We start from the raw sequence: 56,796 nt of genomic DNA, 5'->3' as shown, positions 1-56,796 counted from the left end.
CAAATGCGTTTGCTGAAAACTGTCAAATCGATGTATCTGTAATGGATGCAATGACTTATGATAAAGCGAGCATGGAAATTTCGTTAGCAAAGTGCGACAAAGTTACCGTGAACTTAAAGCACACAGGGAAGATGCCTAAAACAGCAATGGGTCATAACTGGGTGTTAACAAGCACTGCAGATCAAGTTGCTACGGCTGCTGATGGTGTTCAAGCTGGTGCTGCAAATAACTATCTTAAAACTGGCGATAGCCGTGTTTTAGCTTTTACAAAGCTTATCGGTGGTGGTGAATCTGTAAGTGTAACTTTTGACACTAAAGCACTTAAAGCTGGTGGTGATTATACATATTTCTGTTCTTTCCCTGGACATTCTTTCTTGATGAAAGGCAAGTTTGTTGTAAAAGCATAATCTGTTTTAATTGGCAGCGCACAAGTGCTGCCAATGTTCAAAACCACAGTTGCTAAAGCATTTTTCGACTAAAAAAATCTTCTTTTTCGACTTCATGAATATTCATTGAGATATGTAAAGTGTCAGGTAACATTTCTGACAGTTTACCCACGACTAATTTTGACAAATGTTCTTTTTGACTTTCTGAACGACCTTTCAGAATAAAAGAAAATACATGAATAAACGGCTTTGCTTCATTGCCGATTGAATATTCATCATAACTTCTTAACCTAATTTTTATATCACTTTCATTAAATAACTTAGAATCTATCGCTGATGAGTGAACTTTTGCCATCATCACTTTTTCAGATTGTTGCATTAAAACGTCTTCAGAGCATTCGACAATAAACTGTGGCATGAGTACTTCCTTTAACTCATTTTTAGGCTGGATACTAACTACTGACTTTTGACCAAATCAGAGTCACGTGTTCCTTTAAACCTAGACCAGTAATCTGTAATCGTCCATCTTCTAGAAGCTTTAGCTCTCTTTGCATTCTTTGACCTATTACACCGTGAACGCTCGACTGTAACCCTGTGTGAAATACACGGCTATTGTCTAAATCAAGCTCGTAAGTTCCGGTATAAAAATTCGAAAAACGGGCTTTATCTTCCACGGTAGGGTTCGGAATTGGCTCTCTATTTTGGGCTACACTGACATAACCACTGTCGGTATAGATTAACGTGCCATTTTGTTTTCCCGGCCAGTTGAATATTTCACCATTTTCACGGTGAACCATAAATGCCTCTAATGACCATACGCCTGTTATTAAAGCTTTTGTAATCTGCAATTTTGCCTCCTTTCAACAATTTTATCAGTGATCGAGGTTGAATAAGTTTTTGAGTTTACTTTTAAATCTGTTAATAAGTGAATAAAATAGAGTGCTGAGTCTAGAGCTGGCTGTACTTTCTTTTGGTTCAATTGTCATTACAATCGCCTTGCTAAATAGAATGGACGATATTTTACTCATGAGTAAGTACTCTAAAAAAGAAAAATGAAAATGAAGCATAAAGGTTTTACTTTAATCGAGATGGTCGTAGTAATCGTTATTCTTGCTGTTTTGGCCGTGATTGCGCTACCGAAATTTTTGTCATTATCTGACGATGCAGATAAAGCTGCAGTGGAAGGCTATGCAGGAGCATTTGAAAGTGCAGTTTCAATTGCACATAAAGCTTGGTTACTTGAAACAAAAGGCTCAGGCGCAATGAACGATCTTTCTGCTTATGGAGACCTAGATACTAATGATTCTGGTTATCCAATAGGTGTTGATAAGGCTGAAAATAGAACTGAAGTCAACTCTATTGGACCTGGAAATCAAGCATGCGTAGATATCTGGGATCGAATTATGTCTCAACAGAATATGACTTTTGACAAAGATATTACAGATTTACCTAGTACTGCAGTCTTTGTTGCTGAGAGGTTAGGAGCTACTAAACCTCATACAGAATGCCAATACGATTACATTAAGTCGAACTTCAACGAAGATACCAATACAAGTGCTTTAGGTTTTATTTACAATTCACGTAACGGCCAAGTTAGAGTTTTTGATAATCGATAGCTTTTTTATGATGATGAACTAAAGCTAAATAAAATGGACTAAATAAGGCTTACTTTAGGAAGATTAACGAATAAAAGGATGTTTAGTGTGCTGATAAAACGTTGTAGCGTAATTTTACTTACACTTGGGATGCTAGGTTGCACAAGTTCACAAACACAACGTGCTGTTGAAGGTTTTGGTGAAGGAATGCATGACAGTGTTGAAAACCGAAATAAAGACAAAAGCCGTGATCGTGAAGATAGAAGTGTACAAAATGAAGACGTCACAAACGGTGTATTAAACATGTTGCTTCAAGGTGTTTTCAGTTTATTCAACTCAGAAAAAAACTAATCTCATAAAGGATTAAATTTTCAAAATAGTTTAGAAGGTGAAACATACAGTAAGGATACGTATGACATCGATTAAAATTATCATCGGCTCAATATCGCTGCTTTTTGGCATTATTGATTTAAACACCCTATACCCTAACTTAATGTTATCTTGGATTGCCATTGCATTTGGTGCCATTCTCATTCTCTCGTGTTTAAGCACCTCTTCTAATCAACAGCATAAAAGTAGCAAGTCGTCGGGCTGGCTTGGAGGAGATAATGGCTCTGGTTGTGGCGACGGTGGCGATTGTGGTGGTGGAGACTGAGTAAATTGACAGTCAACTTGCAAAAAGTGAATGACACATTAACGGATGAAGAACTCATGACTTTTGAAAGCTTATAAACCAGCTCAGCCATCATTTGATTGATTAAAAAACTTGCTGCTATTAAGTAAAAGTGTCATAACGAAACGCTATTCTGAACGCTTAAATGTATTTTAAGTGGAAGTATTTGAGCTTCTACTTCAAAAGCCATTTTCAAATGGAAAGGTAGTGAGCAAAATGATAACAAGAAGAAAATTTTTAGTAGGCAGCAGTGCATTAGCATTTTCAGGTTTAGCATCGAGTGTTTTAGGGAAAACAAATTACCTCCCAATATTAAATACGTCTAAGGGTTATGGACAATTGATTCCAGATCCTAATGGGCTTCTAGATTTACCTGAAGGATTCAGCTATCGAGTTCTATCAGAATTTGGTCAATTAATGTCAGATGGTTTTCATGTGGCTGATAAAGCCGACGGCATGGGTTGTATACCACTTAACGAAAATAAAGTGGCTTTAGTTCGGAATCACGAGTTAAAACCTAAAGACTTGAAGCACCAACCAACTTCACTTCAAAAAATAAAGACGTCTCTTAGCTATGACACTTACACGAATGGTGTTGCTTTGCCAGGGGGAACTTCGACACTTATCTACGATCTCAATACCAAACAAGTTGATAAAGAGTTCATCAGTTTACTCGGAACGATTCGTAACTGCTCTGGCGGGGTTACGCCTTGGGGCAGTTGGTTGACCTGTGAGGAAACTGTAGATTTACCAGATGGAGAGCTAAGTAAAGATCACGGGTATATTTTTGAAGTTCCTGCCAATGCAACAAGCCTTGTTGAAGCAAAGCCACTTAAGGCTATGGGGCGATTTAACCATGAAGCAGCTTGCGTGGACCCGAACACAGGCATTGTTTATTTGACTGAAGATACGGGTGACAGTTTGTTTTATCGCTTCGTCCCCAAAGTATATGGTCAGCTTGAGAAAGGTGGTCAATTACAGGCCATGGTCATTAAAGGAATACCAAAGTTTGATACTCGTAATTGGTCAGAAATGACAATGAAACTAGGCAAGTGGTTAGAGGTTGACTGGATAGATTTAGATGACCCAGAAAGCCCTAATGATGACTTGAGGATACGAGGTTACAAAGCTGGGGCAACACTATTCGCTCGAGGAGAAGGAATCCACTGGGCTGATAATGAATTGTATTTTTGTTGTACTAATGGTGGTAAAAAGCAATTAGGACAAGTCATGCGATATCAGCCAAAGAAAGCGAGTAAAGCGGCACAAATTCAATTATTTTTAGAAAGCGATGATAAAAGTTTATACAACTTTGGTGACAACTTGACCGTTACGCCTCAAGGGCACTTAATTGTCTGCGAAGATCAATATGTCGATCCTGTCGATAATCACTTAAGAGGTGTTACTCCAGAAGGCGAGGTTTATAGCTTTGCTCGATTACGTACTCAAACAGAAATGGCTGGCGCTTGCTTCTCTCCCGACGGAACAGTGATGTTTGTAAATGTGTACTCTCCGACTAAAACGCTTGCGATTGAAGGACCTTGGAATAAGGTTTTAGTATGATAATTCGTATTTGATATGTTCAGTTCTCTTTCAAGCACTGAATTCAAGCTGAGCATCAGGAGTTTATGTTTATGCGTAGAGTTAACTACGCATAAACTGAAGCGCTATTGTTGTGGCGTTGGCTGTAGAGTACCCACTTCAAGAATGGGCGCCGCATCTAAATCTTGCGCATCCATCATACTCGCTAGGCGTTGTATTGATGATAGTAACTGAGATTGTTCCCATTCGGCCAATGCTGAAAACTGCTCAATAAAGTGATCTTGTAGCGGTTGTGGCGCTTTGATCAGCAAGTTTTCACCTGTTTCAGTCAGAAATAATCCAACACGGCGTTTATCTTCACTGCTTCGAATTCGATGAACTAAATCTCTCGCTTCAAGGCGATCTAAAATACTGGTAACAGTTGCAGGGCTTAGGTTTACGTTTTGAGCAACCTGACGAGCAAGAATGCCTTTTTGTCTGCCAATTTGTTGCATAATGACCAGTTGCGGGCCTGTTAAACCAACGGTTTTTGATAAGTGCTTTGAATGCAAATCAATGGCTCTGATCACCTTTCTCAATGAAGTGAAGAGCTCTTCGTATTTTTCCATCAATAGAATCCGAGTGGGGAAGTACTGCTAACGATATTGTCGATTTATATCGTTAAATTAATGTGTCGTAAAGCAAAATGTTTTAGAAATAGTATTGTGATTAAAACTGAATCAAAAGGGCTCTCAATTTATATTAAGAGCCAGGTTTTATTTCTATATGGTTTAGAAACTAAATGTACGAGAAACAGTAAAGATTACACGCGCCTTCGTTTCGTCTTGATGATTAATCGATGTATCTTCAGCCGAAATATCAAAGTCAAAACCTTTGTAATTAGTTAGGTATGATACTTTGAATTGATCGTATGATTTGTTGTTGTTACCCCAAGGCCACTTTGCTTCATCAAATGAATAAGAGTAGTTATAAGTTAGCTTTAAGTTATGGCCTTCAGTAATTTCAAAAGTATGAGCAAATGTCGTAACAATATGCTCTACATCATAACCAAAATAATCCCATGCGTAGGCAGCACGAATATTAGATACCCCCATGCCTGAAGTAATGTCTAACTGTGAGTAAACTTCGTTATAGTTTAAGTCAGAAGCTGCACTTTCACCGTAGTAAGTATATACAGAGACACCAGCGTCAAGGCCAAATGTATCATTCAGTTGAGTGTACTTGCCAACATAAGCATCCCACTCTACATCCGTACCGAAGCCATTAAAGCTAACGTTAGAAGCAAAAGTACCAATATAGATACCATTATCAAAACCGTAATCTAAGCTGCCTTGCAGAGCTGGTTTATTTTCAGTTTGGCTATAACCGTTATAGCTGTAGTTTGAAGTAGCAGTAATGGTAGAGCTCGCACCAGCAAGTACAGAGGTTGATAGACCCAAAGCGAAAAGGGTACCTAGTGCGATAACTGTGTTTTTCATTTTAATATTCCATTTTATTATTTATGTACTGTCGCACCAGCCAAGGCTGGTGCTCAGTGACTTATCTTTATTGAACTAAGGTTAATTCGAGTGAGTTAGCTTTGAGTAATCAAGCGTGTTTTCCGCAGGGGAACTCTTAATCTCTTTAACTGTTTTAAAATGCTTAAGTAAGATGAAGCAGAAACAGCCAAATAAAATGCCAATCGCTAGTGCACCTACCCACTGAATTTGTAGGAAATCCAGCTTGAATAGTGCAGTCAATGCAGCCAGTAACACGAAGTTACCGATAAAGTATTTAAGCTTACCGAAACGCTTAACCGTTAGGTTCAAGTTGTCGGTATAAAGACGAATGAGTGAATCCAGCGAGTTGATCACAAATGTGATTCCCACAACGACCATCGCAAGGTTAACGATGCCAGTAGTATCGATGCTATTAGCACTGAAGTAGTAAAGAATGGTGAACCAAATCGCAATTGGAATTGATGGGTAAATCATCATCGCAATGAATACTTGGTAAGCTTTCATACCGCCAACAAAACGAGAGGTAAATTGACCAATCATGATGCTCCAAGCAAACCACCAGAATAGATAGAACTCGTGGTAATCATTCATTGGTAAAACGAATTCATGAATGTTTCCAAAGTAACCACCAAGCTGACCGAAAGTATTAGCGAATTCAGACAGGCTGTTTTCAGCAGGTAGGAAAGCCGTAATCCACATAAATACGATAAGACCTAAGAACAACCAAGTACTGCCTAAACTCAAGTAACGAACGTATTGAATGCTGGTGCTTGAATAGACCGCAACCCCGATAACAGCAAGTACAATTAAGTAGAAGCTACCAATAACAGTCTCGCCATCACCCATTTCAGGTAAATACCAAGGTAAATTGATAAGAAGTAAGTAAGCGGTAAATGCACAGGTACCAATAATAACTAAGTTATTAATAAACTTTACGACACTGATTTCAAAAAACTTAACTCTTGGCTCAATGACACAAAAGTAGAAGCAAGTTAAAAAGTAAAAGCCCCAGATTAAGAATGCCCAAAAACCAAACTCAATAGCGAGTGGGTTGGTAAAAGAGTATTCAGGACTCGTAGCATGATCAGCGTATCCAGCAAACTCAGTCAGTGGGAACATGATCAAGCCTACATCGAGGCCAGAAGTAAATAGAATTGCAATAAAGGTGTAAGTGCGAGCAGGAGTGACACCGATACAGCGCACATTACCCCAACGGAATAAAATGATTGCGATACAAGCGAAAGTGAAAATAATCCCCATTGAAAGCCAAGTCGTCATTATTGACCCCCAAATGTAGCTAAATTGATATTCATGTTAGACCTATTTTTTTATTAATATTCATAAGCAGTTGAATTGCTTGCTTAACAATCGAATATACTTTTAAAGCCATAAAAAAGACCTACAACAACAGGACTTTAGTAAATATTATGCATGACAAAGTCATTACCTAATGCTTAGTAAAATCAGGTAAGTAAATTCAGATTGTTTCAACGATTTATATAAAGAGTGGAGTACTGCTTGTACCAGACTAAATAAAGGTCAGTTGTGACCTGATTGACATGCTTTCTGTTGTTCCCAATTTGTAGGAACAACAGAAAAGGCAATTAAAAATTAATTTACGATACGCTTAGGCATTTGCTCACGCTGCTTGATTTGCCAATCGGTTCCTAATCGAACGTCAACATTGGCAGCTGCCAAAGGCGCTTTATTTAAAATGAAATCAGCGGCTTTTTCAGCAACCATAATGGTCGGCGCATTTAAGTTACCGTTTGGAATCGTCGGGAAGATGGATGAATCCACCACACGTAATCCTTCGATGCCGATTACTTTGGTTTCAGGATTAACCACAGCCATATCATCTGTGCCCATTTTGCATGAACATGATGGGTGATAAGCTGACTCAACAAATTCACGCACGAATGTATCGATTTCTTCATCAGTCTGAACGGCTAAGCCCGGCTGAATTTCTTCACCACGATATTCATCCATTGCAGGTTGATTAATGATTTCGCGAGTCAAACGCACACAAGCTCTGAAACCTTCAATGTCTTCTTGTTCAGTCAGGTAGTTAAACTGAATTTTGGGTGCCACTTTTGGATCAGCAGATACTAAAGTAACAGCACCCCGGCTTTTCGGTTTGTTATGACCTATGTGGACTTGGAAACCATGACCTGCAAACGCTTCTTTACCGTCATAACGCATTGCTGCAGGTAAAAAATGATACTGAAGATCTGGGAATGCTAAATTCGCTTTCGAGCGAATGAAGCCACAAGATTCAAAGTGGTTAGTCGCACCTAAACCAGATTTATTTAAAATCCAGCGAGTACCAATGCCTAACTTGCTTAAAGGATCTAGCTTGCCATTTAATGAAATAGGTTGCTTACATTTAAACTGGAAGTAGAACTCTAAATGGTCTTGCAGGTTTTGTCCTACACCCGGTAAGTGATGCTTCACTTCAACACCAGCATTTTCAAGCACGTCTTTATCGCCAATGCCTGAAAGTTGCAAAATGTGTGGAGAACCTACTGAACCCGCAGACAATATCACTTCTTTGCTTGCTAAAACTGATACCGTTTTGCCTTTGCGTTGATACTCAACGCCTTTGGCTTGCTTGTCTTCAACCAACACTTTATTCACTAAAGCATGAGTGATGACAGTCAGGTTTGTGCGCTTCATCGCAGGGCGTAAATAGGCATTAGAGGTTGACCAACGTACACCATTTTTAATGGTCATGTGCATTGGGCCAAAGCCTTCTTGTTGAGCGCCGTTATAGTCTTGAGTTTCGAGGTAACCCGCATCTTTACCTGCATCAATAAATGCTTTGTAAAGTGGGTTTTTCATCTCGTTACCGTTATTTACGGCAAGTTCACCTTGCTTACCACGGTAGTCATCACCATCAAATGCCCAAGTTTCGGCTTTTTTGAAATAAGGTAAACAGTGCTGATAATCCCAGCCTGTTGCACCATGGTCGGCCCATTCATCAAAATCCATTGCATGACCACGAACGTAAACCATGCCGTTAATGGATGAAGAACCACCTAAAACCTTACCGCGAGGGCAGTGCATTTTACGGTTATCAAGGCCTGTTTCTGCTTCAGTTTCAAACTGCCAAGCGTATTTCTTGGTGTTCATTGGAATAGAAAGCGCGGTTGGCATTTGGATAAAAATGCTCTTATCGCTGCCGCCAGTTTCCAATAGCAACACGGAATTATTTGGATCTTCAGATAAACGGTTTGCTAGTACGCAACCCGCTGAGCCTGCACCAACAATGATGTAATCATACTGCTGTTGTTGAGTCATCTTGGTATCCTTAAAATGGGCTTTCAAGCTTTTCCATACCCACATAAACCGACTTGATTTGGGTATAGGCTTTTAGCGTTTCGGTTCCGTTTTCACGGCCGATACCTGACATTTTGTAACCGCCAACTGGCATTTCGGCAGGAGATGCGCCGAAAGCATTGATCCAACAAATACCCGCATCAATTTGGTGAATAATGCGGTGAGCACGAGTGATGTCTTGAGTGAACACGCCTGCCGCTAAGCCGAGCTTGGTGTCATTGGCTCTTGCGATAACCTCAGCTTCGTCGCTGAATTTAAGTAGAGACATCACAGGGCCAAAGATCTCTTCTTTAACTATGGTCATTTCATCTTGGCAATTACCAAAGATGGTTGGCGCAACAAAGGCACCGTTTGGCGCATTGTCTGGAGACAAAGCTTTGCCACCGCAAAGGAGTTCAGCACCTTCTTCAACGCCAATACGAATGTAATCAAGCACTTTTTGCTGGTGGGCTTTTGAAATAAGCGCACCAAAGTTCGTGTCTTCATTCAGCGGATCGCCACACACGATGTTGTCGTTAGTTCTTTGTAGTAGGCGCTCAACAAAGGTTGAGTAAATTGATTCGTGAACAAATACACGAGTACCGTTGGTACAAATTTCACCTTGGGTATAGAAGTTACCTAACATCGCAGCAGAAACCGCATTATCAATGTCAGCGTCATCAAATACGATAAGCGGAGACTTGCCGCCCAGCTCCATCGTAACCTCTTTTAATGTGCTAGCCGCAGCCGCCATGACTTTTTGGCCTGTGCCCACTTCACCAGTAAAAGAGACTTTAGCGATATCAGGATTAGTAGTTAACCAAGCCCCTACTTTGCCATCGCCATGTACTACATTGAATACACCATCTGGTACGCCTGCTTGAGTGAATATTTCAGCAAGCTTAACCGCACCCAGTGGTGTTTCTTCTGATGGTTTGAAAATCATTGCGTTACCTGCTGCTAATGCGGGTGCTGATTTCCAACACGCAATTTGTAATGGGTAGTTCCATGCGCCGATACCTGCGCAAATGCCTAATGGCTCACGGCGAGTGTAATAAAAATCGCCGCCTACGGTTTGTTGTGAGCCTTCAATCGCTGAGGCTAAACCTGCAAAAAATTCAATAGAGTCGGCACCCGTTACTACATCAACAACTGATGCTTCTTGCCAAGGTTTGCCCGTATCAATGACTTCGATGCGAGCAAGCTCATCATTGTGTTGGCGAAGCAACTCAACGGCTTTTAATAAAATACGGCTACGCTCCATGCCTGTCATTGCAGACCACTCAGCAAAGCCTTCCTTGGCACTTTCAATCGCGGCTTGCTGAACTTTCTCGTCAGCGACTTCAACTTGGTAACTTACTTCACCCGTGGCTGGGTTGATAACATCAAAAACTTCACCTGTTTCATTTGAAACAGCTTTACCATGGACATAGTTACGATAAACGGTGGACATTACTTCTCTCCGGGAATCTAACGAAGGCGCTCGGAAATATAGCGCTTACATAATTGCTCAGCTTCTTTAAAGGCTTCTTCCGGCTTGGCTTGAAGGGCACTTCTAAGCCAAAAGCCATCAATCATCGCTGCGGTTTGTTTGGCAGCATCAATGGCATCATTTTTTTCTAAAGCCTGAGCGAAGGAATATTGTAGGTTAGTGACTAACCTTTGATTGTTAACTTTTTGTAGGCGAGCCAGTTGAGGCTCATGCATGGCTTGCGCCCAAAAGCTTAACCATGTCTTTGTAGCTGGGTTTGAACATTGCAAATCGGTGAAATTAGCTTCAACAATGGCAAACAAACGTTGCTGTGGTTCAAGCTTTTTATTTTGAACCCTAATCAATAATGCGTGTTTTAGATTATCTAGTAGGTATCTTTGCGTGGCTTCAATCAAGCCTTGCTTGCCATCAAAGTAATGGCTGATCAGTCCTGACGAAATACCCGCAATCGAGCTGATAGTCTTGATGGTTGTGTGATGAAGGCCATGTTGATCAACTGAGATGAGTGTTGCGTCAATGAGATCTTGTGTTCTTTTTGTTTTTATTTCACATCGCTGCATAACTGAAATTTTGTTTTCTCAAAGATTGATTGAACGTTCAATTAATATGTATGGTAATGATTCGTACACGAACTATCAAGCTAAATGTGATCTTTGTATTATTTCTGACATGTTCATTAATGAAAAAATATTGCTCATTGGTATTGTTCACATCCACAGCAAAAACGATTAGAATGCCCGTCCCTGATTTATTGAGAACTTTATGCGTATTACATTTTTTGCATTAATGGTTATCACATTAATATTTGCTGTGTACTTAAACAAAAGTACGGTAAATGCGACTGATGTGACGAACGTTGATAGTGCAAAAACGTTTTCGATTAAAGCCAATGATCAGACGCATTCAAAAGAAGGCGGTCAAACAGCCAAGCGACATACGGTTGAAAACGAAGACGATTGCTGTGACGTTGATTGCTGTGATTCAAACTGTATTTGTATCGCAAATGCCTGCTCACCGTTTGCCTCAGTCACTGCGAATGTTAGTTCAGTTCAAGTGGTTTTCTTCATTGAATCTGTCTATGATCAGCATTCGGAAAGCCCGACGTTTATTTCCAATTCTTACTATCGCCCTCCAAGAGTTATTTCATAAATATTCATGCGCTAGGAGCGCAATCAGTTTTCTTTTTTTAACGCTCTTAGATATAGAGTGTAAATAAGTTGTGAGATAAAAATGCTTTTAAAATCAAAAAATAAAGCAATAGCGTTGTTATTGCTTCCATCATTCTCATACGCCAGTGATGACCATGAGCATCATCATGAGCATGAAGAATCGGCTGTTGAAACTATTCAAGTTAGAGCTTCGCGTTTAGGGCGAGTGGTCACTGAGTCAGCAACGCGTACTGAAATCATCAATGGTGAAGAAATCCAAGAAAAAGCGCTAATGCGTCCTGGAAATATTTCTATGCTGGTTGCCGAAACGGGTGGTGTTCGAGTACAAACTACCTCGCCAGCTTTAGGCAGTGCCAATATCAGGCTGCAAGGCTTGTATGGTCGATATACACAACTTCTGAGTGATGGTTTACCTTTGTTTGGTGGTCAAACAGCATCGATAGGGTTGTTGCAAATACCACCAACCGATTTAGCTAATGTTGAAATCATCAAAGGTTCGGCATCTTCGCTTTATGGTGGCTCCGCATTAGGCGGTGTCATAAATTTGATATCAAGAACACCTTCTGATGAGTTCGAGGGTGAGGTGCTCGTTAATCTGACGTCTAAAGATGGTCAAGATGTGACGTCTTATTTTGCTACGCCGTTAACGGAAGAATTAAGTGGTTCAGTTACGGCAGGTATTCACCATCAGAGTACAGAAGACTTAGATAATGATGGTTGGATTGACTTAGCTGGATACGAAAGAAGCAGCATAAGACCTCGTTTATATTGGCAAGGTGAAGATGGTGACAACCTTTACGTTACGCTGGGAGTGATGAAAGAACAGCGCCGTGGTGGAACGTTAGATAATGCTACTCTGAGCAATGGTCGTTCATTTCAGCAAAACCAAGACACGCTAAGAAGCGATTTGGGTTTTGTTTATGACCGTTCACTTACTGAATCAGCGAGTTTGAACGTTCGTGGTTCTTCTATGGTGCAAAACCATGATCACCAGTACGGTGATGTGTTTGAAGATGATAGCCACAAGAGTTATTTAATTGAGTCGAGCTACTCGGATTACTCTGATGAAGTGTCTTGGCTGATTGGAGCTGCATTCCAGCAAGAACAGTTTGACTCTGATACATTTTCTGAGTTCGATTATTCTTACAAAACACCGGGCTTATTTTCTCAGTTAGATTATGAGGCAATGGATGATGTCTCTATCTCTTTGAGTGCACGCAGCGACTGGCATAGTGAATACGGTACACAATTTAGTCCTCGTATTTCGGTGTTGTATAGTCCAAATGATTTCACTATTAGAGGTGCTTACGGAAAAGGGTACTATGCACCAACACCGTTTATTGAAGACATTGATGAAACAGGATTGTCACGTTTATTGCCTCTTGAAGATTTAGAAGCAGAGCAAGCGACAACCGCATCGGTTGATGTTACCTATGTAATGGATGATTTAGAAACCAGCGTGACATTTTTTGCATCGGACGTTGAAAACGTAACTGAACTTGAGCAGGTGTCGAATACTCTATCCAACAAGACGGGGCGCCTTGTAAATACAGACGGTGATAGTGAGATACGTGGAGCAGAACTGCTACTTCGCTATCGCTGGAATGACATTAAGTTTACAGGCAGTTATTTGTATACCGATGCAACAAAACTAGGCAGTAACAATAGCAACCGAGTTCCTTTAACACTTACACCAGAGCACTCTGCTGGCCTTGTGGTGATGTGGGAAGAACACGGCAGTCATCTAGTAGGATTTGAAGCTTATTACACGGGTACACAGCATTTAGAAAATAATCCATATAGAGAAAAAAGCGACGCATACTGGCACTTAGGACTGTTAGGCCAAATTACCGTTGGTCGAATTAGCCTATTCTTGAACGCAGAAAACCTGTTGAATGTTCGTCAAACGAAAGAAGATTCACTACTGCTGCCAACTCAAGCTCCAAGCGGTCGTTGGACGACGGATATTTGGTCTCGAAACGACGGGTTTACGGTTAACGGAGGCATTCGTTTTAAGTTTTAATGATTAATTTTTTGCGAAAAAGCTATTGAAACTTACTTGGTCTGTTGAGCAACTCATTTTGTTAATTTAGTGCAGTTGCTCATATTTTTGGGTTATTACTAAAGTTCTGCTCTTAAGTCTTAGACTCTATAGCAAAACGTTTTCTAAATTCAGTTGGGGTTAAGCCGTATTCTCTAAGGAATACTTTTCTAAACGCACTGACGTCTGAATAACCGACTAGATAAGAAATCTCAGATATGCCCTTTTGAGTTAATTCAATTAAATGACAAGCATTGTGAAGCCGCAGCTTCTGTAGATATTGAATAATCGTTAATCCAGTGGCACTTAAAAATCGCCTTTGTAGGGTACGAGTACTCACAAAATAAGTCGCTGCTATAGCTTCAACACTTATTGATTGAGCGTAATGCTCATCAAAATAATGCTGAACTTGCAAAACCAGCTCATTACCGTGATTCAATTTTGGGGTAAATTGTTGATAAAACCTCTGCTCACGAAAACCATTATCGATAACCATTTCTTTTGATAGACGCTGCGCAATAACAGGCGATGAAAATAGCGAAATGATTTCGAAGGTTAAATCAAGCCAAGCCATACGCCCACCAGCCGTAATAATACTGCCTTCATTGATGAGCATTTCATTGGTATCGAGTTTCACTTTTGGAAACTCGCTTTTAAACGATTCTGTAAGTCGCCAGTGCGTGGTACAAAATTTGTTATCAAGGAAGCCACCACGAGCCAAAATAAATGCTCCAACACAGGCGGAGGCGAGAATTGCCCCTTGTTTGTGCATCGCAGAAAGATATTGATTTAAGTTGATATTCTGGGAGGTGTAGAAGTCATCACTGATGCAAGGCGGTAATACAACCACTTGATTATCCCTATTGAAGTTAAGGGTATCTAATGCTTCTATTGCAACGTCAAATGTAATCTGAAGATTGGACTGCTGACAAATCTCATTAGCAACTGACATCGCTTCAAACAGTCCATGAACAGCAGATTGGCTGGCGGTTGGATAATTAATAACGGTAACAGAGACGTTTTTCACTTTGATGATTTTGTCGTATTTGGCCTGCAAGGTGTCATTTTAGACTCTCGTTGAATCAATTGAAAGCGCACATAATAACGTCATCAAATGAAACATCAGAGAACTCCATAATGACGAAACAAGCACTTATAGTAATCGACATTCAAAATGATTATTTTAATGAAGGAAAATACCCACTTTTTCAGCCTGAAGTCACGCTAGAAAAGACGCTTAAAGCGATGTTTATCGCGAATGAAAAAGATATCCCGATTATTCATATTCAGCATCTTGTATCACCAGAGCTGGGCGAAGGTCTATTTTTCTACGAAGGTTCAGAGGGGGCAAAAATACATTCTGATATTTTAAAAATGGCACCCAATGTACCGGTTATCACCAAACGTCATGCAGACTGTTTTGAGAAAACAAACCTTGAAGCATTACTACAAAATATGGGTGTTGAAGAAATTATTTTGACAGGGATGATGACGCATAACTGTGTCACACATACAGCGTTATCACCAGCTGCTACAAAGTATAATCCAAAAGTAATAGCAGAATGTTGTTGTACTGTTGACCCAATTGCACACGTGTTGGCATTAGATTCAATGCAAGTGCGTGGTATAGAGATATTAAACACTGAAGAGACATTTCAATAATTATTTTGATATGAGTTGGGCTTAAACCTAACAATAAAAGGAGAGGTATTATTGCCTCTCCTTTTTTATCATTTAAGGCATGTTCTTTATTCAACACCTATACTAATGCTCATTACAGCAGCTAAAGCCGATTCGGAATAAAATATTTTTTCTAGCTGTACAGATGTCATGGAAGTACTGATATGGATATTAGAAGTAATATTAGCCACAAAAATAGACAAGTCGTGATCACAGGAATGGGAGCGATTACTCCTCTGGGCTTCAAAATAAACAACATACACGCTCGTATGTGCTTCGGCGAAACGGGAATATCAAGCATCAGTAAATTTTCCACAGACGGCTTTAAAATAAAATGTGCTGGTGAAGTAAGAGGGTTTGATGCACATCATTACGGTGTAGAGCCAGATCATATTCATCGACTCAGTGATACTAATTTATGGGGTTGTGCAGCCGCAGATATTGCAATAAAAGATGCGGGACTCACTCTACAAACCAATCCGATAAAAGATGCTTCTCATGAAGCAAAACATCGACACTTACGCTTTGGTGTATCAGTGGGCACGGGGCACACTGATTTTTCGGCGGTTTTGGATGCATTGAATCAGTCAAATAATCGTGTAAGTGGCATTCACTTGGACCCTCAACAAATACCAGCCAATTTATTTAGCCGAAGTCGTCCTGCATCAACCGCATCATTAATCTCAATACGATATGGTTTAGCTGGCCCGATGTTATGTGCGAATGCAGCTTCAGCGACTGGCGCTGTTAGTATTATGAATGCTGCTGATGCAATTCGTTTCAATCGAGCTGATGTTATGTTAGCGGGGGGAGCTGATTCCGGAGTCAACCCACTAACAGCCGCCGTATTTCAAATGAACAAAAGTGGGTCCAGCGCCAACCAATGTTTACCTTTTGATGAGAATAGGGACGGAGTTGTTTTAGGTGAGGGAGCGTGCATATTAGTGCTGGAAGAATTAGAGCATGCACTACAGCGTGGCGCTGATATTTATGGCGTTATTAATGGCTACGGAACTTCAAACGATTGCTTTGATATGACACGAATTCCGACATCGGCCCCGGGTTTGTCAGATGCAATTAGCCTGTGCTTAAAAGATGCAAATATGAGCCAAGAGCGAATCGAATACATTAACGTTCACGGAACAGCCACCAAGCTCAATGATATAGCTGAGACAAATGCAATAAGCAGTGCCTTTACGCTACCACCTAAAGTAAGTGGTTTGAAAGGCTATACAGGCCACATGCTGGGAGCCTGTGGGGCATTTGAAGTTGCAATGACGCTATATTCAATGGTTAAAAATGAAATACCACATACCTTAGGGTTGAAAAATGTCGCTCACAACTGTCAACTTAGCCATATTATGCATTCACCTTTAAAGTCGAATATCACACACGCAATGTCAGTGAATTGCGGAATGGGTGGCGTTAACACCGCAATACAAATATCGAAAGTAGACCATTGATATTTATCACTGAACCCTAGAGGCCGTTCCCAATTAACGATTTCGATTTGCTGTTGTAGATTTTTCGTTTATGCAAGTCGACGAATGTGAGGTGTAGTTACTCTACATAAGTATTCGGCAACACAGAAGAAACGAAAAATATACACAGCCCTTCGGGTTACGCCTAAAATCGAAATGACTAATTGGGAACGCCTCTAATCACGATTTTAATAATATTCAAAAAGTTTTTAGGGTATAAATAATTGCTTACGTTTAGTTTTTGATAAGTAAAGATAAAGGTTGTAACGTGTTTACAATGCAACCCCTTCCATATGAGAAATCATTTGAACTTAATCCTCTATAATTAGCACCAAGTGATTCAAATAAAGAAGCTCTAAGCAAACAATAAAACAATACTGGGTTCAGCATTCGTTATTCTGGTATTTCAGATATGAAGCATCGGTGAAGCATCGGGTTTAAACTGAAATAGTTTGAGCAGCTTTACGGCGATGATTGCAATGATAGTCACAAAAAATTGAAAGGAAGTTAATGATGATAATTACAACAATAGAAAGCATACCGAACAAAGAAGTATCAGAAGTGTTGGGTGTTGTAACTGGGAATATCGTGCAGTCAAAACATATTGGCCGTGATGTGATGGCAGGATTAAAGACCATAGTGGGTGGTGAGATCCGTGGTTATACTGAAATGCTCAATGAGTCGAGAAATATTGCTATTGAGCGCATAACTGCAGCTGCACAAGAGAAAGGTGCGGATGCGATTATCGGTATGAGATTTACTACAAGTTCGGTGATGGAACGTTCAGCTGAAATAATGGTGTTTGGAACCGCAGTGAACTTGAAAGATAAAGCATAAATTGTTTAATGAAATAGCCAGAATACTAAATAGACTTATTCATAAATTGATTTAGTGGCTCTTAAAGTCCTACTTGTAAGTACTCATTCAAGGTTATTGATTGATTCCACTCTCATTTGCATGAGTACTTACTTCAATACTCTTCAATACTCTTCAATACTCTTCAATACTCTTCAATAGCTTTTCACCCTAAATAATAAGAAATATTTCTATGATTTCGATAAATAACGCACCTCATTATAAGTGGGGAAATAACTGCGATGGCTGGCATTTAGTACAAACTAAAGCACTGAGTGTCATTCAAGAGCGAGTTCCTCCAGGTTGCAGTGAAGTCCGTCATTACCATAAGCATTCTGAGCAATTTTTTTATGTGTTGGCAGGCATTGCAACAATCGAAGTTAATGGTGTAACGCATGAGCTGACTGAACAACAAGGTGTTCATGTTCCAGCAGGTGTAGCGCATCAACTCAGTAATCATCATCAAGATGATTTAGTGTTTACCGTTACCTCAACGCCACCAAGCCATGGCGATAAACTACAAGCATCAATAGAAAGTACTTAAATACTATGACAGGAAACATCATTACTGAGACTCAGCGAACCTTGATCATTCTACCAGCGGTAAGAGATGCAAGACTGATTCGAGACTACTATTTGGGTAACAAATCTCATTTGTCGAGTTGGGAGCCAATACGTGAATCGTCATTTTATGATTTGAAAACATGGGAGGAGCAACTCAGAGAGAACGAAAAAGCATTTGAAGCGGGTAGCTCATTAAAGTTGGTCGCTATGAATAAAGAGCGTACTGAAATTATCGGTGTCTGTAATTTCACCAATATCATCAGAGGCGTTTTTCAAGCCTGTAATCTTGGCTATTCGATTGGTCAATACTACCAAGGCCAAGGTCTGATGTTCGAGATTTTAGATGCAACTATCAAATACATGTTTAATGATATCGGTCTTCATAGAGTTATGGCGAACTACGTGCTTGAAAATAAAAGAAGTGAAGCGTTGCTTGAACGTTTGGGGTTTGAAAGAGAGGGCGTTGCTAAGTCTTATCTGAAAATCAACGGTGAATGGAGAGATCACATTTTGACTTCGAAAATAAACTTAAGCGGGAAATCAAATGCGAGAAGTAATTCAAACTATCATTCGACTTGAAAAATCTTTATTCACTGACGAAGTTAGAAAATCAATCCCAATGCTGAATAAACTCATTGCCGACGACTTCATTGAAGTTGCAAGTACCGGTATCCGATTTGGAAAAATTGAAGTATTAAATCGACTACCTGACGAAGAAGGGTTTACTGTTGAAGCTAAAAACTTTGAAGGCAGAATACTTTCTAATGACAGTGTGATGTTACTTTACCAAGCCGCTTTTAAACGTGGAGAAAGTGAATTTAGTGACTCTTTCAGATGCTCTATTTGGCAACGAAATAATGGGCAATGGCAAATGGTTTACCATCAAGGAACGAAGGGGTTTAATTCAAGATGTTGAATTAGAGTAAATTACTCCCATATATATTTCTATAACGGATTGGTTTATGTGGGTATGGAACATTTAATTACTGCTTCACAGGAGCTTACAATAATACACTTTATTGTTGGTTCGTTATTTTTACTCACTGGTATTTGGAGTTTATTAAAAATAGTGAGATGGGCGAAAGGAATGCCTAAATTTGCATTCCTTATTTTGGCTGTTTTTCCACTGATCTCGATATTCCCCATCCCACCACCAGCCTTCAAAAATGTTGAAAAAGCCAAAGTAGAACAAAAGAAAAATAAGCAAAACAATGGTGACACTGATGATTAGTATTGTAGTAGCTCATATGGAAGTGATGGTATGTCATTAACTCAATGGACATAGCTTTAAATTAACTGCACTTGGGGAAGTTTGAGTATAAACAACCGCATTAATTAACATAACTTAGTATTAGTATTAAAGTTTGTTCATTGGTTTGCTATATTACCATTTAAAATCAAGGTCGTATGTGCATCCAGTGGTTTTGTGATCAAGTGTTTTTTTTCTTGAGTGTTATTATTTAACTATGAGTATTTCATCGGTTCATGATTATTGGCTACAGCGTCTAAGGTTATTTCTTCTTCAAATTTTGTATCAAACAATACTGACTACAGCTCAGTATCAATACCTCATGGTCAGCTGTTAAGCAGTAACTATAAGTACAGTAGTGCAAATACATTAGATGGGAAAGTACAGGCTTTCCATAGTGCGAACTCAAAGAATGTGGAGTCACGAACTAGTTTTGATGACTGGTGTTTTGCTTTAGTTGGTGGCGAAGCAGTTGAATTAGAAGATTTTACTAAATGCAAACTTAAAACGACCGAACCTAAGACTCAAAAAGTAGAAGATGAAGTTCAAGGTGGTATTACTGAGAGTTCCGAACTCACAGAACAAGTGAGCAGCAATTCAGAGGAACGGTATTCTTTAGCAAGGACAGCTTTATCGACTTATAAAGACTCAGATTCTAATAATGATGATGGAACTCAAAAAGTTAATGGCGAAGGGAGTGGCTTTCTCGAAACTGAGGAAGAAAATTTAGAACTGGTACAGATAAAAGTCAAAAAGGCATACGAAAATGCCGGATTATTGGGAAGTGAATTAAGCGATATTGAAACCATTGAATTTAAACTACGTGTCATTAAAGACTTTAAGTTACCTAAAGTTGCACTTTTAGTTGAATTGAAGCGAATTGCAAAACAGCATATTTCATCACTTTCGGATATTGATGTTAAAGAATCGAATGATAAAGCTGATCAAAAGGTGCTAAGACTGGCCAAAATAAAACTTCATCCGGAAATTAATAAACAGTACACGAATAAGCAAAAGGTTGCGGCTGAGTTTTGTTTTAAAGAGTTTGTTAGTTTATACGATCACGCCACCTCAAAAAATGGTGAAGGTTGTTCAATCCCTATGGAAGAGAATGGCATATACCTGCATAAAAAGGTGCCTTACCAAGAAATACTAGACGTATACAAAAATGCATTTTTGCCGACTAAGTTTTGTGAGGTTAAGGAAGAAAAGGATGAAAAGAAAGAAGTTTGTCCTGCTGACACAACCGATTTGTATAGTTATGACCCCGTATCAAAAAGATGGCGAGAAGGCTTTGATAGTTTTTACGCTACTCTTGGCTCAAATAAGGAGTCTAGGTGGTTACTTAATAATAAGTTAATGACTAAAGAGGAGTTAGGGACTCTATCTAAGGAGCAGTGGCTTTGTTTTTACGTGGCACTGAAGCAAAATAAAGCAGTAAAGTACGGTCAAAATCACCCTTCCCCTTGGAAAAAATATTTCGACAGCATTTATTTAAAATCTGAAGAAAATTTTCACTGTTTTGAGCATTTTTTGATTCATTGGTCTATCAGCTGTGATAAGCCTAAGTTATTAGAAAATCTCTTAGAAAAAAGTGAAAGCATTCCTGTTGAATATAAGCTTAGTTTAAGAGTTTTAGAGGATATGGGAAGTACAGCGCCACCAACAAATGAGTTATCTCTTATTAATTGCTTATCATATTGTATTGAACATATGGAACCTAACGTTCCTGAATCTAGTCGAAATTGGAGTTTAGGAAGATCATCTAAACAAGTTACTCCTCTAATGAGAGCATGTTCGTTAAATAATATTGAGTGCGTAAAAATTCTTATAAAACATAAGGCGGACACTGAATATGTAGTGGATTCTATACAGAGGCACAAAATCGTTAGTTACACCGCTTTACATTTAGCAAAAAGCCCTGAGATGATCATGTGTCTTATTGAGCAAGGCGTTAATCTGAATGCTACAAATTCAGATGGCCGCTCCTTTTTGCATTTTATTGCAGAGAATAAAAACTCCGTCCTATATAAAAGTACAAGACATTGGAGTCAGACGGCTTGTTCATTCAATTATGAATCTATGATCTCAAGGTTACATGCGGCTGGTGTAGACCTTGCCTTGGCTGATAAAGATGGCAACACGCCAATTCATTTAGCGTGTATAAGTGGCAATGTTTCTTTTGTGTTAGATACTCTGCTAACCACATCAAAGAAACCTATCCAGAAACAAATTAGAGCAAAAGGCGTTCCTGAAGAATCTAATTCATCACTCGATGATAAGGTTGCTGATTTAACTGAAGGTGATAAAGCTGTTGATGTAATTAAAGATGGCAATGTTGCTGATGCAACCGAGGAGGATAAAGCTACCGAATCACCCTATGATGATAGCGAATGGGTTTCTATAACTCGCTTATGCAGAAGTAAGCATCGTTGTTTACTGGATCTAGAAAATCACAAAGGTGAAAGGCCAATTCATTTAGCGGTCAAAAATGAAAAGTTAGCGATAGTAAAAACTCTTGCGGCAGCAGGAGCAAATTTTAATGTAAGAGATATGAAAGGGAACTTGCCCATTCAATCGGCGTTGTATGAAGTTTTCTCAGGAGATCTAGGAAGACGTGAAGAGATTTTTAGTCAGTACGAAGTAACTTTGTGGTTAATAAAGAACATGGTGGGTGATGATTCTGATAAATTCAAAGAAATAATGGAAGAGTTATTAACTGAGCCGGTGTTGAAAGGAAGGAATGATGAAAAATTGCCATATAAAAAAATATTAGATAATTTTGATTGTTTCTGTCAAAAAGCTCAAGGTCAAATATGGCACTCACCAATAGCCAAAGAATGTACTGTACCAATTAAATTTAATAATACATTCAAAGAGGGGTTAGAAGACTTTTTACAGGTTAGTGAAATGTTGAAAGAATTAATTGAAGCAACTAAAACTGCCAATGAAAAAGAAAGATTAACAAAAATGTTGGATGCATATCCAGCAAATAATTCGACATCAGATCCAAAGAGTGAACATGTTCAGAACCTAAAATCTCCAATGATAACCAACTCTGATGTTCATCCTGCAGAGTTGGCAAGGAAAGGTTTATTAAGACAAACTTTTACCTCAGATACATCATTTGATAACGCTTTAATTCAAATATCGGGACTATCGAATAAGCGTCTTTCACACTGGATATTTAGGTATAATAGCCGAATTTCTAGTCGGCCGCCGCAACTGATGCTAACGGCAGGTAACACTGCATCACCTTTAGCTCTTAATCATTCGGGACAATTGCCATTAGCGATAAAACTTGAAGCAGAGAATGCTGATTAAAATAAATTATTTGATGAGGAAGGGCGATTTTTTTGTGTTAGTAGGCTCATTTAATGCTGATTAATCAGAGCTTGTACATGAATGTGCAAGCTCAAAATTAATCAGCATTTCAGTGGTTCAGAATATGCAGTTTATAGATGGCTATAACAGAGCAGTGTAACCATCTATTGCTATGAGGGTATTATTCGCTTTGGGCTTTCTTTAGGTTTTCTTTCTGCTGACGACGATCTTTAATCACTTTATTTACCTCACTGCCAATGTGTTGCTCGTTTCTCATTTCAGCAAGTTGCACTTGTTTTTCGCGTTCAATAAAACGCTGGCGCTGTTCGTCTGAAATTTTATCGATGCAATTTGGGCAACTCACGCCCTTAACATAGGCTTCAGATTGCATATCAGCCTGTGTAATCGGTAATCGACATGCATTACATTGCTGATATTGGCCTTTTTCTAAGCTGTGATTTACTGCTACACGATTGTCAAAAACAAAGCATTCGCCTTCCCACAAGCTTTCGTCTTGTTTTACTTCTTCAAGATATTTTAAGATGCCGCCTTCAAGGTGATATACCTCTTCAAAGCCTTGCTCTTTCATGTATGCCGTTGATTTTTCACAACGGATACCACCGGTACAGAACATAGCTACTTTCTTATGCTTTTTCGGGTCAAGGTTTTCTTCAGCGTACTTAGGGAATTCTCTGAATGTTTCAGTTTTTGGGTTTATGGCATTTTTGAATGTGCCAATGCCAATTTCATAATCATTCCGAGTATCAATCAAAGTAACTTCAGGATCTGAAATCAGAGCATTCCAATCTTGAGGCTTAACATAAGTCCCTACAACTTCAATAGGGTCAATTCCCTCAACACCCATAGTGACAATTTCTTTTTTCAGCTTCACTTTAGTTCGATAAAACGGATTTTGCTGTTCGTAAGAAAATTTAGTTACGATGTTTTCGAGCCCAGCTTGGTCATCAATCCATGATAAAAGAGTTTGGACGGCTTTATTGGTTCCTGCAACAGTGCCGTTAATGCCTTCACTTGCAAGCAATAGCGTGCCTTTGATTTCAAGATCAGTCATTGTGTTTAACAGCAATGGTTTTATTTCTTGATAGTTTGGAAGGCTTACAAACTTATATAGAGCGCAAACCGTGATCTGTTCACTGGTTTGTTGTGATGATGTACCTGACATAACTTCCTCATAGCTAGCTGGCTCGCAAAGCCAGTGCATATTGGTCAACAAAAATCGAATAACGTTAGAACTTAACACTGACTTTGTATCAGTGCTCATATGGATTTTACTTAGAATCACATCATAAATATAGGAAAATTAAAGTAACGAGAGGCAGTGAGTAACAGCGGTATATGAATGAGTTACATTTAGTATTATGAACTAAATCTTAAAACTGACTCTTCATTTACCCATATTATCAATAAATCAGATTTCCCTTAATATATAGCATTACAGCATTAGGACCGTTTAATTGCGATACGCCCCAGAAATGCTGAGCACAAAGCTGATGCTCAATGTGAGAAAGCCGTCTACTCGTTAAGCAGTGACAATAGCGCTCCTTGGAGATCTGGCAATAACTGTACGAAGGGCATTACTTCCACTAATACAGCTTGTAAACAATCGAATAAACGAATGAGAGCTGTTAAGGAAAGTTGTAATTTTTATGTTACATGGATTTTTGTATTCGAAATAACCATTGCTATCTGCCTGTAAAATATGATGGTACCTTGTACGGCATAAAAATGTGGTGTCAAAAAGGAACTGGGCATGACAAACACAAAAGCTTACTACATCGACAGAGGGCTGCACTGGCTATCTGCAATTATCATCATTGATATGCTTTGGGGTATGGGAACCTCAATACATATCACTGATTATCGTATCAAAGGTGATTTAATTCACAAGCAAGATGCAATGACAACTCACCTTTTTGAAGCTATAGCCTTATTTGTACTGTTAGGTGGTCGCATTTTATGGAATCGCATATATCCAAATCGAGATACGAAGATGGTGTTTCAAAGTGTGAAGCATAAGGTTCTCACTTACGGGTTGCACTACTCGCTTTATCTGACTTTTGGATTACTTGCACTATCAGGCTTTCTTTCCCTAATCAATGGTGAGTTGCCACTAGACTTTTTAGGCATTATGTCAGTTCCGTTTACACAAATAGATAGAGAAATTTATGGCTTCGCATTTGAAAGTCATGAATGGCTTACAAAGTGGCTATATGTAGTATTAGGTATTCATATTATCGGAGGCTCATATTTGCACCGATAAACTGTTTTCAGAACATTTTAAGTACACGGAAAAATATGAGGCCGCTGATCTGCATTTTGCTTTTTATTTCTACACTGGTAAATGCAAAGCAAAAAGTCGACTTAATTTACGATCTAAAGAATTAAGTTCCATACTTCAAAACTAAGTGTAGCGGTACAGGTTCAAATCGATGACGCTTATAATAATTTCTACACATTAACAGGTATGTATGCTCCATTTGCTAAGACACTTACAAGCGATGACTATGTGATTAAAAGTAATATTAATAAGTTCACTATAGACTCGCTAAAAAGCATTGATATTTTGGTTATCGCAAATTCAGTTGCTGATAAACATAAAACTAATTGGGATTAGCCTAACTATCCATAATTTTCGAGGCAGAAGTTGAAACACTGCATCGTTGAGTTAAAGCTAATTTACAGCACAAAAAGCATGTAAAAGGGATAACTAAATATGCCCAAGATGTGGTGCTTTCTCATTGTTGAATGAATAAAATAAGTTGGTGGTTCAAGCTGACACTTAAATCCACTTACGAGATCTTTAATCACCACAAACTTTCCCCCCGCCCAGAAAGCCTACATTTTATTTTAATAACCATGTCATAATGTTTGTGGAGTATTTTCAATAACTTGGAATGTATGTGTGTATCATCAGAGACCGTCAAGTAGCGGCTGCGTGGACACTTTGTGGACACACTTAAAATCATTGTTTTTAATAAAACTAATCATGCTGTTTATCTCAGTTTTGCTCGAGTTGGATTAAGGTCAACATAAGCAATACAAGATAAAATAGCCGCTTCGTCTAGCAAGGCTTGTGATTTGAACCGTTCTTCTCAAAAACGACCTTTGCATCCATATTCTTTATTCACCATGCGAGCGGTAGGCTCATTTAAGGCACGCATAAACCAGCTGATATCACTTAGACGATGACGGTATTCAGTAACTTGTTTATCTTTAGCTACCATTGGTTCGGCTTGTCACCTTTGATAAAGCGCTGAGATAACAAAGAACCTTTGAATAACTTATACCATTGAGTGAGAACTTCTTCACCAGTTCAAGTGTTGGCCAATTCAATATCAATTCTCGGCACAACGTGCAAATGGTTCGACATTACAGGATAAGAACAAGTATCCACGGCAAACACTTTTGCTAATTCAATTATTAGAGATTCAGCCCACATCACGGCGATGTTCGTAGTTAACGCCATTATATTTATCACCCCCACATAAAAACGACCTTCGAACACAGCGTGAAACGCAGTGATAAGGGGCGTATCTTCAACACTCACTATTGTTTTTGCTATTTGTTTGCTATCTTTTTCTTTCGTCTTTCGATGTCCAATAACGTCCTTTTTCGTGCTAACCCCCAACGATAACCGCCTAAAGAGCCATCTCCCCTCAGTACTCGGTGACATGGAATAAGTACAGCTATTGGGTTTTTACCACATGCAGTTCCAACTGCTCTAACAGCTTTCGGGTTATCAATATGAGATGCAACTTCACCATAGCTCGCTACGTCTCCTTCTCTAATACTAAGTAGAAATTGCCATACTTTGATTTGAAAAGCTGTACCTCGAATATCGAGAGGAATATTTGGTTTTGGTGCATCTCTATTTATGTGTGCATCCAAAGCAATCATCCATTCATCTAGCTCTGGTGCATTCTGTGCTTCAGAATGTACTAATTGTGCTTTAGCAAACTCTTTAGATAGTATGGCAACTAATGCTTCTTCATCTTCTCCAAATTGCACTGAACATACTCCCTTTTCTGTTGCTGCCATTATCATGTAACCAATAGCACTTTTTCTGCACGCATAATGAATGACTTCTCCTTCACCGCCAGCCCTGTATGCTTTTGGTGTCATACCAATGTGTCGAGTTTCCTCTCCATAGATACGACTGATTGAACCAAAACCAGATGAATAAATAGCTTCCGTAATCCCTTCACCACTTTTTAACGAGCGCTTGAATTTTCTCATACGCACGGCATCTTTATATTGCTTTGGCGATACACCGAACATTTCTTTAAATACTCGTTGTAGTCGAGAAGGTGAAAGATTGGCTACGGTACCTAATTGAGCTAACGTAATTTTATCTTCGAAATGGTTTTCAATGTATCGAGCAACTTCAATCATTGCACCTGTTCGGTCATCTTGCTTAGAGGGTGAACAACGTTTGCAAGGTCGAAATCCTGCCTGCATTGCTGATTCTGTACTGAAGAAAAACCTCAAATTTTCAGGGTTTGGTGATTTGGTTGAACATGATGGAAAGCAGAATACCCCTGTAGTAACAACTCCGTAGAAAAATTGCCCATCAAAGGCGTTATCTCTTTGTGCTACAGCTTTTCTCATTTTGCTTTCAGATAAATGTGGCATAACCCTTCTCATCAATTAGCCTGTTGAATACAATCTAATCATATAATACCTATAGAAAACATCCGAATCTTGCTAAGGAATTGCTTTTTACTATAGTTTTTAATTTGCAATAAATAGCAATATTCGGATGTTTTGAATTGGAAGTAATAGTTAGCATTGAAGTCAATTATTATCCCTTAGGATTAAATCAACTATGACAACATCCATCAGCCATACAATGAGCTTTAAAGTATGGACAATGCTCATTATTCTTTCTGTATTATGGGGCGGATCCTTCTTTTTTGTGGGTGTAGCGGTTAATGAATTACCTCCGTTTACAGTCGTCACTCTTAGGGTTGCCATAGCTGCAATAATTTTATGGGGAATAGCATTTGCTCTAGGGCACCGACCGCCAAAACAAATGAATGTTTGGATTTCATTTTTTGCAATTGGGTTGTTGAACAATGTTATTCCATTTGTGTTAATTGCATGGGGGCAAACTCAAGTAGCCTCTGGGATCGCATCAATTCTCAACGCTGCAACACCTATATTTACTGTGATTATTGCGGGCATTATGCTACCTGATGAGCGACCTTCGATATTAAAAATCATCGGTGCAGGAATTGGATTGACTGGAGTGATCGTTATGATTGGTGTACCTACAGTCGCTGGCGAAGGTAAATTGTTAGCGCAAGTTGCAATTGTTATAGCAACAGTATCTTATGCCTTTGCCGGAGTATATGGCAGAAGATTCAAATCGATGAAAATAAATCCAATCATTACTGCAGCAGGTCAGGTTACAGCCTCAACATTTATATTAATCCCTGTAACATTGTTTATTGATGGCCCAGTCAATATAAAAGACATAAACATAAATACATGGGGTGCTATTGTTTGTCTTGCTATTTTTTCTACAGCTATAGCCTATGTACTTTATTTTAGAATATTAGAATTAGCCGGAGCAACAAACCTCTTGTTAGTCACGATGCTTATACCAATTTCCGCCATACTGCTTGGTTCACTATTCTTGAATGAGTCTTTAACTGTAATACATTTTCTAGGAATGGGAGTAATTGCATTCGGGTTATCAGCAATTGATGGTCGCATATGGGAAAAAGTTAAATTGGCTGTAATAAAGCGAAGCGCTCTTAGGTGAGCAGGAAGCAGCAAAGTATTACTAGGAGTGAAAAGGGAACGAAATGAAGAAGAATTGAAGGTCTCTTTTTCTCTCGTATCTGTCTGTCAGATGAAATCCAAACTCAGCCTAATAGGCTTGGTTTTACGGTCTGACTTTTTATAAAGTTGTTTAAACTCTTGCTCGAGTGAATCCCGATAAAAGGTGCGAGCTAAAGTCAATAAAGGGTGATTTTGTTGAAGTTGGCCAGTGATATCAAACAAGCTAGCGTTCGGTGAATTTAAAGGACTTTTTTTGAGCATGCTTAACTCCGAAAACGACCAGAAACTAAAGGGTATTTTCTCATTTCTGGTCGAAATCTAACGGCTCACTTAGCTATATTGTATTAACAAACAGAATGTTAGCTATTTTTCAGTGCCGACTAACTAGCTCATTTAGGGGCGATTGTGAGTTACAAGTTTTATGTGATTCATTATTTGTTGAAGTCTGTAAGGCTTTAAGTTTTTCCTCCCTCAAATACAGTTTTCTTTCCAATTCTGATTATTAAGCTCTTTTAACTGACCCACGCAACATATCATTCATCCATGGATGAAACATTTCTGGACGAATTAAGAATAGCTCTAGTTGTTTAGCAATAAATTTAGTTTTTTAGCTATGGCAGTGGTGGGTGTGGATTTATTATTTAGGGTGTTTTTGAGGGTAAATGGCCACAGTTTTGTAGTCATTATAAAAGAAAAAAGACCTAGCTCGATGAGCTAGGTCTTTGTTTTATTTGGTGGAGGCGGGGGGATTTGAACCCCCGTCCAGAAAGCCTACATCCAAGGCGCTACATGTTTAGTCTTTCTTTTATTTAACCTGGTAGAGCTCCGAAAGACAGGATATCGTCAGGTGAGTTTGGTACTGTTTCGCGGTTCACCCCCAAACAAGGTTCCCTCGCTATCAAATGTTAGATGACCATCCAATTACTCTGCCCATTTGAGAAACGTGAGCAGGATGGGCTGACAAACCGGTTATTAAGCGGCTACAGCGTGTACGTTATCGTCGTTTGCAACTATAACTGTGCGGCTTTTTACGAGGCCAACCGCCCCTCGACATGCTCCCAGGGTTTCGTGAATCCTGTCGAATCCTAATCGCCCCCAAGACTTTCAGTATAACGTTTACCTATGAGCTCAGCCAACACTTATTTCATAAAGTCTTATTAAGTGGCGATAATTCATACCGCAAAGTACTTAATATGAATATTTATATCACTCATAGGTTGTTAACGTTATTGCTTTAAGCTTTCTTTCATCGTTCGAGATTTTTCTCGTTGCCAGTCACGGTCTTTGCTGGCATCACGTTTATCGTGTTCTTTTTTACCTTTACCTAGGCCTATTTCTACTTTTACCCAAGCATTTTTACGCCAATAAAGAGCAAGAGGTACGATAGCGTATCCTTGTCGTTCAACTAAACCTTCAAGCTTATCGATTTCTTTACGCTTGAGTAATAGTTTTTTGAGCCGTGCTGGTTCACAATAAGTGTGGGTTGATGCTGTATTTAGCGGTGTTACTGTACATCCATGCATCCAGCACTCACCGTCTTTTATAAATACGTAGGTATCAGCAAGTGTAACTTTACCCATACGTAAAGATTTAACTTCCCAACCTTGTAGTTCAAGACCAGCTTCGATTTTTTCTTCGATTTTATATTCGAAGGTGGCGCGTTTATTTCGGACAATACTGCCAGGCGCCGCTTTTTTTGATTTTTTCTTTGCCATAATATCGACATTATACTCATGTTGCTTTGGGTGGGCTATAACAATTCGTTGTGTTATTAGTAGTTAGCAAAAATACTTTGTAATTTTTTTGTTTCTTTAAATGCTTAATAGTAAAATTGCACTTAAATTGTTATTGCTGATGAATGTATGCCACAGATTTCCCGAAGTATGTTAGTGCGACATAGTGCGTTGCAAATGTATAAACTTGTCAATGATGTAGAGTCTTATAAAGAATTTCTTCCTGGTTGTGTTGGTGGCAAAGTCCTTAGCTTTGATGGTGAAACAATGGTGGCATCCGTTGATATCCGCAAAGCAGGGATGAATAAAACGTTTACAACAAAAAACGATTTAGTTGAAGGTAAGTCTATTCAGTTGCAACTTGAAAACGGACCTTTTAAGCATTTAAAGGGAGAGTGGAAGTTCACTGAGCTTGCTGAAGATGCTTGCAAAGTAGAATTTGATCTTGATTTTGAGTTTAGTAGCTCTTTGGTTGATTTTGCTTTTAATAAACTATTTAAAGAGCTAATGGGCTCTATGGTGACAGCGTTCACACAACGAGCAAAAGTAGTCTACGGCGGTAATCAATAATGAATCATGATAAAGATGCTTTTATGGTCGATGTAGTTTATGCATTACCTAAGCAACAAAAAATTCTCCAAGTAAAAGTTAACATGGGAACTACAGCTATTGAAGTGCTTAGGTTAAGCAACTTGCTTACCCTTTTCCCTGAGATAGAGCTTGAATCAGTAAAATTAGGCGTCTTTAGTAATTTAGTTAAACATGACAGAGTTATAGAGCCTGGGGATCGGCTGGAGGTTTATCGTCCGTTAATTGCTGATCCAAAAGATGTTCGTCGTCGTCGAGCTGAGAAAGCGGTGCAAGAAGGTAGAGCCAACAAAGTTACTGGTGGAAAAATTAAGTAATTGAGTTGTTTTATGATATTTAATAATAAAAAGCGCCTATTGGCGCTTTTTATTTGCGATTACTGAGACTTTTTCTCTTTAACTCTTTTATCGATATTCTTAATTGGCTTTTTAAGCTGTGGCTCTGTGGCGCTTTCTTTTACAAGCGGTTTTGCATCGGGACGCAAATCCGGGTTCATAGGCTCACTTGGGGATGATTTTACTTCTGGTAGTGACTCTTGACCTAAAGGCACATCAAAGTTTTCACTTAATTTATAATCACCACTGACTTTGACGAGCTTATTTTTGTCAAAATTCAGAATGAGTTCTTTATGAATGATGCTCGCGTCGCGGCCACTTTTATAGTGATATATGTAGTACCAAGTGTTATCTGCAAAGCTGTCACGTAAAACAGGGTGGCCTAAGACATACTCGGCCTGTTCTTTAGTCATGTCGATGCGCAGTTTTTCAACTTGCTGTTGATCCATATAGTTACCTTGCGGTACATCTGGCTTATAGATTAGCCAATCAAAAACACTGCATGCACTTAAAGATAACGAAAGCGCTACTGCCCCTAAAAGGGTAACTCCCTGCTTTTTATCGATCATGTTAACCACTGTATTCTAAAATTCTGCCGCCATCATACCCAAGCTGATACTATGATGACAAGGTTATTGTTATTGAGCTATTTGAATATAACTCTGTAAATAAGTTCAATATTTAAATGGTAAAAGCACATCACATTTCAAAATGTAACATTTTGTTTGTCGATGAAAAGAGATAATTATCAGTTAAACCCTCAAGAACAATAAGTGATGGCAAGAATTCTTTCCTAGAGCGTTAATACTAGGCATGGCTTAGCTTTCAACCAAGTTAGCACTGTGAAATCGATTTCATTATATTGTTCAAATGTAATGCTATGTAAATATAAGTGTTGTATATATGTTATTGCTAATGTAATTTACGCATTGACTATCAATGCCTTACTGATTAACGTGAGGCGCTAAAATAATAACAATAATTTTATTGAGGTAAATTTTGGGCTCACTTGTCTTTGTTGGAACCGGATTACAACTGGCTGGCCATATTAGCGTAAGAAGTAAGGACTACATCGAAAAGGCTGATGTTGTTTTTACACTTGTCCCAGAAAGTAATGCCCAGCATTGGGTTGAAGGGCTCAATGAGAACATTATTGACCTCCAACCTTTCTATGCTCAAGAAGGTGAGATCAAGAGTCGTCGAGACACCTATAAAGAAATGGTCGAGGCTATATTGGCAGCCGTTCGTGATGGAAAGAAAACCGTTTGTGCTTTATATGGTCACCCCGGTGTTTTTGCTTGTATCTCTCATATTGCTATAGCTCAGGCAACAAAAGAGGGTTTTGATGCCCACATGGAGCCAGCAATTTCTGCAGAAGCATGCTTGTGGGCTGACGTAGGTATAGACCCTGGTAAAAGCGGTAACCAAGGCTATGAAGCCAGTCAATTTATGTTTTTTAAACATATCCCAGATCCAACAACTCATTTATTACTCTGGCAAATCTCCTTAGCGGGTGAACACACGCTGAAGAAATTTCATACCGATTCTGATCGTCTGCAAATTTTGGTGGAACAGCTCTCTGAGTGGTACCCATTAGAGCATGAAATTATTATCTATGAAGCTGCTAACTTGCCAGTGTTTGAACCTCGTATTGATAGAATTAAGTTACAAGATTTGCCATACGCACAGTTAAATCACATTAGTACTTTAGTGATACCTCCTTCTAAAAAGTTGGAATACAACTTAGAAGTAATGGAGAAATTAGGCATTACTCCAGAAGATTTAGGGTGAGCTTTTAGATTTATAAAAGCTTAATAAAAAGATTTCAAATGGAAATAAAAAAGAAAAGGAGCGAACAAGAATGTTAGCAGATTTTTTGGGAAAATTAGGGCAAGACACAGAGCTACTTGAAGCTTATAAAAAAGATCCTCGTGGTGTAATGAAAAAGTATGGCGTTGCAGACGAAGAAATTGAAGCGATTATGACTAAAGATGAAAAGAAATTAGAAAAGATTTCTAAGATTTCTTCATCTGGTTTGAAAATGCTTTATATCGCAACTGGTGAAGAACTTTAAATTGAATTTCTTTTCGACCCTCTTTCTGGCTGTTAGTTTTCTAATAGCCAGCACTTCTTCTGCGCAAGATTCAAATAGCCTTGAGCAACAACTTGACTTACTTAGAAAGGTTGTAACAACAGACTCAAATCAAGCTGATGAGTTAATAAAAGAATTAGAGCTTAATAAAAGTAAATTGAATACAGAGCAACAGGGTGAGTTGTTTATTTGGAAAGCTGTATATTTTACTTATTTAAATGAACATGAACTCGCAATTAAATTATTAAATAGCGCAGAACGGCTAGCTATATCCATTGAACTTGAGTCATTGGTTTATCGCTTTCAAATGACGAATTACTTAGCATTAAGTGAATACGGGAGTGCATTAAAAGCAGCAAAAAAACAGATAAAAATTATCGATCATTTAGTCGACCCTAGTAACCAGCGTGATGTTTATATTAGGATGGCAAACTTCTATTATAACCTTGGTGCTTACCCTTCAAGTCAAAGATATGTACATAAAGCCTTACATTTAATTGATGACCCAGTGACTAGGCAAGTCTGTTTTTTAAAAACCCTAGAATCTGCTAATGCTTTTGAGATAAAAGCGAATGAAAACTTTAAAGTATTGGCATCAGAAACACTTACTCTATGTAAAAAAGCAAAAGAAGACTTTGGAACTTCTTTAATCTACAGAACATTAGGTCAAATCTATATTGAAGAAAGCTCGTACGACGAAGCAGAAGTATCTATTTTACATTCATTGGATTATCTAAAGTCACTGAACGTCCCTAGTATCATTGCAAGTAATCACTATTTGTTATCAAAAATATATTTTGCACAAAAGAAATTCATTAAAGCAAAAGATTTAGCGATGAATGTCACGAGTATTGAAGACGATAGTCAAATTCATAATGCTAAAAAAGGAACTTACAAAATTCTTGCAGACCTTCATTACCAAGAAGGTAAGTACAAAGAAGCCTTCGAAGCCTCAAAAAAAGCCCAAGATTACCAACAAAAAATCTATGATGATGAAAAAATCAAAACTTTAGCGTATGAAGCGGCGAAATTTGATTTTGAAGAGTTAGAAGATTTTATCCAAAAGAATGAGAATACAGAATACATCAGCTCTGGGCGCGAGTTACGCCAAATCGATAAAGAAATGGAGCTGCTGTACGATAACCAAATCCTTAAAATTATTATGATTTTGTGTGGAACGACAGTTTTTACTTCTGTTTATATGGGGATTTGCAGCTATCGTCGCAATAGATATAACCCGTTGACAGGGCTACTTCGTCATGATGCTGCCTCTAAAATGTCCAAAGACTTATTCCACGATGCCATGTACCGAGCGAACGGGTTTGCCGTTCTTGCCGTTGATATTGATAAGCTAAAAGATTTTAATCGGATACTTGGTCATGAACATGCTGATTGGGTGATCATCCAGATAGCTAAGGTGATTAAGAAACTGTCTAGGTTTAAGAAAGCCAAAGGGAGTTACAGTGGTAATGGTCGCTTTTATGTCTATTTAGAATTGAATAGAAATAATGATGCAATTGACTTAGCTCAGAGCTTACAAGAAGAAGTACATAACTGTAATACTTTTGAGACTCGAGAACATTTCAATATGACGGTGAGCATAGGTGTTGCTTGTTTAATGCAAAGAACTCCTGAGATAAATGATGCTGAAGTTAGACGTCAGGCTGATGTTGCCTTGCAAGTAGCCAAAGACGATGGTGGTGATGAAATTATTAAATACCAATCGTCATTTGATGCAGCTGATGAGGAGCACAAAAAGCAAATGCGTTTTGTTCACTTTATTGATCCCAAGTTAATGGTTCGAGGGCGTAGGTTTTAACGAGTTGTTGATACAGCTGCGGGTGCTGTTCACTAAATTCCTGCGGCTGCTCAAAGAATACTTCTGTTATGACCGCAAAGAACTCCGCCGGGTTGGTTGCTCCATAGTAATCAAATAGGCATGGCAATTGATTCTCAGCACAATATTGCAATTGTTTAAATTCACGATTTAATATCTGTGACCACTCCTTATAGTCTTCTTGTTTGGGTAATACCGGGGCACCATTCGCAACGCCTGTTTGCTGGTCTAATTGATGTGCAAATTCATGGAAAATTAAGTTAGAGCCATCCGCAGGGTCTGCTGCAGATGAAAGTGTATCAGGCCAAGAAAGTATTACTTTTCCTTGTTCCCATGATTCTCCTAATAATACTCTGCGTTTATGGGAGACAATGCCATTATCGTTTTGTTCTGAATCGACATAAAAGGCTGAAGGGTAAACTAAAATTTGTTTGAGCTTCGGATAATAGTCAGTGTTTTTATTGAGCAATAACAAGCATGCCTGTCCAGCGATAGTTACTTTCACATCATCATTAATTAGTTGCCCATCACAGCCAATAAACTCTTTTTCTGCAATAAAAACTTGGATGTGCTTTTTAAGTTGAAGTTTTAGGTGGTCTGGTAATCCACGGAAAAAAGGTAATCTGTGTTTAATTATTTTTCGCCATAAAGTCGGAAATGGCTGTGCCATAATTTTCTGGCGTCTACGCTGTTTACGCCAATCAATTGAAAGAACCCACAAACAAGCGAATAATCCGATAACTGCAAGTAAGATAATAACTAACATAACTGTCCTTTTGTTTTAGTTAATTAATATCTTGGGTACGAATGACGATTATTCAAGGTTTGTTCTGATCGGAATTTAATCACCAATCGAATTCACAAGGGTCGAAGTTTGGATCTTGTGAGTGCATCATCGCTTCATTGATTAAGTAGCGATTTGCTTCAACTTCACCTATATCAATGAGTTTTTGCATCCAGTCATGGGTTCGTTTTCGGCTCATCATCATTTGAATAGAGGCTAAACCAGCTTGTTGGTTTTCAATAGACATTTTATCTCTTATTCGAGATATTTCGCTTAATAATTTATCTTCTCCGAGTTTTTCATAAGTCATCTTTTGAAGCGCTAGCCCTATATACGTACTGAGTAATGATACTTTCCCGTTTGTCATTCGCTTTCCAATGTTTAAGCACTGCGTAATTAATAGATGAGCATCAACATCGACATTTTTGCAAAGGTTCGTAAGGCTATTTAAAGGTGGAAAGGCTAATGCGGCACCAAATCCAATGGTTGCAACATTGCGGCTTAAGTTGTTTTTCACTCCAGCCTGCTCTAGAGCTATGTTAAATAGTGCTAAATACTGTCCCCAATAATCTTCATAAACGGGGGATTTTGAGGCTTCATTCAAATAGGTAAGTGCTAATTCATCATTTTTTTGTGTAATGCATTCATTGCAGCCATTAACCAAATAGCGCCGTTTTGCTCTTGAGGGGGAATAGAAAATGCCTCAGAAACGGATTCGCACTCATCGGGTGTAATTAAGCAGGCTGACAATAATGTGTACTTAACCAGCTGGTTGTGAGGATATTCGGATCTTAACCGTTTAAGTAATATATTCTTATCTTTGGACTCTCGAGTGAGTGCATAAGCAAGTTGGCTCTCAATCGCTGGGTGTTGCTCAAATTTGTCACTTATTGATTCATAGGCAGTTTCATCTTCTTCTGAAAAATAATTTGAAAAATCTTTATCACAAGTACGTATCTGTTGCTGAGTAACGGCGGGAAGTAGCTTAGCTTCGTTAGAAGCTTCTAGTCTAGAAATGCTCGATGTGCGTTGAGTAGTGGCGTCTTTTGTTTGGTGGGTGACGGTTTTTGTCGTGTTCAGATATGATTTTGCTAGGCTATAGTGAGTTTGTTCTTTACTAACCCAAACAACGAAAATAAAAAATACAACAGCGCACCCAGTCCCTAAAATCCATCTATTTTTCATTAAACTTCCTGTTCATAAAACAATAACGAGTTTAATGAGTTATACCATTTAGTGTGAATAAAGTTCAATCAACTTGTTTTGTTACGAGCATAATATTGAACTAAATTTAATGGCCCCTGAGCATTTGCTTCAATCAATATTCTCAATATGTGTGATTTAGCCAATTGAGTCTCTTGGGCTAACTGATTTAACTGCTCAATAGCCTGATAACTTAACGAAAACGTCGCATTCTTAAAGCGAATTTTGCTTTTAATAGCGTATACTTCAGTGTTTTCATCGCTATTAACACGACCAAGCATTACAAACGTTGGTTTTCCTGTCGCAAAGTCGATGACATTATCATAATTCGATGCTCGTTGAGTTGGTATACCTTGAGCATAGAGCGAAGCTTGCTCTATAAACTCTTCAGCATTTACTCTTGGCTTTTTTCGCCTATTGGCGAAGGCTTGTTTTTTGAGATCCTGTAATGCCATAGTTACCTCTTAATGGATTCGCTTTTTTCTCTTGTAACAATGTTTGTAACTGTTCAATAGAATTAACTTCAAATTGTTCAAAAGTAATGTTTCTGATCTCTTGAGCTGCTTTTCCTTCAGGATCGAGCTCGATGACGGATAGACCTGATTCTTCACTGTCATCATATACGTTTCGACTAAACGTAATAGAGTCCAACACATTGATGTCATAGGTACTACACACTTCTTTAGCTTCTAAAATACGTTTTGCTTGGCTTGGAAGGCTGGGGCATTGAGTGATGACAAATGACGCTTTCATGTCAGGGTTTATCATCATGCATGTGCCAACAATATCATCCATATGATTAACAGTTTTTAAATCTCGACGCTTAGGGCGAAGAGGCATTAAGACATGACTTGCAACAGACATCGCTGCGCGCATCGCAAGGTTATCTTGTCCTCCACAGTCAACGATTATCACATCATAGTGCTGCTCTAAGCTAAGTAAATCGTTACGGATTTTTCCGTATAGCTGAACACAATTAATGGCTGGAAGCTGATTATTATTCCTTGCTTGAATCCAGTCAGACGTTGTTCGTTGGGGATCACAGTCCACCATAATTACAGAAGCTTCGCATTCTTTAGTAAAGAATACGGATATGTTTTGTGCCAAACAGCTCTTCCCGCTGCCACCTTTCTCGCCACCAACCAATAAAATCATCCTAACTTCCTTGTACTTCACGACACTTCGGATAGTAAAATGTAGACCTTGAAATTGCGCCTCGCAAAAATTCTCTTAAAGATTAATGTTGGTGTTAATCTTTGTGAGAGTATTTTGACGACCTTTATCAATTTGATGGTTTATTGACACATTTTTAGGTTCGGAAGGTATGGATTTATCTAATCAAGAATTGCTAGAAGCAATTAACATGAAGATGCCGTTTGGCAAATATGCAGGCAGCCCTTTATTAAAGTTACCTGAACCTTATTTGGTTTGGTTTAAACAGAAAGGCTTTCCCGATGGAAAACTAGGAGAGCAGTTGGCCTTAATGTATGAAGTTAAACGTAATGGGTTAGAAACGATTTTAATGCCTCTATTAAAAAGAGAATAAGCTAAATCAATTAGCTGATATAATTGCGCCAATTCTATTTTGGAGTGATATTGTGTCAGAAATCTCAATTGATGTGTTAGAAGCCTTTTTCGTAGAAACTCGTGAATTTACAAGTCAACATAGTGCAAATTTTGACATTGATCAGAAGTGCCGTTGGTCGTTCTTTTTCGCTGATACTAGTGAGAAAAAGCTTACTGCTTTAGGGAGTCACTTAGAAAGTGAAGGTTATGAACCTATTGGGTTTATTGAAGCTGAAGAAGGCGATGAAAATCCTGAACTTATTTATTTAAGAGTTGATAGGGAAGAGCTTCACACTGTTGAATCTTTAGATAAGCGCAATAAAGAGTTCTATACCTTAGCTAAAGAGTTCGGCGTTTCTTATGACGGAATGGATGTTGGACCTTTAGATATTGAAGGTTAGTGAATAGCTAGCCTAGAGGCCGTTCCCAATTAACGATTTCGATTTGCTGTAGTAGACTTTTTGTTTATTCAAGACGACGAATGTGAGGTGTAGTTACTCTATATAAGCATTCGGCAACACAGAAGAAACGAAAAGTATACACAGCCCTTCGGGTTACGCCTAAAATTGGCAGTAACAAATCTAAATGACTAATCGGGAACGGCCTCTAGTGAAAACTAGGCTGTTTTACAGTTATGACTCCAAGGTAGTATTCCTAAATGCTTATACATATAAGCACCGGTTACGACTACATTGAATATCATGGCGGCACCTGTAGCAATTGCGGCACCTTCAACATCAATGATAGGGATTAATAACGCATTCAATACAGCATTTAAAAGCACAGACAATATCATAATGAATGTCACAGTTTGTTCCTTACCTGTGTATTGTAAGAAAATGGTGCTCATGCCAAAAATACAACTAATTCCATATCCAAGTACCAAAATGATTAAGCCTAAATAAGTATGATGTGTATCGTGGCCGTATATCTCTAAAATCGGATGGGCAAAGTAAATCAAGATTGCGCAAAGCGGAATAACAATCAATAAAACGATTTTAAAAGATTTACGATTAATTTGCGCTACATGCTGTTTACCTTTCTTAAGTGCAGGAACGATCAACGGGGATACAAGCCCGAAGATGGCTAGCTGCATAGTTGCGATAGAATTTGCCGTTGTTTGGGCCGCTGCGAAATGGCCAACGCTTATTTCACTCGACATATACTCCAGCATGTAAATATCAAGCTGTTTGGTCATCGCTTGTAATACAATGATCATCATCATTGGAAATGAAACAGATAACCATTTTTTAGGTTCTATAAAATTATCGACAGGGGTGATTGGCATTAACGCTAATGCTCTGACTTTGTAGTAGCAATATAAAGCAACAATTGCGCTGGACAACGTCATAATAACCACAGCTTCAAAGCTGTTTAAGCTCCCTACAACGAATAGATAAATTAAGCCAAAAATAAGCCTGAGTCCGGGGTTACCGATTCGCCATGGAATGAAGGCGAGTTCTAAGCGTTTTGCAACGAGTAAAATGCCACCCAATAAAGAGGCAAAAGCAAAAGTTGGGATCGCTAAAGTCGTCAGTAACAGTGGGTGGTATTCATTGTCAGCTTCAAAAGCAAAATGAAGTTCATGAAATAAAACGACAAGTCCGGCTAGGATTAAGGATACTCCGGCGATGATAACAGTATAGAACTTAGTGTAATCCCATACTCCTTCGCAATTTCCTTCTATTTGATCAGGTAGAAATTTAGCAACAGCTTTACCTCCTCCCATTAGTGCGACCATTGAACCGAGACTTAAAAATGCCTCAGCAACTTTATAATCACCATAGCCCACAGGCCCAAGTGCTCGAGAGAACGTTACATTGAAAATATAGGCTGTTATGAACCCACCAATAAAGGTGAGAAACACAATGGCGCTGCCTTTAGTGAAGTAGCTATCCTGCTGTTCAGTCATTGCTCTGTTTTAACTTATTATGATTTTGCCGACTAAATGTTTAGTGGCTTACCCAAAGAAAAATCAAAAATCATTTCTACATTAAAAATAGCACAAGCTGAAAATTTAGAAGCCTAAAAAAGAAAAGAGGCCGACTGGCCTCTTTTGGTAATAAGTGCGGTTATTTTTTGCGACCTTGAATGTGGCTCATTGCACGTTTTCTTCTACGTTCTTGGCTTAGAGTTAATTTCTCTTTTTTGCCTTCAAACGGGTTAGAACTTTCATGGAAACGCAATTGAATTGGTGTACCCACAATCTGAAGCGAACGGCGGAAGTAGTTCATCATATAACGCTTGTATGAATCTGGTAACTTATTAACTTGATTACCATGAACTACAACGATAGGTGGGTTGTAACCACCAGCATGAGCGTACTTAAGCTTGACGCGACGACCATTTACCATCGGCGGTTGATGATCATCTTGTGACATTTGCATAATACGAGTTAACTTTGAAGTCGTAACACGACGAGTTGCACTGTCATAAGCTTCTTCAACTGACTCAAAGATATGACCAACGCCTGTACCATGAAGTGCAGAGATAAAGTGGATACGTGCAAAATCGATAAAGCCTAAGCGTCTATCTAATTCACGTTTTATCCATTCTCTGGCATCGTTATCCATGCCATCCCATTTGTTGACAGCGATAACTAATGCTTTACCTGCGTTGAGTACGAAACCCAGTAATCCAAGATCTTGTTCACTGATCCCTTCACGTGCATCGATGACTAGCAACACAACGTTGGCGTCTTCAACCGCTTTTAAGGTTTTAATGACGGAGAACTTTTCGACAGCAAGGTTTACTTTAGTACGACGGCGCACACCTGCGGTATCAATGATAATGTATTCACGGCCATCACGTTCCATAGGAATATAAATACTGTCACGGGTCGTGCCTGGCTCATCATAGACCACAACTCGGTCTTCACCGAGTACTCGGTTGGTTAGTGTTGACTTACCAACATTCGGCTTACCAATAATAGCCATTTTAATCGGTAATTCTTGAAGGCGTTTTTGCTCTTCTTCAGCTTCCTCTTCCGTATACTCACGAATTTTTTCAGGATCTTGAAGCTCTTTATCACGCTCAATACCCATAGCTTCAGCGTAAGGTGCTAAAGCTTCGTCAATCATACTGGTAACACCACGGCCTTGGGCTGCTGCCATTTGGTATACATTACCAATGCCTAAACCCCAAAATTCAGCGCACGCTGAGTCTGCATCAACACCATCAACTTTATTAGCGACTAAGAATGTCGTTTTATCTCGAGAGCGTAAATGCTTAGCTAATGCTTCGTCCGCTGCTGTAAGACCTGAACGGGCATCAACCATAAATAACACAACATCAGCTTCTTCAATCGCAGCTAATGATTGTTCAGCCATTTTAGTTTCAATGCCTTCTTCAGTACCGTCGATACCACCTGTATCAACAACAATGAATTCGTATCCAGCAAGAAACGCTCGGCCGTATTTACGGTCACGAGTTAAACCTGGGAAGTCTGCAACAAGAGCATCTCTTGTGCGAGTTAGGCGGTTAAATAAAGTCGATTTACCGACGTTAGGACGACCAACAAGCGCCACTACTGGAATCATGAATATTGCCTCTACTACAACTAAAAGTTTCTAAAACACAGTGCTCAGAAACGAAATAAAGCCCAAGTGCATTCACACTTAAGGCTTTACTTAAAAATCAATATACTTCTTACGGAAGTACTACTTCAGCTAGTTTGCCACTACGAGTTTGAACTAGCAACTTATCGCCAACTACAACTGGTTGAACGTATAAGCCTGAACTATCAATTTGTACACGACCTTCAATCACACCTGTTGAGCGATTGATAAAGTGTAAGTAACCTTCAAAGTCACCAACTACTACATATTGACCAAATACAGCAGGAGAGGTGAGTGAGCGAGTTGATAGCTCTGAGTTGCTCCATTGTTCAAGACCATTGCGTTTATCAATTGAATAAATGCGGCTAGAGTCATCAACAACAAATAAGCTTAATCCTGCGCTGGCTAACTCATGGAAGCTCGAATATTTACGTGACCAAATGACTCGACCACTTCGAGGTTCTAGAGATACAAGATTACCATGGTAATTAATAGCGTAGATATTTTCACCAGAAATTAATGGTGTCATGTCTACATCAGCTAAGCGGCTAAACTCGTTACCACCTTGAGGTTTAGAGATTGGCACTTCCCAAGCCACTTGGCCATTTTGCTGTACAATAACTTGTACTTTTCCGTCAGCAGTACCCACGAAAAAACCACCGCCTTCGAAGGCTGGAGAGCTATTGCCACGAAGCGTCAATGGTGGTAGGGCATTACTATGTGTCCATAGTTTTTTACCATCATCAACATTGTATGCTTCAACTAAACCGTTACCCGTGTTAACAACGACAGCATCTTCGCCAACAGTTGGCTTTGAAAGTAATTCACCATCGGTTTCAGCATACCAAGCTACTTTGCCGTCATCAGCATTAAGAGCAACAAGTACACCAGCTTCACCGCCAACAAATACTTTATTTCGAGCGACAGTTATGCCCGAAGCCATACGGAACTCTTTATTAATTCCAGCGTCTTTAATTACGGCTTCAAGATCTTGAGTCCACAGCTTATCATGGCTTTTCTCATCAAATGCAACCAGTTCACCGTTACGGGAACCTGCAAATATTTTGCCATAATTTACAGTTGGTTGTAGGCGTGAATAAAAATCACCAACACCATTACCAACACTCGTACTCCAATCTATTGATGGAGAAACTGTTTCTGTAATTTCTGGTAGCGGTTTTATGACTTCTTCATCATCGGTTGATGAACAAGCCGATAAAAATGCAATACTTAAACCCGCAGCAAGAAGATTTTTACACCAAGACTTCATGGTAACTCCTTTATGCTTGAGTTAAGTTATCTAGCTTCATTTTTAAAACCGGATTAGCCGCATTTTCACCACTTCCCATCGCAGCTTCATAAGCGTCCTTAGCTTGAGCTAAGTCACCCTGACGAACGAATAAGTCACCTTTTAGTTCATCACGCTGTGCTGCAAATGAATCGCTTGTGACTTGTGAAAGTGTTGTTAGGGCTTCGCTGGTTTTGCCTAGTTCAGCTTGAACACGAGCAAGACGCATCGTTGCGACTTCTTCAAGCCCTTGACCAGGCTTTTCAGTTAAGACCGCTTTTAAGGCTGTTTCTGCTTTTTCAAGATCATTGGCGTCAATGGCTGCTTTAGCTAAAGTTAGCTGAAGCATAGCTTGATAACCTTTCTGGTTATGGTTTTTGTCGAACTTAGCAATATCACCGGCCAGTGTCGCTGGGTCAGTTTTATTTACCATTGCTGCTGAATAAGCATCAGAAGCATTTTCTGCTAGACCTGATTTATGATCAGAATAAAAGTTCCAACCATATAAACCACCTAGGCCGACTACAGCACCAATAATGATAGGAGTACCGTATTCACTCCAAAATCGTTTGATAGCCTCAACTTGTTGTTCTTCTGAGCTATATATTTCCACGCAAAGGCCCCTTGTTAAATCCGTTCTTCAAGAAATGCTGCTAATTCATCTTTAGCAACAAGTTGTTGTTCTGTATTACCACGAAGATCTTTCACTGCAACTTGATTGTTTTCAAGTTCAGTTTCTCCGATGACTAGCGCAAATTGAGCACCACTTTTGTCGGCTCGCTTCATTTGTTTTTTAAAGTTACCGCCGCCGCAATGGCTCATTACTCTAAGGCTTGGTAATGATTCACGCAAGTCTTCTGCAATTTTAACTGCTTGAATTTGCGTACCTGTTCCCATTGCTGTTACGTAAACATCAACTGCAGGTGCAACGTCGCCAGCGAGCTCGAGCTCTTGCAACAACAGGATAATTCGTTCCATTCCCATTGCAAAACCAACTGCTGGACTTTGCTTTCCGCCGAGTTGTGATACTAAACCGTCATATCGGCCGCCAGCTAAAACAGTACCTTGAGCACCTAAACTTGAAGTAACCCACTCAAAAACGGTACGGTTATAGTAGTCTAAACCTCTAACTAGTCTTGGGTTAACGGTGTATTGGATGCCAGCAGCGTCTAAGAGTTCACATAAATGTGAAAAATGTGTTTTACTTTCTTCACCTAAGTAATCCATTAGCTCAGGAGCATTAACTAATACGGCTTGAATATCTGGGTTCTTAGTATCTAATACACGCAGTGGGTTAGAGTACATACGACGTTTAGCATCTTCATCTAAAACGTCTTCATGTTGCTCTAAAAATGCAATAAGAGCTTTACGATAAGCTTCTCGCTCTTCACTGTCACCTAAGGTGTTAATTTCAAGCTTTACATGTTCTTGAATACCCAGCTTATGCCATAGACGGTTTGATAGCATCAGTACTTCAGCATCAGCATCTGCGCTGCCAATACCGTAAACTTCAACACCAAACTGATGAAATTGACGGTAACGACCTTTCTGCGGGCGTTCGTGACGGAACATCGGTCCCATGTACCACAAACGTTGCTCTTGATTATACAGTAAGCCATGTTCGTTACCTGCGCGAACAGTAGAAGCCGTACCTTCTGGGCGAAGCGTTAGGCTATCACCGTTATTGTCTTGAAAGGTGTACATTTCCTTTTCAACAATATCTGTTACTTCGCCAATGGAGCGCTTAAACAGATCGGTGCTTTCAACGATTGGCGTTCTGATCTCACTGTAGCCGTAAGCATGTACAGATGCTCTTAATACTGCTTCAAGTTTTTGCCAGAGAGGACTTTGTGCAGGCACGATATCATTCATGCCTCGAATAGCTTGGATCTGTTTTGCCACTTTTGAACTCAATTCTATATATTAAAAATAAAAAACGCCCAGCATTATAGGCGTTTCTTTGTCGTTGGTGCAATTAATCAGAGTGATTAATCAACCTTTTCTTGAACATCAATGCGGTTTGCCAGCATTGCTGCTTTCGCTCTGATTTTCGCTTCTAGCTTGTCGACTAAGTCATTATTGTCGAGACGTTCTTTTTGACGAACGCCATCTTCGTAGTAACCACTCTTGCGATTGCTACCAGCAAGGCCTAAATCTGAAACCAGAGCTTCACCTGGACCATTTACCACGCAACCGATGATTGATACATCCATTGGCGTTAATATATCTTCCACACGTTGCTCTAGAGCGTTAACTGTATTGATGACATCAAATTCTTGACGAGAGCATGAAGGGCAAGCGATAAAGTTAATACCACGGCTACGAATACGTAATGATTTTAAAATATCGAATCCGACTTTAATTTCTTCAACAGGATCAGCAGCTAAAGAAATACGTAAAGTATCGCCGATACCTTCAGCAAGTAACATTCCCAAGCCAATGGCTGATTTAACTGAGCCCGTTCTCATTCCGCCAGCCTCAGTGATACCAAGGTGTAGTGGCTGATCAATCTTCTTAGCGAGTAAACGATAAGATTCAACGGCAAGAAAAACATCAGAAGCTTTTACGCTGATCTTGAACTGATCAAAGTTAAGCCGATCGAGATAATCTACGTGGCGCATTGCTGATTCAACAAGTGCTTCAGGTGTAGGCTCTTTGTACTTGTCCATGAGATCTTTTTCTAATGAACCGCCATTAACACCAATACGAATTGGAATGTTCTTATCACGGGCACAATCAACAACACTTCTTACACGTTCTTCGTTACCAATGTTTCCAGGGTTAATGCGCAAACAATCAACACCATATTCAGCAACACGGAGTGCAATACGATAGTCAAAGTGAATATCAGCAACTAAAGGAACTTCAGTTTGCTTTCTGATCTCTTTAAATGCTTCAGCTGCATCCATGGTCGGGATGGATACACGTACGATATCTGCACCGACGTTTTCTAGGGCTTTTATTTGTGCAACGGTTGCTTCAACGTCATTAGTGTTTGTATTGGTCATTGATTGAACGCTGATCGGCGCTCCATCACCAACAGGCACTTTACCCACATAAATACGTGTCGACTTACGCCTTTTGATGGGATTTTCGCTATACATAAATATTTCTCCGTACTGCGTCGTTGCTACTCACACACTGATCAACAACTTACTGAAGTGTTAGTTTTTATTGCCCTAAGGGTAGCGTTAAACGAGCTACTCTGCTTTTCGGCAAATACGACAGGTCAACTTTTTGATTATTGAGTGTTAACTGGACGGCTTGAGGTGCACCAAACACAGCATTAAATGGCGCTGTACCTGAAACTATCTTGTTATATCCAGCTTTTTTCTCACCTAGGATAAGTACCTTACCTGTAGCATCTTCTAATTTTATCCAACAGTTTTCAGTTAATTGTAAATTAATTTCTGTTAATGTTGCGGTTGCTGCTGTTTTAGTATTTGAATTTTCAATTGAATTTGTTGCTGATTCAGTTAATACCGGTGCCGGCGTGTCATCCATCTTTTGCGTTGCAGACGGTTGCGTTTCTTGAGCCGGCTTGTCGTTATTTCCCTGTGTAGGTTGCGACTGAAGCTCTTGAGGTTGTTTTTGTGACAGTGACACCTCAGATGCGAACTCAGAGTGATTGGTTTCTTGTTCAGGCTTTGTTTTTACATTAGCTGTGTCAATCGCAGGCTGAGATATTGTTTTAGGTAAACGTTGCTCTTCAGGCGTTGGTTTGGACAAATCAGTCAATTCACTGAAAAAAGAAGACTTCTGAGCCCACCAAAAACCAAACATACCAATTAAAACGATAACGATGATATAGGTAATCCAAGTCAGGCGATTATCGGCCGCATCACGTGTTGTTTTTCTGGAAAAGCTTTGCATGGTTGGAGACTTTTCAAGACCAAGCTGTTCATCTACACATTCTTGAATCAAAAATGGATCAACAGCCACTAAGCGGGCATAGTTCTTTATGTAGCCCTTTGCATATGTAGTTGAAGCGGTATTACTAAAGTCATCCGCTTCAATTTCTTCAATTAGAGTGATACGTAGGTTAAGTGCTTTTGCTACGTCTTCTTTTTTCAGTCCTTTTTCATTACGTGCTTTTTGAAGTAATGAGCCAATAGTGTGCTCTGGCTTAGACTCTATCTTTGGTGCCTCTTGTTCAGGCAAATCATTATTTAAATCAGTCATTAGTGCATACTTGCTTTATATTGCTTAGCCTGTGAAGACTTAGGAAACTTTGCTAACAGCGTTAGACCATATTGTTTTTCTAACGCACGGTCGTTCATGTTCTTTGCGATATCGATGCCTAGCAATAAGCTTTCTGGAGATTGAAAGGCAATTTTATGATATCGAGATAGCCATTCATTAGCGTCTTTATACTGATGTAACTTAAGCTTTATTTTGGTAATTGCAATAATTGATGTTGTTCTTCTAGGTGCATAATTCAGTGCCATTTCATAATACTTGATGGCTTTATCATGCTCTTTCGCTTCTTCACTGCATAGTCCTAGATTTTCATAACTTGAAGCAATTCTGGTGTATTTAGGTTGATCTATGGCGGCCAGAAACATTTTCTCTGAGCGTTTATAATCTTTCTGTTCACACAGAAAAACACCAAAATTGTTATAGGCATCGCCTGTTGCTGTTCGGCTATGAATAGCACGGTCGTAAGCCTTTTCAGCTCTTTTTACATCACCAACTTTTTGGTAATAATAAGCCATGGATAAATGAACTTCCTCTAGATGCGGAGCATATTCCATGGCTTGTTCTAAATTGTATTTTGCTTGATCGCTATTGCCTCTTTGCAAGTAAGTCAAACCCAGTTGCATCCGATCTCGAGCGGCAGCTTCTTTATTAACTTCTTGCTCTGCGACAGGGATATCAGTGCCTTGGTATGTTCTTTCAGTAACACACCCAGCTGTTATCAATAATAACGAGCTAACTATGCTCGCTCTTAAGATTCCATGTCGCATTGAAACTCCTATCCTAATGAGCTAAATATTATGTTTATCAGCCCATTGTGACGGAAATTTCTTTTTGTTGCATTTGTTTTTTTGCTAAACGTTTTGTTCGGTCTCTGATGTCACCAGCAAGCTGACCACATGCCGCATCAATATCGTCCCCACGCGTTTTACGAACAATTACAGTTAAGCCATATCCCATCAATACTTTGGAGAATCTATCGATACGAGAGTTCGATGATTTACCATATGGGGAACCTGGATATGGGTTGAACGGAATCAGGTTTATTTTACAAGGCGTGTCTTTCAACAGCTTGGCCAAGGCGTGAGCTTGATCAGTGCTATCATTAATGTGATCTAGCATCACATATTCAATAGTTACTTTGCCTCTATTAGCATTTGATTTCGCAATATAACGACTTATCCCAGCTAAGAATTCTTGCAATGGGTATTTTTTGTTTACAGGCACCAAAACATCACGTAATTCATCATCTGGTGCATGAATACTCACTGCCAAAGCGACATCTAGTTCTTCGCCCATTTTATCTAATGCAGGAACAACACCTGATGTTGAAACAGTAACACGGCGTTTTGATAAGCTAAAACCAAAATCATCTAACATGACTTTAATTGCTGGGATCACGTTCGCCAAATTTAGCAATGGTTCGCCCATGCCCATCATTACCACGTTAGTGATTGGGCGCTCACCTGTGTCTTTTTGAAAACCGATATAATCAGCAACACGCCAGATTTGGCCGATGATTTCAGCTACGCTTAAATTTCGGTTAAAGCCTTGTTGAGCAGTAGAACAGAACGTGCAAGCCAGTGCACAACCAACTTGAGAGCTTACGCATAACGTGGCTCGATCGTCTTCTGGAATATACACGGTTTCAACTTCTTGCCCGTCGCCCACATTAATGGCGAATTTAATGGTGCCATCTGCTGATTTTTGTAGGCTTGATATTTCAGGTGCAACGATTTCACACCGTGCAGCTAATTTAGCTTTTAGCTTTTTATTGATGTTTGACATTTCATCAAAATCAGAAACCCCAAAGTGATAGATCCATTTCATTAATTGATCTGCACGAAATGGCTTTTCACCGAGTTCGGTAAATAGCTCTCGCATTGCATTCCTATCGAGATCTAATAAATTGATCTTTTTTTCACTCATTTTGGGTAAACCTCAAACGCTAACAATAAGTTTCAACCGCTTATTTTGCGGGCGGGAGATTATACAGTTTTTAGACATCTTAAACCAGCGCAATGCTATCTAGATAAAGAAATCTCTCTCTTCGAAATGAATAAAAGTTTAACAATAAGATTAATCGAGAATTTTTATTTGTAGGTGAACAGCGGTAAACTAGCTATAGCTTTATTAAAAACAAAATCAGATGTTAGCGATTAGAGCAAGCCACAACGGTAATTTAAATAAGTGTATTACGAGTGAGAAATTATACTTGCGTCGTGATCATGTGTTTTCTGTTGTATTTAAAACACCGAGCCCTCTTAGTGATGGATTTTCTAGTTATAGTATAAAAGATTTCAAAATTACTCAAAATGGTGAGCAGTATGGCGTTCGTAAGGCTGGCCTGTTAGGTTACTTTCAATCTTTTTTTGGACAAACAAAACGAGACTGTCAATTTATTTCCGAACAATTAAGAAATCATCAAGGTTTTGAAGTAGTAGCAGAGGTTCGTTATTTGCCGAAGAAGCTTGAACGTTATCAAGTCAGCGGTAGAGGTACTTGTTTATTTCGGGTTCTTATTGCCTTTCATGAAAAAAATCCTAGTTGGTTCGAAAACAAAACGAAAGAGCAAATTACAACAGAACTCAGACAAAATCCTTGCCGTAAAAAAATCGTAAACGCAATTAAAACATGTTATGTGCAGATGCACAGAGGTTTAGGGTTAGAGTTATCGCCTGAGGAAGAAAATTCTGAAAAATTCTTTGACGAAATCTTTGAAAACTCAATTGGCGACGGTCAGCTTTCACTAAAAACAGAAGTTGAGAGTAGAAAGGCAATCTCTGCTGCACTTAAGAATACTTTTGGGGAAGATTTCGCAGCCAATAAAATAGAAAAACTTAATGGGGTTTTCTTTAGTGTTTTTTCAGATTCAATCAATAATAACTTAATAACTGAGTTTAAATATTCTAAATTAGATAAAGGTGAAAACATAACCAATATTCCATTTGATAAACCACAAGTCACATTACAACCAGGGCATTTTGAAGCAATTACCCCGGTCGGTTATTTTTCAACAGAAGCCCCTGATTATGGCACTTTTTAATAATTTATTTTTTTGCCTGTAAAATCACAAACTTTCCATTCGATGCTATTAACTCACAATTTCCAAACAATCGCTTTAATTTTGCATGATACGCTAAGTGTCTATTGCCAACGACATGCAATACACCACCATTGTTTAATCTTCTTCTTGCATCAACGAACATTTGCCAAGCGATGTGATCCGTAATAGCTTCACCTTGGTGGAAAGGGGGGTTACAAAGAATGAGATCTACTTCGGTATCTTCCGGTAAATGAGTTAGGCAATCGTCCCATATAAAGTGTCCTTGCGGCTCTGCAAAACCATTATCTATCCAGTTTTGCTGTGCACTTGATACTGCCATAGCGGAATCATCGACAAAATATACATTTGCTTCTGGGAATAACTGAGCAGCTCTCAAACCTAGAACACCATTACCACAGCCTAAATCGACAATACTGTTAAAGTCTCCTTTGGGCATGTTTTCCAACATGATACGAGCACCAACATCAAGCTTACTTGCAGCAAACACATTGCTTTTATTCGAAATGGTTAACTCAGTATTCGGCAATGTCCAGTTTGTTGTTTTCAGTGGCGCTCGTTTTGCGCCATCAAATACGCAGTGAATGACCCTTGTTTTTTTCCACGTCAGGCTAGGAGAAGCGTCACCAAAGAATTTATTGATTTGCTCAACAATCGACTTATTGATGGACTTGGCTTTACCACCTATAAGTAACGGTGTGCCTTTTGGGAGAACTGTTGCAAGGCGTGTAAGTAAATGGTTTAAATAAACGAGGCTTTTAGGCAGTTTTAGTAAAACTAATTGTGGAGTAAAAGGAAGTTCTGCTTCACTATCAATTGTCTCAATATCTTTGCTTAGATAATTTTCAGTTAAGTTAGACATTAAACCTAAATGACTGGTTTTATTATCGGCTTCAAAACAAATTTCAGAGTTTGGAAATAATGTTTTCACACCACAAGTTAAGGCGCCAAAACCATCATTAATGATCAGAATTTTATCGGTATCAAACTCGGACTCATGAAGTGTTTTTAGCACATGTTCATCAGCAGCATCCCAAGCTTGTAAGTTCGACTTTTGCTGAATGGGATAACGGTTTAAAACTAATGAAAGTTGAGAATCAGAAAGTGCTAAGTTCATTTTGAGGCCAGTGAGAAAAATATCGATCCCCATTATCTCAAAGTTCGATAAAAAAAATCAGTCTAAATTGCGATAGGCGGGTTTTATTTGTTCAATTCCTGCGAATTATTATATTTGTGCTGTACTTAAAGTATCTGACTCTGACTTTCAAAGAACTTATCGTCAGAGACTTTTTTTAGATGTTTTAAGTTGTTTTATAAGGAATTATGATGAAGCAAAAAGTAACAAAAGGGATTTCTTATCTATTTCTTATTGTCTTGATGATGCTAGCTTGGTATCAACTTGGAGAATGGATAATTTTGCAGTAACTTACTTCATTCGTATCGCTATATGGCTGGATGGGTATGCAACTTGGATTATTAGGAATGGAACGTAATGAGCAAGAACATTGCAACCTACCCGTCACTCTTTGTCGGAACTACCTCTCAAAACGTAAGATTGACCTACTGATGAAAGAATCGGAATGTTACGATTTTTCATCACCGCAAATTCAGGTTTACGGGAAACGGCATCATATTCCTAGAGAGCAAGTTTGGTATGCAGACGAAGGTTGCGACATGCTTTATTCGAAGTTACTGGTGCCTGCAAATCCTTGGCCTTACTATTTGAATCGACTTAGGCATCAACTCAATACTGAGTTTTCCCAAAACTGTAATGGTGCACTTGTGAATCGATATCGAAATGGTAGAGATTGTATGGGATGGCACTGTGATGATGAACCCGAAATATCTGTTGGGACGGATGTCATATCCATTAGCTTAGGAGCACCGCGAGACTTTGCTATAAAGCATAAAGAAACAGGCGAAAAGCAATCGTTTTTGTTGAATAGTGGTGACCTACTCATAATGCATTTCCCGATGCAGCAACAATGGCTTCATTCAGTACCTAAGCGACAACAAATTGAATCTGAACGTCTTAATTTAACATTCAGAACTATCATCCCAAATTTTCATCAATAACGTTTCTTTTTTAAAAGTGTGCTATTCAACACAGTTAAATATCAAAATTAACGCTACAAATAAGGTTTTTAATGGAATGAATCCAGCATGAATGTTTGTGTGATCATAACCGTCACTGGAGAAGGTGACTTTGAGATTGTAAATCAACTTGCTGCAGAAACTTGTGCGCTCAATGCAAAGTGGATGACGAGTAAAGTGAGTAGAATCGGAGAGCAATTTGCAGCATTGATACTCGTTGATATTGAATCAGAAAAGTTAGGCTGCTTGGAAGATGCTTTTAGAACCAATTATCCGCAATTAAACTTTAGTTACAGTGAGCCTAAAGTTGAAGCAGCAATTTTCAGTGAGCCTATTCAAGTCACTCTGAACTGTGAAGATAGATCTGGGCTGACACGAGAAATAAATGATTTATTAACGGGGCTGGAAGTAGAAGTAGAGCATATTAATACGATAAGAGCGCCTGTTTCGGGTTTAGGGTGTTCAGTTTATGAAGCAAAAATGACGTTAAGGCTGCCTACTGATGTAACCCAAGAAAACCTTGTTCACAAGCTTGAACAGCTCGATAACAAAATTCGAATATCTTGTGATTGATCTTTCTGTAACGGGAAAGTAATCTTCGCCTGTCTTTTATCAATTGAGTTCTTAACATGGCTTCTTCATCAAGTGGACCTGTTGCAACATTAATTTCAGAAAAGTTAAACCACAGCTTTTCACCTATGTATTTGGATGTTCTAAATGAAAGCAATCGTCACAATGTACCACCAGGTTCTGAAAGCCATTTTAAGGTTGTAATTGTCAGTGACAGTTTTGATGGAAAGCGGTTGATTGCTCGCCATCGAATGGTAAATGAAGTATTGGCTGATGAGCTTGAAAATAGCATCCATGCGTTATCTATTCACACTTATTCAGTAGCTGAATGGCAGGAAAGCCCTGAAGTTCAAAGAACGCCTAATTGTAAAGGGTAGAGTAAAGAAAGTACGGCTCATTACATTTGATGTTGGTGGGTTGCATACCCAATTTAATTATTTTGACAATTCTGGTATTGGCTCCATTTTCCAAGCTAGAATTGTCAATGATTTAGTGATTAACTTACTTTCCGTGGTACTACGCCTTTAACTGGGTCATATCCTTGGTTCGGATCCTGTATTGAAGAATTAGAATTGGCCGGTTGAGCTTGAGCTGGTTGAGGACGCTTAGTTACCAGTGATGGAGAACTCGGTCTGAACCCTACTTTTTCACTTTTATATCGAGTTGATGATGGCTCATCGCTAACAGTCTCTGGTTGTTTTGTTCTATGTGAGGTAGGGCTTGCTGCTTTTTTTGATTTGTCTACTGTTTCAATTTCAACATTTAAACCAAAAAAGGACATGAATGATTTAAAGTCGGCATCTAGATTTTGACTGCTTGTGTATCCCTGTTTGCTCTGTAGTCTGCTAACTGTATCACTCAATTCTTTTGTATTTTTTTGCAGTGTTTCATTCATAGCATCGACTGATATTGGCGCTTGAGCAGTCAATGGTGTCACCTTATAAGTTTTAGATTCGACTGTACTGTCACTTTGAGATTGCTGTTGAACGTTAGGTTTTGATTCTTTTTCAAGGGGCTCATTAAAAAATTTATTCACTCTTATTGCTTCGTCACCCTTTAACTCTTCGAATTTAGAGTTTGTCCCTGAAGTTTTCAACTCATAGACTTTGCTACCAGTGTGCAAGTAAATTTTTGTTATTACAAACCTACCTTTTTGCGCCTGATCCGGTGCAAGAGAATTCTGAGGTGTTGTAAATTGAGCATTAAGTGCAGTAGCCATAATCTTACTATGAGACTAACGGAATTTGTTTAATTATAATTTTAAATACATAAGCGATAAAGTAGTTTAGGTTAAAAAATGGCCTGATTTTGATTAAAGTTTATTCATTTTTATTTTTGTTTTATATTCAAGGTAATAAATCATTTAAGGGAGGGCTTATGGAGCAGTTAGAGTTTTTTGATATTCCAAGCCCTTGTATTAATGTTTGCCAAGTGGATCCTCGTGGGTATTGTTTAGGCTGTTTTCGAAGTCGTGAAGAACGCTTTAATTGGCAAAGATTCGATCAAGCGGCAAAGATTGATGTAATTCGTTTATGTAAACAGAGAAGAAAACGTTATCGATATGCGATTTATAAAATGAAAAAAGAAAAGCAGCTTATAGAACAGCAAGAATTAGATTTGAATGGAAGTTTTGATTTTTAAGGCTCGTTTATGTTCGATCAAAATGAGTATAAATAGATGAATTTGGTCTATGACCTTTACTTGGTACTTTTGGTGTTTGTGGGTCAGAAATTTTTAACTTCACAAATTTACCTTCAATAAAAGATCTTTCTGCATTCCTTCTAAAAAAGACTCTATGCAAGCGGTTCATTTTTCCAAGGTTGCTTTTTTCCGTTTTATCGAGTCTTGACAGATCAAAACTATAATCACTCAAAAGTTGAGCGACTTTAGTCTGTTCATGGGTATTTAGAGGACGTGATACATTAGAACAAAAGCTAGGTGCATTGATTAAAGTTTCTAGCCTTTGATGGGTGCTATTTCTAAGAATATAATTTGAAACAATAGTTCGAAATTTTGACCAGCACCCTTCATCATTGCCAGAAATCCTTTGAACTTTTAGCTTTGCATTGGTGTTATTAGAGAGTTTATATTCTTTATCACTTATTTTTATAGTATCACCGTTTTTAATTTCGCCGTGTTTAGCCACGTGCTTAACTAAGGCAAGCTTTATATCATTCCTGCTAATACTGATATGTGGCATAGCGATACTCCATAAACTCTATATGCTTTCAATGAAAAGTTAACTTCTTCCATAGTTTGAGTATAGCTAAACTGAAATAGTTCTTACCTTAAAGTTTCTTTAATCTTTTTTAATAAAACTTATAAAAATATACAGTTAGTAGTTAGTGCAAAGCTTTTTCAAGATATCTATAAATTCATTATTCGTAGCATTTGAAACAACGGCCAAACCAACGGTGCGTTTCAGCTCAATATCTTCAATTTCTTTAAAAATTACATCTCTTTGCTTTGCTCCTGCTTCAATTTGAGGTAGTAAAGCAACGCCCAACCCTGCAGCCACTAGACCCAACGCATATTCGACGGTTTGAATTCTCGCTCTGATTTGTAAATGAATGCCTTCTAAATCTAAAAGTTGCTGTAAATGGGTGAGCCCTTCACAAGGTTGCCGGTGAATAAACGCCTGATCATGCAAATCAACTATACGTATTTTAGACTTCAGACTTAAATTCGAATTAGCGGGAATGGCTAAAAAGTAGTTGTCAGTCCATATTGGTTGAAATTGCTCATGGCTTTTTAAATCGGTAGTGGTAATGATTCTGGCGTCAGATTCTTCAGTATGCTCCACTAAGGTTAATTCAAGATTTGGGCAAGCTTGGGTAAAGTCTTTTAATAATTGACTCATTCGCCCCACACCCAATGAACGAATCAAACCTAACTTAAACGGTTGTCGTTGCATACTCTGAGAAAATAAAGACTTAATTGCTTGGCTTTCATTAATCAGCTGTTTCGCTAATGGGTACAGCCTTTTTCCTTCCTCCGTTGGCATCACCCCTTTTCCATGCCGTTGAAACAGTTGTGTATTTAACTCTGTTTCAAGGTTACTGATTGCAGTAGATATTGAAGGTTGAGCAATGTAGTTCTGCTTTGAGGCTGCGCTGAAACTGCCGGTTTCAAACACCGAAATAAAATAACTAAGACCTTTGAAATTCATTCTGCCTCAACTTTACCTTTACGTAAGATATAGAATTAAACTA

The 56,796-nt window shown here is 38.8% G+C and carries 61 protein-coding genes, 1 other RNA gene and 1 pseudogene (1 of these 63 cut by a window edge); 29 read left to right on the top strand and 34 right to left on the bottom strand.

Annotated features, from left to right (window positions below):
- Positions 1–407: the 3' portion of an azurin gene (gene azu / locus AC1EU2_RS07480; protein ID WP_480297496.1), read on the top strand. Its footprint begins 73 nt before the window's first position; 407 of the gene's 480 nt are visible here — the last part of the coding sequence; the start codon falls outside the window, past its left edge; its stop codon occupies positions 405–407.
- Positions 408–459: 52 nt separating this feature from the next.
- On the opposite strand, the gene AC1EU2_RS07475 is transcribed toward azu, so the two are convergent.
- Positions 460–804: a 5-carboxymethyl-2-hydroxymuconate Delta-isomerase gene (locus AC1EU2_RS07475; RefSeq protein WP_480297495.1), complete on the bottom strand. Its 345-nt coding sequence runs from the start codon at positions 802–804 to the stop codon at positions 460–462.
- Between the two features lie 34 nt (positions 805–838).
- Positions 839–1,234: a lipocalin-like domain-containing protein gene (locus AC1EU2_RS07470; RefSeq protein WP_480297494.1), complete on the bottom strand. Its 396-nt coding sequence runs from the start codon at positions 1,232–1,234 to the stop codon at positions 839–841.
- Between the two features lie 210 nt (positions 1,235–1,444).
- Here AC1EU2_RS07470 and AC1EU2_RS07465 point away from each other — a divergent pair, with 210 nt between their 5' ends.
- The 4 genes from AC1EU2_RS07465 to AC1EU2_RS07450 all read left to right on the top strand — a co-directional run bounded on the left by AC1EU2_RS07465 (position 1,445) and on the right by AC1EU2_RS07450 (position 4,217).
- Positions 1,445–2,002 carry a prepilin-type N-terminal cleavage/methylation domain-containing protein gene (locus AC1EU2_RS07465; RefSeq protein WP_480297493.1) on the top strand — a complete coding sequence of 186 codons (558 nt, stop codon included), beginning with the start codon at positions 1,445–1,447 and terminating at the stop codon, positions 2,000–2,002.
- Between the two features lie 87 nt (positions 2,003–2,089).
- Positions 2,090–2,332 carry a hypothetical protein gene (locus tag AC1EU2_RS07460; protein ID WP_480297492.1) on the top strand — a complete coding sequence of 81 codons (243 nt, stop codon included), beginning with the start codon at positions 2,090–2,092 and terminating at the stop codon, positions 2,330–2,332.
- 61 nt (positions 2,333–2,393) lie between these two features.
- Positions 2,394–2,636, top strand: a complete 243-nt coding sequence (locus AC1EU2_RS07455) for a hypothetical protein (RefSeq protein ID WP_480297491.1) — start codon at positions 2,394–2,396, stop codon at positions 2,634–2,636.
- Positions 2,637–2,870: 234 nt separating this feature from the next.
- Positions 2,871–4,217: an alkaline phosphatase PhoX gene (locus tag AC1EU2_RS07450; protein WP_480297639.1), complete on the top strand. Its 1,347-nt coding sequence runs from the start codon at positions 2,871–2,873 to the stop codon at positions 4,215–4,217.
- A gap of 104 nt (positions 4,218–4,321) precedes the next feature.
- Here AC1EU2_RS07450 and AC1EU2_RS07445 read toward each other — a convergent pair whose 3' ends face one another.
- The 6 genes from AC1EU2_RS07445 to betI all read right to left on the bottom strand — a co-directional run bounded on the left by AC1EU2_RS07445 (position 4,322) and on the right by betI (position 11,065).
- Positions 4,322–4,804 carry a MarR family winged helix-turn-helix transcriptional regulator gene (locus AC1EU2_RS07445; protein WP_480297490.1) on the bottom strand — a complete coding sequence of 161 codons (483 nt, stop codon included), beginning with the start codon at positions 4,802–4,804 and terminating at the stop codon, positions 4,322–4,324.
- 162 nt (positions 4,805–4,966) lie between these two features.
- Positions 4,967–5,674: a TorF family putative porin gene (locus tag AC1EU2_RS07440; protein ID WP_480297488.1), complete on the bottom strand. Its 708-nt coding sequence runs from the start codon at positions 5,672–5,674 to the stop codon at positions 4,967–4,969.
- Positions 5,675–5,755: 81 nt separating this feature from the next.
- Entirely contained in the window at positions 5,756–6,973 is a 1,218-nt protein-coding gene (locus AC1EU2_RS07435) for a BCCT family transporter (protein ID WP_480297487.1), read from the bottom strand.
- A gap of 333 nt (positions 6,974–7,306) precedes the next feature.
- Positions 7,307–8,995, bottom strand: coding sequence for a choline dehydrogenase (gene betA / locus AC1EU2_RS07430; protein ID WP_480297486.1), 1,689 nt, complete (start codon positions 8,993–8,995; stop codon positions 7,307–7,309).
- Between the two features lie 10 nt (positions 8,996–9,005).
- Entirely contained in the window at positions 9,006–10,466 is a 1,461-nt protein-coding gene (betB, locus tag AC1EU2_RS07425; protein WP_480297485.1) for a betaine-aldehyde dehydrogenase, read from the bottom strand.
- A 17-nt stretch (positions 10,467–10,483) separates the two neighbouring features.
- Positions 10,484–11,065, bottom strand: a complete 582-nt coding sequence (gene betI / locus AC1EU2_RS07420; RefSeq protein WP_480297483.1) for a transcriptional regulator BetI — start codon at positions 11,063–11,065, stop codon at positions 10,484–10,486.
- Between the two features lie 202 nt (positions 11,066–11,267).
- Between betI and AC1EU2_RS07415 the strand changes: the two genes are divergently transcribed.
- Both AC1EU2_RS07415 and AC1EU2_RS07410 read left to right on the top strand, forming a co-directional pair.
- Positions 11,268–11,654 (top strand): hypothetical protein, encoded by a 387-nt coding sequence (locus AC1EU2_RS07415; protein WP_480297482.1) that lies wholly within the window; start codon positions 11,268–11,270, stop codon positions 11,652–11,654.
- An 81-nt stretch (positions 11,655–11,735) separates the two neighbouring features.
- Entirely contained in the window at positions 11,736–13,697 is a 1,962-nt protein-coding gene (locus tag AC1EU2_RS07410; protein WP_480297480.1) for a TonB-dependent receptor plug domain-containing protein, read from the top strand.
- A 112-nt stretch (positions 13,698–13,809) separates the two neighbouring features.
- Here the strand turns inward: AC1EU2_RS07410 and AC1EU2_RS07405 are convergent, their stop codons facing one another.
- Complete coding sequence (locus AC1EU2_RS07405; protein WP_480297479.1) at positions 13,810–14,772, bottom strand: GlxA family transcriptional regulator; 963 nt, start codon at positions 14,770–14,772, stop codon at positions 13,810–13,812.
- A gap of 80 nt (positions 14,773–14,852) precedes the next feature.
- Between AC1EU2_RS07405 and AC1EU2_RS07400 the strand changes: the two genes are divergently transcribed.
- The 8 genes from AC1EU2_RS07400 to AC1EU2_RS07365 all read left to right on the top strand — a co-directional run bounded on the left by AC1EU2_RS07400 (position 14,853) and on the right by AC1EU2_RS07365 (position 22,868).
- Positions 14,853–15,377: a cysteine hydrolase family protein gene (locus AC1EU2_RS07400; RefSeq protein ID WP_480297477.1), complete on the top strand. Its 525-nt coding sequence runs from the start codon at positions 14,853–14,855 to the stop codon at positions 15,375–15,377.
- Between the two features lie 182 nt (positions 15,378–15,559).
- On the top strand, positions 15,560–16,858 hold the full coding sequence (locus AC1EU2_RS07395; RefSeq protein WP_480297475.1) for a beta-ketoacyl-[acyl-carrier-protein] synthase family protein: 1,299 nt from the start codon (positions 15,560–15,562) through the stop codon (positions 16,856–16,858).
- A 531-nt stretch (positions 16,859–17,389) separates the two neighbouring features.
- Positions 17,390–17,713 carry a heavy metal-binding domain-containing protein gene (locus AC1EU2_RS07390; RefSeq protein WP_480297638.1) on the top strand — a complete coding sequence of 108 codons (324 nt, stop codon included), beginning with the start codon at positions 17,390–17,392 and terminating at the stop codon, positions 17,711–17,713.
- A 211-nt stretch (positions 17,714–17,924) separates the two neighbouring features.
- Complete coding sequence (locus tag AC1EU2_RS07385; RefSeq protein ID WP_480297474.1) at positions 17,925–18,275, top strand: cupin domain-containing protein; 351 nt, start codon at positions 17,925–17,927, stop codon at positions 18,273–18,275.
- A 5-nt stretch (positions 18,276–18,280) separates the two neighbouring features.
- The gene (rimJ, locus tag AC1EU2_RS07380) at positions 18,281–18,874 is read left to right on the top strand and encodes a ribosomal protein S5-alanine N-acetyltransferase (RefSeq protein WP_480297473.1); all 594 of its coding nucleotides are present in this window, start codon (positions 18,281–18,283) and stop codon (positions 18,872–18,874) included.
- Positions 18,840–19,211, top strand: a complete 372-nt coding sequence (locus tag AC1EU2_RS07375) for a nuclear transport factor 2 family protein (RefSeq protein ID WP_480297472.1) — start codon at positions 18,840–18,842, stop codon at positions 19,209–19,211. Before rimJ ends, AC1EU2_RS07375 begins: the two co-directional genes overlap by 35 nt.
- A gap of 54 nt (positions 19,212–19,265) precedes the next feature.
- Positions 19,266–19,526, top strand: a complete 261-nt coding sequence (locus tag AC1EU2_RS07370) for a hypothetical protein (RefSeq protein WP_480297470.1) — start codon at positions 19,266–19,268, stop codon at positions 19,524–19,526.
- 261 nt (positions 19,527–19,787) lie between these two features.
- Positions 19,788–22,868 carry an ankyrin repeat domain-containing protein gene (locus AC1EU2_RS07365; protein WP_480297469.1) on the top strand — a complete coding sequence of 1,027 codons (3,081 nt, stop codon included), beginning with the start codon at positions 19,788–19,790 and terminating at the stop codon, positions 22,866–22,868.
- 181 nt (positions 22,869–23,049) lie between these two features.
- Here the strand turns inward: AC1EU2_RS07365 and trhO are convergent, their stop codons facing one another.
- Positions 23,050–24,051 carry an oxygen-dependent tRNA uridine(34) hydroxylase TrhO gene (gene trhO / locus AC1EU2_RS07360; RefSeq protein WP_480297637.1) on the bottom strand — a complete coding sequence of 334 codons (1,002 nt, stop codon included), beginning with the start codon at positions 24,049–24,051 and terminating at the stop codon, positions 23,050–23,052.
- A 588-nt stretch (positions 24,052–24,639) separates the two neighbouring features.
- Between trhO and AC1EU2_RS07355 the strand changes: the two genes are divergently transcribed.
- The gene (locus AC1EU2_RS07355; RefSeq protein WP_480297468.1) at positions 24,640–25,149 is read left to right on the top strand and encodes a cytochrome b; all 510 of its coding nucleotides are present in this window, start codon (positions 24,640–24,642) and stop codon (positions 25,147–25,149) included.
- Positions 25,150–25,888: 739 nt separating this feature from the next.
- Here the strand turns inward: AC1EU2_RS07355 and AC1EU2_RS07350 are convergent.
- Both AC1EU2_RS07350 and AC1EU2_RS07345 read right to left on the bottom strand, forming a co-directional pair.
- Positions 25,889–26,451 (bottom strand): annotated as a pseudogene (locus AC1EU2_RS07350) (transposase); the annotation flags it as partial.
- Positions 26,448–27,521, bottom strand: coding sequence for a bifunctional transcriptional activator/DNA repair enzyme AdaA (locus AC1EU2_RS07345; RefSeq protein WP_480297467.1), 1,074 nt, complete (start codon positions 27,519–27,521; stop codon positions 26,448–26,450). The pseudogene AC1EU2_RS07350 and the gene AC1EU2_RS07345, both read right to left, overlap by 4 nt.
- 193 nt (positions 27,522–27,714) lie before the next feature.
- On the opposite strand from AC1EU2_RS07345, the gene AC1EU2_RS07340 reads away from it, so the two are divergent.
- A complete protein-coding gene (locus tag AC1EU2_RS07340) occupies positions 27,715–28,656 on the top strand; it encodes a DMT family transporter (RefSeq protein WP_480297466.1) in 942 nt (313 codons plus the stop codon).
- Positions 28,657–28,742: 86 nt separating this feature from the next.
- Here AC1EU2_RS07340 and AC1EU2_RS07335 read toward each other — a convergent pair whose 3' ends face one another.
- The 3 genes from AC1EU2_RS07335 to smpB form a co-directional block, all read right to left on the bottom strand.
- Entirely contained in the window at positions 28,743–28,937 is a 195-nt protein-coding gene (locus tag AC1EU2_RS07335; protein ID WP_480297465.1) for a hypothetical protein, read from the bottom strand.
- A 471-nt stretch (positions 28,938–29,408) separates the two neighbouring features.
- Positions 29,409–29,773, bottom strand: a transfer-messenger RNA (tmRNA) gene (ssrA, locus tag AC1EU2_RS07330).
- Positions 29,774–29,902: 129 nt separating this feature from the next.
- Positions 29,903–30,391 (bottom strand): SsrA-binding protein SmpB, encoded by a 489-nt coding sequence (gene smpB, locus AC1EU2_RS07325; RefSeq protein ID WP_480297463.1) that lies wholly within the window; start codon positions 30,389–30,391, stop codon positions 29,903–29,905.
- Positions 30,392–30,538: 147 nt separating this feature from the next.
- On the opposite strand from smpB, the gene AC1EU2_RS07320 reads away from it, so the two are divergent.
- Together AC1EU2_RS07320 and AC1EU2_RS07315 are read left to right on the top strand one after the other, a co-directional pair.
- A complete protein-coding gene (locus AC1EU2_RS07320; RefSeq protein ID WP_480297462.1) occupies positions 30,539–30,979 on the top strand; it encodes an SRPBCC family protein in 441 nt (146 codons plus the stop codon).
- Positions 30,979–31,314, top strand: coding sequence for an RnfH family protein (locus AC1EU2_RS07315; protein ID WP_480297460.1), 336 nt, complete (start codon positions 30,979–30,981; stop codon positions 31,312–31,314). Before AC1EU2_RS07320 ends, AC1EU2_RS07315 begins: the two co-directional genes overlap by 1 nt.
- Positions 31,315–31,373: 59 nt before the next feature.
- On the opposite strand, the gene AC1EU2_RS07310 is transcribed toward AC1EU2_RS07315, so the two are convergent.
- Entirely contained in the window at positions 31,374–31,901 is a 528-nt protein-coding gene (locus tag AC1EU2_RS07310) for an outer membrane protein assembly factor BamE (RefSeq protein ID WP_480297458.1), read from the bottom strand.
- Between the two features lie 430 nt (positions 31,902–32,331).
- Between AC1EU2_RS07310 and AC1EU2_RS07305 the strand changes: the two genes are divergently transcribed.
- From AC1EU2_RS07305 to AC1EU2_RS07295, 3 genes are all read left to right on the top strand, one after another.
- Positions 32,332–33,123, top strand: coding sequence for an SAM-dependent methyltransferase (locus AC1EU2_RS07305; protein ID WP_480297456.1), 792 nt, complete (start codon positions 32,332–32,334; stop codon positions 33,121–33,123).
- 70 nt (positions 33,124–33,193) lie between these two features.
- Positions 33,194–33,406, top strand: a complete 213-nt coding sequence (locus AC1EU2_RS07300; protein ID WP_480297454.1) for a hypothetical protein — start codon at positions 33,194–33,196, stop codon at positions 33,404–33,406.
- Position 33,407: 1 nt separating this feature from the next.
- Positions 33,408–35,243 (top strand): diguanylate cyclase, encoded by a 1,836-nt coding sequence (locus AC1EU2_RS07295; protein ID WP_480297453.1) that lies wholly within the window; start codon positions 33,408–33,410, stop codon positions 35,241–35,243.
- On the opposite strand, the gene AC1EU2_RS07290 is transcribed toward AC1EU2_RS07295, so the two are convergent.
- The 5 genes from AC1EU2_RS07290 to AC1EU2_RS07270 form a co-directional block, all read right to left on the bottom strand.
- Positions 35,203–36,027, bottom strand: coding sequence for a M90 family metallopeptidase (locus AC1EU2_RS07290; RefSeq protein ID WP_480297451.1), 825 nt, complete (start codon positions 36,025–36,027; stop codon positions 35,203–35,205). The two genes, AC1EU2_RS07295 and AC1EU2_RS07290, sit on opposite strands and share 41 nt — an antisense overlap.
- Positions 36,028–36,106: 79 nt before the next feature.
- Positions 36,107–36,562 carry a hypothetical protein gene (locus tag AC1EU2_RS07285; protein ID WP_480297449.1) on the bottom strand — a complete coding sequence of 152 codons (456 nt, stop codon included), beginning with the start codon at positions 36,560–36,562 and terminating at the stop codon, positions 36,107–36,109.
- A 98-nt stretch (positions 36,563–36,660) separates the two neighbouring features.
- Positions 36,661–37,230 (bottom strand): hypothetical protein, encoded by a 570-nt coding sequence (locus AC1EU2_RS07280; protein ID WP_480297447.1) that lies wholly within the window; start codon positions 37,228–37,230, stop codon positions 36,661–36,663.
- Between the two features lie 68 nt (positions 37,231–37,298).
- Positions 37,299–37,703 (bottom strand): hypothetical protein, encoded by a 405-nt coding sequence (locus AC1EU2_RS07275; protein WP_480297445.1) that lies wholly within the window; start codon positions 37,701–37,703, stop codon positions 37,299–37,301.
- Positions 37,663–38,403 carry a nucleotide-binding protein gene (locus tag AC1EU2_RS07270; protein WP_480297444.1) on the bottom strand — a complete coding sequence of 247 codons (741 nt, stop codon included), beginning with the start codon at positions 38,401–38,403 and terminating at the stop codon, positions 37,663–37,665. The genes AC1EU2_RS07275 and AC1EU2_RS07270 overlap by 41 nt, the downstream gene beginning before the upstream one ends.
- 169 nt (positions 38,404–38,572) lie before the next feature.
- Between AC1EU2_RS07270 and AC1EU2_RS07265 the strand changes: the two genes are divergently transcribed.
- Positions 38,573–38,794: a DUF3820 family protein gene (locus AC1EU2_RS07265; protein ID WP_480297443.1), complete on the top strand. Its 222-nt coding sequence runs from the start codon at positions 38,573–38,575 to the stop codon at positions 38,792–38,794.
- 52 nt (positions 38,795–38,846) lie between these two features.
- A complete protein-coding gene (locus AC1EU2_RS07260; protein ID WP_480297441.1) occupies positions 38,847–39,215 on the top strand; it encodes a ribonuclease E inhibitor RraB in 369 nt (122 codons plus the stop codon).
- 215 nt (positions 39,216–39,430) lie between these two features.
- On the opposite strand, the gene AC1EU2_RS07255 is transcribed toward AC1EU2_RS07260, so the two are convergent.
- The 9 genes from AC1EU2_RS07255 to rlmN form a co-directional block, all read right to left on the bottom strand.
- The gene (locus AC1EU2_RS07255) at positions 39,431–40,726 is read right to left on the bottom strand and encodes an oligosaccharide flippase family protein (protein WP_480297440.1); all 1,296 of its coding nucleotides are present in this window, start codon (positions 40,724–40,726) and stop codon (positions 39,431–39,433) included.
- A 160-nt stretch (positions 40,727–40,886) separates the two neighbouring features.
- Entirely contained in the window at positions 40,887–42,353 is a 1,467-nt protein-coding gene (gene der, locus AC1EU2_RS07250; protein WP_129946864.1) for a ribosome biogenesis GTPase Der, read from the bottom strand.
- 109 nt (positions 42,354–42,462) lie between these two features.
- On the bottom strand, positions 42,463–43,641 hold the full coding sequence (gene bamB / locus AC1EU2_RS07245; protein WP_480297438.1) for an outer membrane protein assembly factor BamB: 1,179 nt from the start codon (positions 43,639–43,641) through the stop codon (positions 42,463–42,465).
- A 10-nt stretch (positions 43,642–43,651) separates the two neighbouring features.
- A complete protein-coding gene (locus AC1EU2_RS07240; protein ID WP_480297435.1) occupies positions 43,652–44,272 on the bottom strand; it encodes a YfgM family protein in 621 nt (206 codons plus the stop codon).
- Between the two features lie 14 nt (positions 44,273–44,286).
- Positions 44,287–45,561, bottom strand: a complete 1,275-nt coding sequence (hisS, locus tag AC1EU2_RS07235) for a histidine--tRNA ligase (RefSeq protein WP_480297433.1) — start codon at positions 45,559–45,561, stop codon at positions 44,287–44,289.
- An 86-nt stretch (positions 45,562–45,647) separates the two neighbouring features.
- Positions 45,648–46,763: a flavodoxin-dependent (E)-4-hydroxy-3-methylbut-2-enyl-diphosphate synthase gene (gene ispG, locus AC1EU2_RS07230; protein WP_480297432.1), complete on the bottom strand. Its 1,116-nt coding sequence runs from the start codon at positions 46,761–46,763 to the stop codon at positions 45,648–45,650.
- Positions 46,764–46,830: 67 nt separating this feature from the next.
- Positions 46,831–47,841, bottom strand: coding sequence for a RodZ domain-containing protein (locus AC1EU2_RS07225; protein ID WP_480297431.1), 1,011 nt, complete (start codon positions 47,839–47,841; stop codon positions 46,831–46,833).
- Complete coding sequence (gene pilW, locus AC1EU2_RS07220) at positions 47,841–48,626, bottom strand: type IV pilus biogenesis/stability protein PilW (protein WP_480297429.1); 786 nt, start codon at positions 48,624–48,626, stop codon at positions 47,841–47,843. Before pilW ends, AC1EU2_RS07225 begins: the two co-directional genes overlap by 1 nt.
- A 37-nt stretch (positions 48,627–48,663) precedes the next feature.
- Positions 48,664–49,785 carry a dual-specificity RNA methyltransferase RlmN gene (rlmN, locus tag AC1EU2_RS07215; RefSeq protein ID WP_480297428.1) on the bottom strand — a complete coding sequence of 374 codons (1,122 nt, stop codon included), beginning with the start codon at positions 49,783–49,785 and terminating at the stop codon, positions 48,664–48,666.
- A gap of 220 nt (positions 49,786–50,005) precedes the next feature.
- Here rlmN and AC1EU2_RS07210 point away from each other — a divergent pair, with 220 nt between their 5' ends.
- Positions 50,006–50,902 (top strand): hypothetical protein, encoded by an 897-nt coding sequence (locus AC1EU2_RS07210; RefSeq protein ID WP_480297426.1) that lies wholly within the window; start codon positions 50,006–50,008, stop codon positions 50,900–50,902.
- A gap of 4 nt (positions 50,903–50,906) precedes the next feature.
- On the opposite strand, the gene AC1EU2_RS07205 is transcribed toward AC1EU2_RS07210, so the two are convergent.
- Entirely contained in the window at positions 50,907–52,037 is a 1,131-nt protein-coding gene (locus tag AC1EU2_RS07205; protein ID WP_480297425.1) for a methyltransferase, read from the bottom strand.
- 344 nt (positions 52,038–52,381) lie between these two features.
- Here AC1EU2_RS07205 and AC1EU2_RS07200 point away from each other — a divergent pair, with 344 nt between their 5' ends.
- The 3 genes from AC1EU2_RS07200 to AC1EU2_RS07190 all read left to right on the top strand — a co-directional run bounded on the left by AC1EU2_RS07200 (position 52,382) and on the right by AC1EU2_RS07190 (position 53,961).
- A complete protein-coding gene (locus AC1EU2_RS07200) occupies positions 52,382–52,996 on the top strand; it encodes an alpha-ketoglutarate-dependent dioxygenase AlkB family protein (protein ID WP_480297424.1) in 615 nt (204 codons plus the stop codon).
- Positions 52,997–53,083: 87 nt separating this feature from the next.
- Complete coding sequence (locus tag AC1EU2_RS07195; protein ID WP_480297423.1) at positions 53,084–53,587, top strand: ACT domain-containing protein; 504 nt, start codon at positions 53,084–53,086, stop codon at positions 53,585–53,587.
- Positions 53,588–53,643: 56 nt separating this feature from the next.
- Positions 53,644–53,961, top strand: coding sequence for a BolA family protein (locus AC1EU2_RS07190; RefSeq protein WP_480297422.1), 318 nt, complete (start codon positions 53,644–53,646; stop codon positions 53,959–53,961).
- A gap of 119 nt (positions 53,962–54,080) precedes the next feature.
- Here AC1EU2_RS07190 and AC1EU2_RS07185 read toward each other — a convergent pair whose 3' ends face one another.
- A complete protein-coding gene (locus AC1EU2_RS07185) occupies positions 54,081–54,803 on the bottom strand; it encodes a hypothetical protein (protein ID WP_480297421.1) in 723 nt (240 codons plus the stop codon).
- 158 nt (positions 54,804–54,961) lie between these two features.
- On the opposite strand from AC1EU2_RS07185, the gene AC1EU2_RS07180 reads away from it, so the two are divergent.
- Positions 54,962–55,225 (top strand): DUF1289 domain-containing protein, encoded by a 264-nt coding sequence (locus AC1EU2_RS07180; RefSeq protein ID WP_480297420.1) that lies wholly within the window; start codon positions 54,962–54,964, stop codon positions 55,223–55,225.
- Between the two features lie 7 nt (positions 55,226–55,232).
- On the opposite strand, the gene AC1EU2_RS07175 is transcribed toward AC1EU2_RS07180, so the two are convergent.
- Together AC1EU2_RS07175 and AC1EU2_RS07170 are read right to left on the bottom strand one after the other, a co-directional pair.
- Complete coding sequence (locus AC1EU2_RS07175; RefSeq protein ID WP_480297419.1) at positions 55,233–55,784, bottom strand: hypothetical protein; 552 nt, start codon at positions 55,782–55,784, stop codon at positions 55,233–55,235.
- Between the two features lie 135 nt (positions 55,785–55,919).
- On the bottom strand, positions 55,920–56,753 hold the full coding sequence (locus AC1EU2_RS07170) for a LysR family transcriptional regulator (protein ID WP_480297417.1): 834 nt from the start codon (positions 56,751–56,753) through the stop codon (positions 55,920–55,922).
- Between the last annotated feature and the right edge of the window lie 43 nt (positions 56,754–56,796).

The organism is Parashewanella sp. 2304DJ23-3 (assembly GCF_056591695.1).
This window is presented reverse-complemented; position numbering and strand designations above follow the sequence as displayed.

Excerpts from the sequence above, each read along its gene's own strand:
- AC1EU2_RS07475 (WP_480297495.1), bottom strand. The coding sequence starts at position 804 with ATGCCACAGTTTATTGTCGAATGCTCTGAAGACGTTTTAATGCAACAA.
- AC1EU2_RS07465 (WP_480297493.1), top strand. The coding sequence starts at position 1,445 with ATGAAGCATAAAGGTTTTACTTTAATCGAGATGGTCGTAGTAATCGTT.
- AC1EU2_RS07455 (WP_480297491.1), top strand. The coding sequence starts at position 2,394 with ATGACATCGATTAAAATTATCATCGGCTCAATATCGCTGCTTTTTGGC.
- AC1EU2_RS07450 (WP_480297639.1), top strand. The coding sequence starts at position 2,871 with ATGATAACAAGAAGAAAATTTTTAGTAGGCAGCAGTGCATTAGCATTT.
- AC1EU2_RS07445 (WP_480297490.1), bottom strand. The coding sequence starts at position 4,804 with ATGGAAAAATACGAAGAGCTCTTCACTTCATTGAGAAAGGTGATCAGA.
- AC1EU2_RS07440 (WP_480297488.1), bottom strand. The coding sequence starts at position 5,674 with ATGAAAAACACAGTTATCGCACTAGGTACCCTTTTCGCTTTGGGTCTA.
- AC1EU2_RS07435 (WP_480297487.1), bottom strand. The coding sequence starts at position 6,973 with ATGACGACTTGGCTTTCAATGGGGATTATTTTCACTTTCGCTTGTATC.
- betA (WP_480297486.1), bottom strand. The coding sequence starts at position 8,995 with ATGACTCAACAACAGCAGTATGATTACATCATTGTTGGTGCAGGCTCA.
- betB (WP_480297485.1), bottom strand. The coding sequence starts at position 10,466 with ATGTCCACCGTTTATCGTAACTATGTCCATGGTAAAGCTGTTTCAAAT.
- betI (WP_480297483.1), bottom strand. The coding sequence starts at position 11,065 with ATGCAGCGATGTGAAATAAAAACAAAAAGAACACAAGATCTCATTGAC.
- AC1EU2_RS07415 (WP_480297482.1), top strand. The coding sequence starts at position 11,268 with ATGCGTATTACATTTTTTGCATTAATGGTTATCACATTAATATTTGCT.
- AC1EU2_RS07410 (WP_480297480.1), top strand. The coding sequence starts at position 11,736 with ATGCTTTTAAAATCAAAAAATAAAGCAATAGCGTTGTTATTGCTTCCA.
- AC1EU2_RS07400 (WP_480297477.1), top strand. The coding sequence starts at position 14,853 with ATGACGAAACAAGCACTTATAGTAATCGACATTCAAAATGATTATTTT.
- AC1EU2_RS07395 (WP_480297475.1), top strand. The coding sequence starts at position 15,560 with ATGGATATTAGAAGTAATATTAGCCACAAAAATAGACAAGTCGTGATC.
- AC1EU2_RS07390 (WP_480297638.1), top strand. The coding sequence starts at position 17,390 with ATGATAATTACAACAATAGAAAGCATACCGAACAAAGAAGTATCAGAA.
- AC1EU2_RS07385 (WP_480297474.1), top strand. The coding sequence starts at position 17,925 with ATGATTTCGATAAATAACGCACCTCATTATAAGTGGGGAAATAACTGC.
- rimJ (WP_480297473.1), top strand. The coding sequence starts at position 18,281 with ATGACAGGAAACATCATTACTGAGACTCAGCGAACCTTGATCATTCTA.
- AC1EU2_RS07375 (WP_480297472.1), top strand. The coding sequence starts at position 18,840 with ATGCGAGAAGTAATTCAAACTATCATTCGACTTGAAAAATCTTTATTC.
- AC1EU2_RS07370 (WP_480297470.1), top strand. The coding sequence starts at position 19,266 with ATGGAACATTTAATTACTGCTTCACAGGAGCTTACAATAATACACTTT.
- trhO (WP_480297637.1), bottom strand. The coding sequence starts at position 24,051 with ATGTCAGGTACATCATCACAACAAACCAGTGAACAGATCACGGTTTGC.
- AC1EU2_RS07355 (WP_480297468.1), top strand. The coding sequence starts at position 24,640 with ATGACAAACACAAAAGCTTACTACATCGACAGAGGGCTGCACTGGCTA.
- AC1EU2_RS07345 (WP_480297467.1), bottom strand. The coding sequence starts at position 27,521 with ATGCCACATTTATCTGAAAGCAAAATGAGAAAAGCTGTAGCACAAAGA.
- AC1EU2_RS07340 (WP_480297466.1), top strand. The coding sequence starts at position 27,715 with ATGACAACATCCATCAGCCATACAATGAGCTTTAAAGTATGGACAATG.
- AC1EU2_RS07335 (WP_480297465.1), bottom strand. The coding sequence starts at position 28,937 with ATGCTCAAAAAAAGTCCTTTAAATTCACCGAACGCTAGCTTGTTTGAT.
- smpB (WP_480297463.1), bottom strand. The coding sequence starts at position 30,391 with ATGGCAAAGAAAAAATCAAAAAAAGCGGCGCCTGGCAGTATTGTCCGA.
- AC1EU2_RS07320 (WP_480297462.1), top strand. The coding sequence starts at position 30,539 with ATGCCACAGATTTCCCGAAGTATGTTAGTGCGACATAGTGCGTTGCAA.
- AC1EU2_RS07315 (WP_480297460.1), top strand. The coding sequence starts at position 30,979 with ATGAATCATGATAAAGATGCTTTTATGGTCGATGTAGTTTATGCATTA.
- AC1EU2_RS07310 (WP_480297458.1), bottom strand. The coding sequence starts at position 31,901 with ATGATCGATAAAAAGCAGGGAGTTACCCTTTTAGGGGCAGTAGCGCTT.
- AC1EU2_RS07300 (WP_480297454.1), top strand. The coding sequence starts at position 33,194 with ATGTTAGCAGATTTTTTGGGAAAATTAGGGCAAGACACAGAGCTACTT.
- AC1EU2_RS07290 (WP_480297451.1), bottom strand. The coding sequence starts at position 36,027 with ATGTTAGTTATTATCTTACTTGCAGTTATCGGATTATTCGCTTGTTTG.
- AC1EU2_RS07280 (WP_480297447.1), bottom strand. The coding sequence starts at position 37,230 with ATGAAAAATAGATGGATTTTAGGGACTGGGTGCGCTGTTGTATTTTTT.
- AC1EU2_RS07275 (WP_480297445.1), bottom strand. The coding sequence starts at position 37,703 with ATGGCATTACAGGATCTCAAAAAACAAGCCTTCGCCAATAGGCGAAAA.
- AC1EU2_RS07270 (WP_480297444.1), bottom strand. The coding sequence starts at position 38,403 with ATGATTTTATTGGTTGGTGGCGAGAAAGGTGGCAGCGGGAAGAGCTGT.
- AC1EU2_RS07265 (WP_480297443.1), top strand. The coding sequence starts at position 38,573 with ATGGATTTATCTAATCAAGAATTGCTAGAAGCAATTAACATGAAGATG.
- AC1EU2_RS07255 (WP_480297440.1), bottom strand. The coding sequence starts at position 40,726 with ATGACTGAACAGCAGGATAGCTACTTCACTAAAGGCAGCGCCATTGTG.
- der (WP_129946864.1), bottom strand. The coding sequence starts at position 42,353 with ATGATTCCAGTAGTGGCGCTTGTTGGTCGTCCTAACGTCGGTAAATCG.
- bamB (WP_480297438.1), bottom strand. The coding sequence starts at position 43,641 with ATGAAGTCTTGGTGTAAAAATCTTCTTGCTGCGGGTTTAAGTATTGCA.
- ispG (WP_480297432.1), bottom strand. The coding sequence starts at position 46,763 with ATGTATAGCGAAAATCCCATCAAAAGGCGTAAGTCGACACGTATTTAT.
- AC1EU2_RS07225 (WP_480297431.1), bottom strand. The coding sequence starts at position 47,841 with ATGACTGATTTAAATAATGATTTGCCTGAACAAGAGGCACCAAAGATA.
- pilW (WP_480297429.1), bottom strand. The coding sequence starts at position 48,626 with ATGCGACATGGAATCTTAAGAGCGAGCATAGTTAGCTCGTTATTATTG.
- rlmN (WP_480297428.1), bottom strand. The coding sequence starts at position 49,785 with ATGAGTGAAAAAAAGATCAATTTATTAGATCTCGATAGGAATGCAATG.
- AC1EU2_RS07210 (WP_480297426.1), top strand. The coding sequence starts at position 50,006 with ATGTTAGCGATTAGAGCAAGCCACAACGGTAATTTAAATAAGTGTATT.
- AC1EU2_RS07205 (WP_480297425.1), bottom strand. The coding sequence starts at position 52,037 with ATGAACTTAGCACTTTCTGATTCTCAACTTTCATTAGTTTTAAACCGT.
- AC1EU2_RS07200 (WP_480297424.1), top strand. The coding sequence starts at position 52,382 with ATGCAACTTGGATTATTAGGAATGGAACGTAATGAGCAAGAACATTGC.
- AC1EU2_RS07195 (WP_480297423.1), top strand. The coding sequence starts at position 53,084 with ATGAATGTTTGTGTGATCATAACCGTCACTGGAGAAGGTGACTTTGAG.
- AC1EU2_RS07190 (WP_480297422.1), top strand. The coding sequence starts at position 53,644 with ATGGCTTCTTCATCAAGTGGACCTGTTGCAACATTAATTTCAGAAAAG.
- AC1EU2_RS07185 (WP_480297421.1), bottom strand. The coding sequence starts at position 54,803 with ATGGCTACTGCACTTAATGCTCAATTTACAACACCTCAGAATTCTCTT.
- AC1EU2_RS07180 (WP_480297420.1), top strand. The coding sequence starts at position 54,962 with ATGGAGCAGTTAGAGTTTTTTGATATTCCAAGCCCTTGTATTAATGTT.
- AC1EU2_RS07175 (WP_480297419.1), bottom strand. The coding sequence starts at position 55,784 with ATGCCACATATCAGTATTAGCAGGAATGATATAAAGCTTGCCTTAGTT.
- AC1EU2_RS07170 (WP_480297417.1), bottom strand. The coding sequence starts at position 56,753 with ATGAATTTCAAAGGTCTTAGTTATTTTATTTCGGTGTTTGAAACCGGC.